Source organism: Cytobacillus sp. OWB-43 (assembly GCF_034651445.1).
Classification (GTDB): Bacteria; Bacillota; Bacilli; order Bacillales; family Cytobacillaceae; genus Cytobacillus; species Cytobacillus kochii.
The window spans coordinates 1-57,671 of sequence record NZ_JAYEFF010000006.1; the positions used below are offsets into that span (position 1 = coordinate 1).

The window sequence follows — 57,671 nt, forward strand, 5'->3', positions numbered from 1 at the left end:
CGAGTCACGGCTTGTAGCTTCATTTCCGCAGTAAATTTGGACAAAAAAACTGCACCTCCAATAGTTGTAGATAGTGTCTAACAATTGGGGTGCAGTTCATTATACTCGGGGTCTTCTTTTTATATCGTAATACCAAAGACGATTGGCATCCAGTAATAAACCGCTAATGTAATCACGATTACACTAACTGCGTTTAGCCAAACACCCGCTTTAGCCATATCGGCTACTTCCAGTTCACCCGCACTAAAAACAGCGGTATTCGGTGGAGTTGCAACAGGAAGCATATAACATGATCCCGCTGCTAAGGCAACAGCTGCCATCATAATTAAAGGATCGATCCCAATAGCAACACCTAAACCTGCTGAAATTGGTAAGACGAGGTTGGCAACAGCAGTATTTGACAGTATTTCTGTCATACCTAATACAATGACAACAAGTAGAAGAATAATGATAAACGGTGTATATGCTTCTAATCCTTGTAATGCTACGGCAATAAAGTCATTCACACCCGAATGCTCAAGACTTGACGCTAACGCTAAGCCACCACCGAACAAAATTAATACACCCCATGGTAGTTTCGCTAAATCTCCCCACTCTAAAATTCTCTCACCTTTTGTACTTGGTAAGAAGAATAAGAGGATAGCACCCATCATAGAAATGCTTGCGTCAGGCAATGAACCCAACCTTTCTAAGAATGATAGAAAACTTACTTGATCTGCAATCCAAGAAATAGCCGGCTTGCCGACCCATAAAGAAACCGTTAATAAGAAGACAGCAATAACAACCCACTCTTCGGTTTTTATCTTCCCAAGATTTCTTTTCTCTTCCTTAATAAAAGACACTTCTGTTTGGTTCTCAGCATTTACCTTAAATTTCATTTTTGTTAAATAGAAATATAAGAAAACAAACATGATAATCGCAACCGGACCTGCAAAGATTAACCATTGCAAAAAGGTGACCTCTACATCAAATTGAATCTTAGCAATACCTGCGAGTGCAGCATTTGGAACAGCCGCTACAAGCGTAGCTAAACCGCCAATTGTTGCTGTATAGGCAACAGCAAGTAAGATAGACTTAGCAAAAAAGTCAATATTTTGACCTTCTAAAATTTTCTTATCTCGCATTTCTGAAATTAAAGCTAATGCAACTGGTAACATCATTAATGCCGTCGCAGCATTCGAAATAAACATTGTTAACAATCCTGTGGCAAGCATAATACCGAGAATAATTTTATGGCTTGACGTTCCAATCATGTCAATAATATTGAGTGCAATCCTTCTGTGTAAATTCCATTTTTCAATGGCAATTGCCAAAATAAATCCACCCATATACATAAAAATAACGGATTCTCCGTAAGATCTTGAAACCACATCAATCGGGGCACCGCCAAATAACGGAATAAGAACTAACGGTAATAACGATGCAACCGCCATCGGTACCGCCTCTGTCACCCAATACGTACCAATCATCATAATACTAGCAATAACTACCCTTCCTTCATAACCAATCATATCACTTGGTAATAAAAAGAATACAATTAATGCAAGTATTGGACCGAGAAATAACCCAATCAATCTTCCTTTTGTATACCCTTGTTTTTTCACCTCATTCGCCAACTCATCTCACCTTCATTCCCCAAAAATAAATATTTCAAAATACTTTAACATATATATATTTAGAAAATATAGATATGTAAACGCATTCATATAAATACTATCACACTTTATTGCACCAACGTAATAATAAGATAATTCTAATAATAATTATTTTAGAAAACATTTTTCCTCTTGTGTTTTCATTTAGAATAAAAACACCGCAATGTATACCTTCACTTTTTTATTAAACTTGCTAAGAAAGAAAAAACCTGAACATACACAATTGGTTGTGTTTGTTCAGGTTTTATTTTACTTTGTTTCATTTAGAAAATAACTACTTTGAAACATACCAAAATTTATCGATAATCTCCTGTTGTTGAGTTGGTTTTTTATATTGTGTGAACAAACTAACAAGGACATAAAGTATAAAAGATAGAAACACTGGGACAACGACCGGGTGCACGCCTAATAAGTCCGGAAATAAACGGTCAATAATAATATAACTACTTACCCCTGTAATCATAGAAGCAAGAGCCCCATAGGCATTTCCTTTTTTCCAATAAAGCCCCATAATAATTGGCCAGATAAACGCTGCTTCTAATCCACCAAAAGCAAATAAATTAAGCCAGATAAGAAGATCAGGTGGCTCTATACTTACAATATACACTAGAATACCAATGATGGCTGTCACAGATAACGTCAACTTTTTAATAAACTGATCTGTTGCTTTACTGTTAATATAATTTATGTAAATATCTTTCACCAACGATGAACTGACAAGAAGTAACAATGCATTGACTGTTGAGATGACCGCTGCAATCGGAGCTGCCAACACAATCCCTGCTAACCATGAAGGTAAAATGGTTAGTGTCAATTGCGGCATCACCGTATCCCCGACTTCAATTCCAGGAATCACCACTCGTGCAAATACACCTGTAAGATGCATACCTAGCATAATAGCGCCTGTAACAAGTGTACCGATAATCATCGCCGTATGCATTGCCTTTGCGTTTTTGTAAGACATTGCTCTGACAGCAATTTGGGGCAAACCAACCACACCAACACCAACCAGAAGCCAAAAACTGGATACGTATAAAGGCGTTAATGAACCGTCTGCACCGAAGGGTGTAATCAAGTTAGGATTTTCTGCTGTTAATTTCTCGATAATATTCGGTACCCCACCACCAGCAATGATTGTTCCTACTAAAATAATAATTGTACCAATTAACATGATCATACCGAGAACTGTATCAGTGATGGCAACTGCACGAAAACCACCAATCACAACAAAAATAAGAACAGATAATGTAAAAATTAAAAGTGCTGATTGATACGACAATCCCATAAACGATTCTAATAATCGGCCACCACCAATCCACTGCGCAGACATGGAAGCGAATAAGAAAACAACTATACAAATTGACGATAAGATGACTACCCATTTACTTTGATAGCGTTCTCTTAAGAAGTCATTTAAAGTAACCGCTTTTGTCTTCCTAGAGATAATGGCAAACTTTTTACCTAAGATAGCGAGTGTAAAGTAGCCTGTTACCACTTGTGACATCGACAATAACACCCAGCCAAGACCCATATTATAAGCAATTCCAGGTCCACCGATGAAGCTTGACGCACTCCCATATGTAGCCACCATCGTCATCGCCAATAATAAGCCACCAAGATTTCTTCCACCTAGAAAATATTCTTGTAAAAAATCAGGTCCATGCTTTAAATATTTTGTTGCATAAATCCCAAAAAAGAATAGTGAACATAAAAAAATAATTAATGGTATAGCTACTCCCCAATTCATTGTTCTTCCTCCTCAAAAGGTACATCAGAGAACAAGAACTTAACAACCAACCAAACGATGACTGTAATAATTAGAAACCCTAACACACAGCTATAGAAAAACCACGAAGGTAATCCAAAGATATATTGATACTCTTCAACAGGCTTACTACCTAAGCCGTAGGCAAAAGAATACCATATGAAAAAGTTGATCATCGCAATACCGACACCGATAAGCGCTTCTCGATTAGCAACTTTATATCTTGGATCAAGCTTTTTTTGCTCCATCTTCTTCTCCCCCTTAATAAACCTTTCCCCTATCGTTCTATTCTAATATAAATGGCTATCAATGGACATGACCTAAATTGCTTCCTGTAATCAACCGTTTTTTTACATCTTTTAACATAGTGGGGTAACTACAATATATCCATCACAAAATTATTTTAACAGTAAAGGTGTTTTTGTCTACTCTTATGAAGTTTTTTAAATACAAGCTCAAAAGGCGCTTGTCATATGACAAAACGCCTTTTATATTACTCATCTTCATTGGTTTCGTTCGTCAATTGTTGGCGACTGACTGCACCACCGTTATATGCCTCCATTATTGAATCGCTAATAGATTGTTCTGCTTCATTTTCATCATACAATTGGTTCCATTCATTTCTTTCTTCTTTTTTCAAGATTGTTCACTCCTTTGTCATTATTTTTTCCTCATTATTGTTTGAAAAATGGCTACATTTATTCATAAAAAGGGTATGTATAATAATAGGTAAAGGAGGAGATTTAAATGAGTAAACATTATGCAAACATTTTAGTCGCAGTAGATGGTTCAGTAGAAGCAGATGAGGCATTTAATCAAGCAATTGAAATGGTGAAGGATAGTGGTGCCAATCTCATTTTAGCTCATGTTGTCGATACTCGTACCAATGCTATTGAAGCTTATGATCACTCTACTTCTGTTAGAGCTACAGAATTTGCTGAAAACTTAATGGCACGTTATAAGGAAGTTTGTACTCAAGCAAACGTTACTAAAGTAGAGTATATAATCGAATATGGATCTCCCAAAATAATCATAACCAAAGATATCGCGAAAACAAAGCCAATCGATCTTATTATATGTGGAGCAACGGGGCTGAATGCTGTCGAACGCTTCTTAATTGGTAGTGTATCAGAATATATTACACGCCACGCACCTTGTGATGTACTTGTGGTCAGACCGAATAAATCCGCAAAGCAAAAAAGTGGGGAGGCAAACGTGGCAGAGAAGCATTCCTAAAAAAAGCGAAGAAGAGCATGCGCATCTAGGCATGCTCTTCTTTATTTAACTTAGCTTTCGCTTTATCTATAGCGATTCTCACCTGGTCGAAGCCTGTTCCACCCGCGCTATTTCTTCTTTCAACAGCGGTATATGGATCAAGCACCTTATAAATATCAGCTTCAAATAAATCATTAACAGCTCTGTATTCCTCAAGTGATAAATCCATTAAGAAACAACCTTTTTGTACGCAAGTAAGCACGAGCTTACCTACGATTTCATGCGCTTCACGGAATGGTACACCTTTACTTGAAAGATAATCAGCTAGTTCAGTCGCATTAGAGAAATCATTCTTTGTCGCCTTCTCCATTTGTGTTGTCTTCACCTTCATTGTTTCAATCATTCCAACAAAGATTTTTAGAGAACCAACGACCGTTTTGACAGTATCAAACATGCCTTCCTTATCTTCTTGCATATCTTTGTTATAAGCAAGTGGTAAGCCTTTTAAAACAGTCAACATCCCCATAAGATTTCCGTATACTCGTCCCGTTTTACCGCGTATTAACTCAGCCATATCCGGGTTCTTCTTTTGCGGCATAATACTGCTTCCTGTTGCGAAACTATCATCTAATTCAATGAATTGAAATTCTTGACTTGACCAGAGAATCAATTCTTCACTTAATCGAGATAGATGCATCATCAGTGTTGAACTTGAAGATAAGAATTCCAAAATAAAATCACGATCACTCACAGCATCTAAGCTGTTTTCATAAATCCCTTCAAAACCAAGCAATTCGGCTGTTTGATAGCGATCAATCGGAAAAGTTGTTCCAGCCAATGCACCAGCTCCAAGTGGAGAAATGTTAATGCGTTTGAGGCTTTCTTGATAACGTTGTTTATCACGATCAAGCATCCAGAAGTATGCCATTAGGTGATGCGCAAATGAAATCGGTTGTGCTCTCTGTAAATGGGTATATCCTGGCATCACCGTTTCAACGTTCGCTTCCGCTTGTGTAAGTAATGCATTTTGCAGTTCTTCAACAAGCATAATAATGGTTTGAACCTGCTTCTTTAAATATAAATGCATATCAGTAGCAACTTGATCATTTCGGCTACGAGCTGTATGTAGCTTTCCGCCTACAGGACCGACAAGTTCAGTTAATGCACTTTCTAAGTTAAGGTGAATATCTTCAAGTTTAACTGAATACTCAATTTCTTCATTAGCAGCTTTTTCTTGTAATGTTTGCAAGCCAGATTTAATTTTTTCAGCATCCTCTTCGCTAATAATACCATTTGCAGAAAGCATTGTTACATGAGCAATGCTTCCTTGCAAATCTTCTTGTACTAGCTCCTGATCAAAGGAGATGGATGCGCCAAATTCATCGACCCATTCTTCAGCAGATTTGGTGAATCTGCCTCCCCAAAGCTTTTTCACACTGTCACCTTCTTGTTACCTTGCACCGCACTTTGTACTTTTGTTGGTAGACCCCATAACTTAATGAAACCGATCGCTGCGTTATGATCAAATTCATCATCAGAAGTGTATGTGGCAAGTTTTTCATCATATAGAGTATAAGGAGACTTTCTTCCTTCAACAATCGCATGGCCTTTAAATAATTTCACTCTTACTGTCCCTGTTACGTATTTTTGCGACTCTTTTAAGAATGCTTGGAGTGCTGTTCTTAATTGAGAGAACCACAGTCCGTTATAGATTAATTCAGCAACCTGCTTCTCAATAATTGGTTTAAAATGCGCTAATTCTTTCACAAGTGTTAAATCTTCCAGCTCTTTATGTGCTTTCATTAAAGTAGTAGCACCTGGCACTTCATAAATTTCACGAGATTTAATCCCTACTAAACGGTTCTCAACGTGGTCAATACGTCCCACACCATGTTTTCCAGCAATGTAATTTAACTCTGTAATTAGCTGAGAAAGCATATATGATTTCCCATTTAATGTCACAGGTACGCCTTCCTCAAAACCGATCTCAATGATTTCTGGTGTATCTGGCGTATTTTCGAGACTATTTGTTAAATCATATGCATCTTCTGGTGGTGCAGCCCAAGGATCTTCTAGAATTCCGCACTCATTACTTCTTCCCCATAAGTTCTGGTCAATAGAGTATGGAGAATCTAATTGAATCGGTACAGGAATACCATTTTCTTTTGCATAAGCAATTTCTTCTTCACGAGACCATTTCCAATCACGCACTGGTGCTAATACTTCTAAGTCAGGATTTAATCCCGCAATAGCCACTTCAAAACGGACCTGATCATTCCCTTTACCCGTACATCCGTGTGCAACTGCAACCGCACCTTCTTTTTCAGCTACTTCCACTAATTTTTTTGCAATCAACGGACGAGAAAGCGCTGATACTAATGGATATTTATTTTCATATAATGCATGTGCTTGTAAGGCTACAAGAGCAAATTCTTGCGCGAATTCCTCTCTTGCATCAATCACGTAAGAAGCAACCGCACCAACCTGAAGTGCTTTTTCTTTTACGAAATCAAGGTCTTTTCCTTCACCAACATCTAAACAACAAGCAACAACAGCGTAACCTTGATCTCCTAACCATTTAATTGCAACTGAAGTATCTAAACCGCCTGAATAGGCAAGAACAACTTTTGGATTTGACATTTTTATTTCCTCCTTGAAGTGGATACGTATAAATATTCAATAACTTATATTTTTATTCAACTGATTATGTTAATACTTTAACAACCTTTCCCTAAAATTGCAATAGGTTATCTACAATTTCTATAAAATATCCACAAATGCATAAATCCACATAAATATCCGTCCAACCGAAACAAGTGAAAGTGTAGAAAAGAGCAAAATTCCCAGCATATATTGCAAACCATTATAAAAAAAGATAAAAGCCTTATTGGCTTTTATCTTAGTTTCCTTACTCTTGTTTTTATTTATTTATAGCAATGATTGCTAAGAGATTATCGCCTTATAAATAAGGTCTATCACTTTCCCATAATTACTAATAACTGACTGATCGCCGGCAAAAACATTTGGATTCTTATAAGGATCGATTACATGTGAGTGTCTTTTATTTGTTAGTAAACATATGTCAAGTTGATTTTCCTTATCAATAACAGTCATCGTTCCTGTCCAGCCTGTATGACCAAGGACAGTGCTCGGTGCACTTTCACTAAAAAATTGATGCATATGATCGTCACTATTTATCCTCCAACCTAATGCAAAAGAAGAGTCAGGCGACGAAGGGGTTGTAAACTGATTGATGGTTGACTGATTAAAAAGTTCAAGATTCCCGTAGCCACCTCCATTTAACATCACTTGTAATAATACAGCCATTTCCCTCCCAGTAGAAAATAGGCCCGCGTGTCCTGATACACCTGCCATGCTATAAAACGCCTTTTCATCATGGACTTCTCCTTGTAATGTATGCTTCCTTATATGGGGAAAGGAAATAGCACCATCTCTTGTATTACCAAATAACTCAGTTGCGGCAAATTCATTTTGGCTTTCTCCTTTTTGTAGAGGGTTATACTTAGTATGAATAAGGCCAAGGGGTTTATATATTTCCTTTTCAACATAATCGTCTAATGATACACCTGTCACTTCTTCAATAATTATCCCTAATAACATATAATCAATATCACTATATATTTGTGCTGTATGGGGCGGATGCTTCAGTGGTGTAGCTATGACCATCTTTTTAGTTAACTCTCTATCTTGAGAATATAACACGCCCGCTTTTTTTGGATCGTGATAGTGAATACTGCTCGGTAGTCCAGCAGTATGCTGCAACAGATCGGTTACTGTTATCTTTGCTTTTCCTTTTATCTCGTCGTTATCACGATCTTTAAATGCTGGTAAATAATATTGGACAGATTGCTTCAAGTCAACCTTCCCTTGGGAAACTAACTGTTGCATAGCAAAATTTGTACTGAACATTTTTGTATTTGATGCGAGGTCAAAAATCGTTGTTGTTTTCATTTTTATTGGTTGCGACAATACGGAATGCCCATCATATCGTTTGGCGAATCCATACGCTGAATCCTTAATGATTTTTCCATCCTTAATGATTACTAAAACAGCACCAGGAAAACCACGGGATATTTCCGTTGTTATACATTCATCAACGACTTTTAAACGCTCACTACTGATACCCACATCTTCTGGCAGCCCAATTTGTAATTTTGTATAATAGTTTTTTTTTGCTTGCATGGTGTTTGTATTCGATTTAGCATTAGAGGGGGATGGAGAAAGGCAAAGCAGAATAAATAGAAGAATCCAAACGATATTTTTCAACACTTGCCATTCCTTTCTCATTATAATTACTTTACTATATTCACTTGGCCAAGCAAACGGAAGGGTATATAGCTATGATTTAAAAAAGAAGATACACTTATAAATAATATAAATATTAGCAGGGGGGGCAAACAATGCATCAGCATTTTACGTTTAACCAAAGATTATCTATCGATTTACCGACTATAAAAAAGGATTGGGAGGCATTTTCATCTATTGAGCAACAACAAATTTTAGTTCATTGGGAAACCATTCGTGGGAAAATTCCAGACCGTATAAAAAGTATAGAAGTCTTGATTAATAGCAAACAAGAAGAGCTCTCTAATGAAAGCGACTTTGAAACTTCTTGTAAACTCAATCACGAAATCGCCGAATTAGCCTCACAAATTAATGAATTATGGCTTTGGTTCCGAACAGGTCAAGATGTAACACTTAAAGGTCACTATTAATGAATAGGCCCGAACGTAAATGGTTCGGACTCATTCTCATTAAAATAAATCTTTACGCAATTCTTTCACGACATGACTGATCTCAGGTAATATCAATTTATTCATCGCTAATTTGACAGCACCAGAGGATCCAGGTGTACAAAACACCGCTTTATGCTTAATCACACCTGCTATTGCTCTGGACATAATGGCACTAGAACCGATATCCTCTGTATAACTCAGCATACGAAATAACTCACCGAAGCCGTCAATCTCTTTATCAAACAAACGTTGCACCGTTTCAATGGTGACATCACGTAGAGCAATGCCAGTACCACCATTCGTTAATATAATATCAACATCCTCTTGGTTATATCCAGCTCGTACACTTTGTTCAATTGCGACACTTTCGTCTTTGACAATTTCATAGGCATTGACTTTATGACCCGCTCGTTCAAGTAATGCGATCATTAATTGCCCACTTTTATCTGTTTCCTCATCTCTTGTATCACTTACTGTGATAACTTTACAGCCAACAGTTAACGAATCTTTCTTATGTTCCGTTACGCTCATCGTTTACAATCACCCTGACTTATTTAATAGATAGCGATACTGATAATACTTATGAGCAAAGTCCGTTACATTTCTCGTTAATTGGTAATTAGTACCCGCTCCTATTGCCATACTAATGACTGGTATTCCTTGTAACGTTTTTTTTCTAAGTAAAACAATCGCTACTGCTTTAAACATTTGTTTCATCGGTTGTTCTAACCATGTAATATCTGTTAATTCTTCTTTTCCCTCATAAAAATATAAATCGTCATGCTGCTCTAGGTCATTCATTAAGTCCTCCCAAGCTTCTCCTTGGATTCTCCTTGGTAAGGTAGCTGCATGAAAGACTTTTAATGAACTCATCATTTCAAATGGTGTATTGACTTCGACGCCATAAGTCATGGCAATTAACTGCACGACTCTTAAATTAATGACAGCCATTGCCGGAATATCACTCCCTAGCATCATAAGCCCGCCAGTTCCTGTTGCACCACCTTGTGCTAAAGAATACATTCGATGCCTAGCAATTTGCTGTTTAGCTATGTATGATAATTGATCAATCGTCAAAGCATTCATATCATGTAATGTATCAATATCTTTTTGAAAAATCCTCCCTGAAGACAGAATTCTTTCTTTTGCATCAAGCTGTAATTGTGATCCTTGAATGAGTGCATGTAAATGAAACATCCAACTATCCATCATAGAAAACACTTGCTTTTGAACATTCTCTGGTAATAATGCAAAAGAGTATTCTAAATAATGTTCATATGAACGCTCGATATCATTCGCTTCGTAGCTATATAATTGATTTTCCCATTCACGGATTTCGTTAAGTACCATTTGTTCACGTGCAGATAATGGCATCTCCTTATCCTCCATTCGCTACTATATTTTGTTAATAGTATAGCAAATTAACTGATAATAAGCACGTTGCTCTTATGATCAAAACTTACTATTCTTTTTACTAATACCATTATTTGTTTATGACTATAAGATTCTTTAGTGAATGATCGCTGTTAGTCAGACGAATAAGATTTTCTAGGCTAACAAGGCGATTTTCTAATGGTAAATAGAGAATCATCCTGTGCAATCTTTCATCGTTTACTCTCTGTTTATATAAAATGATATTTCCTTACCCATTTGCTTATAAAAAAATAAAAACCGACTCCACCAAAAAGGCGAGTCGGAGCAAATGTTAATTCCATTATGATATTAATTCAATCGTATCTCTTGCAATCATTACTTCTTCGTTTGTAGGAATGATGATGACTTTTACCGGACTATGCGGATAATTTATAAACGCCTCACGACCCCGGACTTTATTAAGAGCAGGGTCCCAATAAACACCCATAAACTCTAGTCCCCTTAATACTCTTTCTCTTACAACGTCACTGTTTTCACCGATACCTGCAGTAAAGATTATAGCATCGACACCATACATTTTCGCTGCATATGAACCGATATATTTGTGAATATGGTTTGCGAATATTTCTAATGCTAATTCAGCTCGATCATTGCCCTCTTCCGCTGCCATCTCAATATCTCTTAAATCACTTGAAAAACCAGTAACACCAAGCATGCCACTTTGTTTATTTAATACATCTAACACTTCATCTGCTGACTTTTCGGTTTTTTGCATGATAAAGGGAATGAGGGCAGGGTCAATATCTCCTGATCTTGTTCCCATAGTTACGCCAGCTAATGGCGTAAAGCCCATGGATGTATCGATAGATTTTCCACCTTCAATCGCTGCAATACTCGCACCATTACCTAAGTGGCAAGAAATTAATCGTAATTGCTCAAGTGGTCTCCCTAACAATTCAGCTGCCCGTTCCGATACATATTTATGTGACGTTCCGTGGAATCCATACTTTCTTATACCATACTCAGTATAATAACTATACGGCAGACTGTATAAATAAGAGCTTTCCGGCATTGATTGATGGAAGGCTGTATCAAAAACCGCTACTGCTGGAACATCTGGTAAGACACGTTTGAATGCTAAAATCCCCGTTAAATTTGCAGGATTATGTAGCGGAGCTAAATCCGATAGTTTACTGATTTTATCCATCACTTCATCTGTAATCAACACAGATTGCGAAAAATCTTCTCCACCGTGGACCACACGATGACCTACACCAACGATTTCATCAAGTTCAGCAATAATTTCATGTGCTGTTAACTCATTTAAAAGCAATTGCACAGCTACTTCATGATTGGGAATCTCTAGTTCTTTTGTTCTTTTTTCACCTTTCACTACTATTGTAAAAACCGCATGTGCTAATCCAATTCTTTCTACTATTCCTTTTGTAATTACTTTTTCTTCTGGCATATCGAATAATTGAAATTTCAAAGAAGAACTACCTGCATTAATGGCAATAATTTTTGTCAAATGATTCACTTCCTTATATCTAATATCTCCTACCCTATTTATAAAATCATCGTTTATTGATTGAATTATATCTCATCAAAAATTCATTTAAACATGAGATTCATCATATTTCAAGAAATAATAACAGGAAATAGAAAATAGTTAAATTCGGAATATTGTTTTACATAAAAATAAGACTTCATTATTACATGTCTGAATAATTATAATCGTATACTAATGAAGTTTATAATCTGCAAAAATGAAAAAGGACCTCGGTATTTTTTACCGAAATCCTTTCATCATCATTAGGAACCTTTGTTTTCTCTAATCCAATTACTCACTTTTGTTAAGACACGATCAACGTCATCTGCTTTTGACAAGGATGGCAAATTAACAAGTAATGATTCTTTTGGAGGTTTGACAGCTTCACCTTTTTTCTGAAGGATAAATATACTTTTAGCTGCTTGTTCATTTTTGAATAAATTCAATGGTAAATGTAATAACCCTTGAATAATTGCGTACTTCTTTAAAAAGTCATGTAACTTTGGTGCTTGTGGACTTTCAAACAGACCGTTAGGAATTAATAAGAACAGAAATCCGCCCTCTTTTACATGTTTAAAGCTTTGTTCTATAAATAAGTGATGGGCATAAGCATGACCTTCATCAGCTTTAAGCTCATAATCTTGCGCGCGTAAATCGTTTGGATAATAGCCAACTGGTAAATCACTTACAACCACATCTACTTCATTAATGAATAATGGCTCTAAGCTATCTTGATTGTAGAAGCGGATAGGATGCTCCTGCCAGTTCGCATTCACATAAGCAAGTTTAATTAAGAGATCATCAATTTCCACACCTGTTGCTTCTACCATTTTACCAGATTGTGCATTCATCACTGTTGTGATGAGGTTACCGGTTCCAACCGCTGGATCTAATAAGGAGAAAGAAGATTGATCAATAAACTTATTAACTAAATAACCCATTAACAATCCAATAGAATCTGGTGTCATTTGATGGTTAGGTTGAACATTTTCTTTCATGCCTTTAAGAATAGCCAGTTGAAATCCCTTTCTTAAATCTTCTTTTTCAAATTTACTTATATGAAAGGATTCATAACTTTTCTCAAGACGCTTAGTTGTCAGTTCGCTTAGTTTCTCTTGAAGTATTGCTCCTTGAAATACATTTTCTCCCGTTTCTGCTAATGCCTCAAGATATGTAACATTTAATTCTTCCTTCAATAACTCAGCCGTTTCATTTAATAATGTAAACACTTCTTCCACCGGCAAAACTTTCATTGTTCATCATCGCTCCCGTTCCTATACTCTATCTCCTTATTGTACCTAGCTTTATAACCATTCACAAGTAATGAAGTTTATTTCATATTTTCTAACAAATTGATTTCAATAAAAAACGAAGTAAAACATATCATGTATAGCTTTTTACTGGGGGAGAGGTGCAAAGAGACAACTGATAGGACAACGAATTGGTGAGAGAAGGATTGTACTAAAAAGCACAAGCAACTTCTGAAAATGATTCAGAAACTGCTCGTGCTTATTATTTATCCTACTTACTTTGCTGATTTTGCTGCTTCAATTGCCGCTTCATAGTTTGGATGATCTGTTCCTTCTCCAACATATTCTACATAAACCACTTGGTCATTAGAATCTACAACAAATACCGAACGAGCTAACAAACGAAGCTCTTGCATTACAACACCATACGCTTCACCAAAAGATAAATCTCTATGATCTGAAAGAGTTTGCACATTTTCTAATCCGGAAGCAGCACACCAGCGTTTTTGAGCAAATGGAAGGTCCACACTAACGGTTAATACCTCTACATTATCTAGTCCAGATGCTTCTTCATTAAACTTTCTTGTTTGTGCATCACAAACGCCTGTATCAACTGAAGGAACCACACTAATTAAACGGATCTTCCCTTTTGTATTAGCTAGAGTAACTTCAGATAAATCATTGGCTAAGACAGAGAACTGAGGCGCCTGATCCCCAACTTTCACTTCACTTCCTAGCAGTGTAACAGGATTCCCTTTAAATGTAACTGATGCCATCATTACTTCCTCCTTTATTTATAAGTATGTACGTTTAAATGATAGCTTTTCAGAATCTTTTTTGCAATTGAAATGAATCCAATGAAAAAAAAGACAGGCACAAAGAAAAATCCGAACGATTCAAACCTCCTACAGTCGAATTTGAATATTGTTCAGATTTTTAATTGAGAAACATATTTGTTTAAAAGTCTAGATTATTTTTCTCATGATGCTCTTTCTCATTAGATGATTCTTCTTTATGGTCCTTTTTATTAAATAAATGTTGGATTTTATCTACTGCTTGAGGTGCTAAATCTAAGATCTTTTCATATAGATGAGTGCTCTCATCTAAGTGAACCATTTTTACTTCATGAGAGTTAACGATAAGAAATGCGATTGGTGTGATAGAAACACCTCCACCGCTACCTCCACCAAAAGGATGACCCTTGGATTCACCATTATTGCTATCTTTTTTGCTTGCATCCATCATAAACTCCGAGCCTCCAGCAGCAAAACCAAAGCCCACTTTTGAAACTGTAATAATCACACTGCCATCGGGTGTTTCTACTGGGTCACCAATTATCGTATTTACATCTACCATTTCTTTCAGGTTTTCCATTGCAGTTGTCATCAAGCCTTGTATTGGATGATCAGACATTCTCAATCGCCCCTTCTCATCTAGTATGTTTTAGGTTTATCACCTGATAAAACAGAAAGCTGACTCGTCTTAAAATGAGCTTTGCCACCTTTCCAAAATTTAATCAGTTTAAATCCTGCAAGCATAGCATGCCCGATACGAAATTGAATCATACATATAAAAGAGGTTTGGGCAACCGCAAATTGAAACTGTGGAGAAATAGCAATATCCGGTCTTGTCTTTAATTTCATATAATGGCTTAACACACCAATTATACTTCCTTTCACAGACCAAAACCCACCAGTTAAGACACCCGTTACCGCTGCATTACCTACACCAATAACTGTATGCCAACGCAGCTGACGAACAATGACCTTACTCATGAAATGACGAATAATATGATACAGAGAAACAACATGCTTTAAGAGCTCATCCATATCCTTAAAACTATTTAACAAATCTTCTGCAGTTATATTCTTCGAGTCCTCTTTCGTCTCTCCTCCTGATGCTGTTTTTTCTTCCTTTATTTTAATTTCAGCATTTTGCGGGTCAACTTCCATCAAAGGTATATCAATTGTATACTTAAGCCATTTCCAAAATTTTAACTTTATACTGAGGTGACTTTGTTTATCATAATGATAAAAGTGAACAGTAATGGAGAGTTTTGAAAATAATATAACTAAAATAAGAAGTAAAAATAAAAGAATAAGACCAGCAATTATGATGAACCAAACCATATGAGCACCCCTGCCTTTCAAGCAATTAGTATGGTCATTTTTACCTTTTGTTAAACTTTCCTAAATTAACATCTGGAAATTTTATTGCTCATTTGGTACCAATTAGCTTCGCAAAAGGTTAACTCTACTTTCTTCTATGATTATTCTTATAGACCACTTTGGGTTGGTACAGCACCTGATACAGGTATTAAAATAATTAACATAGTAAAAAATTCAACAAGAGTTAATTATCAACTAAAACATGATGTAGGAATACCTTTCGGAGATGCCCTTTCACCAGATATTACTTACATATTAAGCCACAGTATTTAAAAATAGTAGTTACAATATAACCGGTCAACATGATCAAGCTCCGTCCCATGAAATGTATATTTTTATACCAAACTCTGATGTTTCTAATAGAATTCATGCTTTTGCAAATAAAGGGTTCAAGTATTTATGGCCATATGAACCAAATCACAGGTTTAATTCATCATATTAACAATAATAACGATAAAAAAAGAAAAAGCCTTATTACATTAATTAGTAAAAAGGCTTTTTCTTTTTGAAAAACAATTACTACCCTTGGTGTAGAAATATACCATGATCTTATTTTTTAAAGCTTTTACTATTTATAGTCCTCAAGATTTCGTCAACAATAAAGAATAAAACTGATATCATTATTGAAAATAAGGTGAAAAACCATAATAAAAAAAAAGGGATAATTCCTAATAGAAGATGGAACGCAAACGTAAAGAAAAAACGTGCTTCTTTAGATTTCTTTAATATTTTTTCTATGACAATCGATAAAGGTAAACCATAAAGAAAAATTCCAGCTCCAATATAAATAGAGTAAATTATAAAGTCATCAAAAAAATTGAAAAAATCGCGTGGTTCATTATTTTCACCTAATAAAATATCAATCGGAACAAATAGAGTAATTATTAAGGTAGATATAAAAAATGTTAATAGTGAGGTGACTAATTTTCTTTTTATCATTCTTTCACACTCCTTCAAAAAGATAATTATAGCACTAATGGATATTATTGGTTATTTTTTTATGGTGTAAAAAGGGAAAATACAAAGAAAGAAGCATTACAAAAAGCATTTGAAGGAATGAAAGCCCACCTTTATTGAGTAAGATAATTTCACGAGTAAGCAGGTTAATTCAACAAGGATTTCTCTGAAATTATATGGAATATATTATTGATTTGATTTTAGGGGGGAGAAACAAATGGAGATTAGAAAAGCAACTTCAAATGATATAAAAGAATTAGCATCATTAATGGAACAACTTGGTTATCAGACCTCAATAGAGCAAATGAGGGTTAGGTTTAATAATATTGAAGCTACTACAAACCATTATACTTTAGTTGCAATCTATAAAGAAAAAATTGTTGGAATGGTTGGATTTCATACTGGTGTCCTTTATAACAAAGATGGTATATACGCTCGTGTAATTGCTTTTGTAGTGGATTCCAAATTTAGAAATAAAGGAATAGGAAGGCGTTTATTAACTGAAGCCGAAAGCATTGCAATAAATTCAGGTGCTGATGGGATTGGTTTAAATAGTGGAAATCGTACAGAACGAGATAATGCACATCAATTTTATAAAAATATGGGATATGAAGCAAAAAGCATAGGATTTGTAAAGGCTCTTATTTAACTAACTAACGGAGCTTTAGTTAAATAGCCCCATATTGGTCTTGCCCCTGTCAAGTAGACAATATAAAAAGCTAAACAGTGAGCTTGGGTTAATTACATACACTGATTATTTCACATAACAAAAAAGCCATCCCTTAAAGGAATGACTTTTATATGCCTAGCTATTCAATTATCTCTCATGGACAACTGTTGTATCAGCAAACAGGTCATGTATGCCCTTCTTTTTTGGATGAAAGGCAACGACAAGGTAAGGAAGCATCATCACTGTACCTGAAATGAAGCGACCAATCCACTCTCTAAAAAGAATCGTTCCCCAGGAAAGCTTGCCTCCGTCTATTTGAATGACTCTTAAACCGAATACCATTTTTCCTAAAGTTTGCCCGAGGTATTTCGTCATAAGAACAAAATACAAATAGAAGGTCAACGCGGTTGCAATGGCGACAGCAGAAAAGTAAGATGAGTTATTTAAAGAAACATCTAACGCTCTAAAAACAGGGTAAATAAGGATACCATTAATGCTACCAATAATGATCCAATCTAATAAATACGCCCAAAACCTCATCCAAAACCCCGCTAACCGATATTCTTCAGTCATTGTTATCAATTGCCCAGGTTGTTCGGAAAGCACCGCTTCTTCAGAACCTTCTTGTTGGAACAATTCCTTATTTTTTGGTTCGTCTTGATTATGCATCCTAAAGCGCCTCCTTTCTATTCAGCATATAAATACATTAGGCGTGGGGAATTCGGCTGTGTAAGAAGCTTCATTACACCTTCCATTTGCAGATCATTCCCAGCAACTTTATTTGCTGCTACACTAAGAAATGAGCCAAAACCAACATTATCGCTATATTGAATAACAGCAGCGTCTTCTAAGCCCACATCGTTTTTCATCTCATTAATAACATCTTCTGCATAGCCTAACCCGTCAATCAATTGATTATCTAATGCTTGGCGACCATCATAGATACGACCATCTGCTAGTTCACGGACTTGATTTTCTGACATCTCTCGCCCAGAAGCAATCACTTCTACGAATCCTTGATAAGCATTATCTATCATATCTTGTAAAATATTTTGTTCTTCTTTAGTCATTTCTCTCGTTTGACTCATAATATCTTTAAATTCGCCACTTTTAATTGTATTAAATTCAATGCCTATCTTATCTGCAAGCTCAGTAATATTCACCCCTTGCATGATGACACCTAATGATCCTGTCATTGTATCTGCACTAGCGAAGATTTTTTCCGCCGGAGCTGAAATATAATACCCACCAGACGCAGCCATAGAACCCATAGAAATATACACAGGTTTATTCGCCTCTTCTTGAATTTCAACAATTTTATCGTGAATTTGCGCACTCTCAACAACGCCCCCACCTGGTGTATTCACTTTTATTACAACACCTTTAACAGTGGAATCATCTTTCACATGGTTTAATAATTTCATAAAACGATTGTGGTTATATGTAGAAGTTGCTAATAATGAGCCACTCTCACCCGTATCCTGAATCGTCCCATTTAAATTTAATACAGCAATTTTATTTAAAGAGTCTCCTGTTTCGATCATTTCTTCAGTAAAAGAATCTTCGCCTGTGGCCATCAAGTTTGAAAAGGTATCTTCAAAATTCGTTGACGCCAAGTTAGACATGAAATTAATTCCTACCGAAAAAACAAATAAAACAGCAGCAATTCCCAAAGCAGCCCATCTCTTTGCTGTCATTCCATCATTCCTCCTTTGAATTATACATCATCTTCCCATAGAATAAGAATGGAGAAGAGTAGGTTATCTCTTCTTATGATAGCAAAAAATGTCACTTCTTCAAATCATAAGCACCTTTATTCATTCTATCTTTCCAACACATTTTTTATGAAACATTAAAGGAGGTTTTTTCATGCATCAACGACTTTTATATTTCTACCATAAACAAGACGCCGAAACACTTGTAATTGTTGAAAATTTAAAACAACAAGCAACCCATCATGGATTCACTATAGTAACAGATCCGAGAGAAGCGACCATTATTGTTAGTATTGGAGAAGATGGGGCTTTCTTACAAGCAGTAAGAAAAACGGGATTCCGTGATGATTGTCTATACGCTGGAATTTCGACACATGGGCCATTAGGTATTTACTGTGACTTCCAATTAAATGAGCCTTCGAAAATGCTAGAAGCAGCACAAAACGAAAATATAGAAGTCCGTAAATATCCCACAATCCAAGTTACAGTTGATGGTGAAACCTCATTTCAGTGTTTAAATGAATTCTCCATCCGTTCTAGTATTATCAAAACATTAGTGATGGAAATCTATATTGATGGTCAATTATTTGAAACATTCCGTGGAGATGGAATGATTGTTTCCACTCCTACTGGTAGTACCGCTTATAATAAATCTGTCAACGGTGCAATTGTAGACCCCATGCTACCTTGTCTACAAGTAAGCGAGCTTGCCTCTTTAAATAATAATAAATATCGCACACTAGGTTCTTCATTTATTTTAGGAGAGCAAAGAACCTTAACATTAAAGATTACACACGAGGGAAATGATCACCCTATCATGGGGATGGATAATGAAGCGTTAAGTATCCAGCATGTAGATGAAATAAAAATCACCTTAAGTCCACACAGTATAAAAACCGTTAAGCTAAAAGACAACTCCTTTTGGGAAAAAGTGAAGAGAACCTTTTTATAAGAATTGTCAGGACAACAAATAAACGCTATGTAATAAGTGTTTGAATCGAATGGTAATATCGAAATGAAAAGCCGTTGAAATTTTATAATCTTAAAATTTCAACGGCTTTATTCAAAATGGTATACACAATAGTTAAGTTTGCATCCACCAACTTAAGTGACCTTTATTTAAGAAAATTGCCGATATCTAAGGAAAAGATATTAGACAAAGGTGATATCAGCCGAATCTTCACATTCCTATTTGTTTTCCTCTGGCTATTTTACTTTCCCATAATAAAACCCACTTTGTACGGGATAAAGAATAGATAGTCAGCGAAATCCATATAAACAAAAAGGATAAGAAATGTGCTTTGGAGAAATATTCACCATATACAAACACACCTAAAATAAGCATGATTGTTGGCGCAATGTATTGTAAAAACCCTACCATTGAAAGGGGTATTCTTTGGACCCCGTTAGCAAAAAGGAGTAATGGTACGGCTGTTGCTACTCCAGCACCTATTAACAATAAATCTAAACCTACATTTTCATTAAACAGCATCTGTCGTTGCTGCACAAACAAACTACCCATATATAGTAAAGCAATGGGTGTAATGACCATCGTTTCAAGTGTAAGACCAATGGCTGCATCTACTTTTACCATTTTTTTCGCTAACCCATACAGTGCGAAGGTTAAAGCAAGTAAAAAGGAAATCCAAGGAAATGAACCATACGAAACTGTTAAGATAATCACACCAATGGCTGCTAGGGCAAAAGAAACATATTGAGAAACAGATAACCGCTCTTTGAATACGACCATCCCTAGTAGTACACTAATCAACGGATTAATATAGTATCCCATACTTGTTTCAATAATTTGTCCATTATTTACAGCCCATATAAAGATAAACCAATTCGCACTTACTAATAGAGAAGCTATAATTAATCCGTACAACTGCTTCTTTGTTTGCCATAGTCCTTTTACAACAATCATAAAAGCACGCAACTTACCTAATAATAGCAATAGAATCAGCATGAAAACAAAGCTCCAAATGACCCGGTTAGCAAGTGTTTCTAAAGCACTAACCCCACCTATCAACTTCCAATAAATCGGCAGTATTCCCCATAACACATACGACAAACCTGCATAAATTACACCTTGCTTAACATCTTGCGCCATTTCCCATCCTCAATTCTTTCTATTATCGAAATAAAATGTATTATACGCCTAAAAGAATGGAATAGACAATAGTTTTTCAACTTTTTGTATAAACAATTTCCTCTGCCACCACAGTCATTTCTATAGAGATGTTGGGAATTTCTTGCACAGGAATGTTAAAGATATCTTCTTTTAAAATCGTAAAATCCGCTACAAACCCCTCTACAATCATCCCACGTTCATGCTCATGACTACATGCATAAGCACTTCCTCTCGTGTATAACCATACCGCCTCATAAGATGAAAGTGTTTGGTTGATATCATAAACGGTTTCATTCGGATCATTCACATTTGTTCTGGTAACTGCTGCATGTATACCTAGCAGAGGGCTTAGTGGTTCAATAGGTGCATCCGATCCACCTGCACATATTACACCCTCTTGCATAAGAGTACGCCAAGCATAGCACCATTTCATATACTCTTCTCCTATTCGATCAATTACCCAAGGAAAGTCAGATGAAACAAAACTCGGTTGAATATCAAGAACTAATGGTTGTTTTTTCGCTCGCTCAATCAGCTCTTCCGTTAATATTTGCGCATGGATGATTCGATCTCTATCTTTAGTATGTTGTGGATGTGCCTCTATTGCAGTTAAGGCCATTTCGAATGCTTGATCGCCAATCGCATGTATGGCAACAGGCATAGAATACGAACGAGCTTTCTCTACTAAGTTATTTAACTCCTCTTGTGTAAATATTGCTACTCCACTTGTTTCCTTATCATCTGCATATGGGTGACTTAATAAAGCAGTTCTTCCGCCAAGTGCTCCATCTGCAAATATTTTCATCGCACCAAATTCAATAAATGGATGTGGAGAAACCGCCTTCGCTTGCTGTTCATCGACCACCTCGTGATGAACGAGTAAGTGCGCTCTAAACGGAAGATTGCCCTCTTTTATCACCTTATTAAAAGTTTGATAGGTCTGTTCAAATCCACCGTAATAATTCAGGTCTTCTGTATGTCCCCCTGTAAGACCTAATCGGTGTGCATCACGAATAGCGGCTTTCATAGCCTTCAGCATATAAGCATCAGTTACTGACGGTATGACAGTTGTAATCAGCTCTTGTGCTTGATCCTTTAATAACCCATTCGGTTGTCCACCCTCATCTTTTTCAATTACACCACCTGAGGGACAGACTGTCGTTTTTGAAATGCCTGCAAGCGCCATTGCCATTGTGTTCACACTAATTGCATGCCTACATACTCGTTTAAGCATAACAGGGTGATCATTTACCCATTTGTCTATATCACTAGCAACGATAGGTTCTGCTTCATCCCAGAGATTCTCATTCCAACCCTCTCCAATAATCCACTCCCCAGGGTTGGCATCTTTACTATATTCTTTTAGAGCTTGTAAGCTCGCTTCTTTTGACGTGAATTGCGATAAATCAAGGCGAATAAGTTTTTCCCCATGACCAATTAAGTGCATATGACTATCAACAAAGCCTGGGAGCATTACACTACCTTTTAAATCCACTAATTTTGTCAACTCATGCTGATAGAGATGTCTCAACTCAGCTTCATTCCCTGTTGCAATAATTCGCCCTTCTCTTGTAAAAACAGCTTCAACATAATCATTTACTGCTTGCATTGTATACACTTTTCCGCCAAACCAAAGTGTTCCCATTCCATTTGACTCCTTTTATTATTTTTCTTCAGTATAACAAAAAAAGCACATTCTTCTATATCACTCAATATAAAAAAGACAGAAGATTTTTATTTTCTTCTGTCTCTTTATATTTAGTTTGCGGTCGTTTTTGAAGCCTCTTGTTTTCGTAACTCTCTTCTCATAATTTTTCCTGAAGTTGTTTTTGGTAAATCGCTGACAAATTCAATTTTTCGTGGATATTTATAAGGAGCCGTGAGCTCTTTTACATGATGTTGTAAACTTGGAATTAGATTAGCATCATTTTCATCGACGTCGTCTTTTAAAACGATAAAGGCTTTAACTATCAAACCTCTTACTTCATCTGGACTACCTACAACTGCACACTCTTTGACGGATGGATGCTTCACGAGGGCATCTTCAACTTCAAATGGTCCAATAGTATAACCAGAGCTAATGATAATATCATCACCGCGTCCTTCAAACCAAAAATAACCATCTTTATCCATCTTGGCTTTATCCCCTGTTATATAATAATCTCCACGGAATTGCATGGCCGTTCTTTCAGGGTCTTTATAATAATTTTTAAATAGTGCTGGCGTATCAACATGGACAGCGATATCCCCTACTTCACCTACTGAACATGGCCTGCCGTCTTCATTAATGATCTCTACTCTGTTCCCTGGTGTTGGTTTACCCATTGAACCTGGTCTTAACCCCATACCTTTCGTGACACCTACAAGCAATGTATTTTCCGTCTGTCCATATCCGTCTCTTACTTCAAGCCCGAAATGTTTTTCAAAAATATCAATGACTTCTCGGTTCAAAGGTTCTCCTGCTGAAACAGCACTATGAAGCTTTGATAAATTATATTGACCAATACGATCTACTTTTGCCATTAAACGATATTCTGTCGGTGTACAGCAAAGCACATTCACTTCATAATCCTGCAAGAGCTGTAAATATTTTTCCGGTTCAAATTTTCCGTTATAAACAAAGCCTGTTGCGCCTGATCCTAATACGGAAAGAAATGGGCTCCATATCCATTTTTGCCAACCTGGACCTGCAGTTGCCCATACAGTATCCCCTTCCTCAATACCAAGCCAATGTGTAGCTGCAGTTCTTAAATGAGCAAATGCCCACCCATGGGTATGAACGACACCCTTTGGGTTGCCAGTTGTTCCCGAAGTATAGGAAAGAAAAGCCATATCGTCTTTCTTCGTTTCTACTATTTTAAACGACTCATTCGCTCTTTCCATTTCTTCATCTAAAGAAATCCACCCTTGCGCATTTCCTCCAATAATGAATTTTGGCAGATTTTCCGCTTCTTTTATCTCGTTGAATTCAGATACATAAGGTGCATAACTAATAATTGCTTTGACATCACCATGGTTAATACGATATTTTAAGTCTTTAGTTTTTAACATTTCTGAGCTAGGGATGACAACCATTCCTGCTTTAAGCGCAGCTAAGTATGTTTGGTAAGCTTCTACAAGACGAGGAATGATTACTAGAACAACATCGCCTTTTTCTAAGCCTTTATCCACGAAAACGTTTCCAATTCTGTTCGCTTTGTTCATTAATTGCTTATATGTAATTTCCTTTTTCTCACCCTGCTCATCTTCCCATTGAATCGCCAGTTTATCACTATTTTGCGCATAGTGCTCAACCTCTGAGACTAAGTTATAAACCTCGGGTGCTAATAAATCCTCTCGTTTCATCCAAAAATCTCTCCTTTTTCTCAAGATCTATGCGGAATTCAAGATGTCACTAATAATTATACTAAATTATTTAAATAATTAAAATAATTTATCTTTCTCTATCTCAATAGTTAGTTGATAAACACCAACTTCCCCTCTCTGAAATATGGGTAAATATCCCCCTTAACACTATCTTTTCTTTTTCACTTTAAATTCTCTTAATTACCAATATCTGAGTCCAAATTAAATTTATCAAAAAAAAACCGAGCTATATTCTCATCCCCTGAATGGAATAATTGCTCGGATTCTTCGTACAGTATGTTTGTTTAAGATAATAAATTGATGCTCGTAATGATAATCGGCATAGCAAAGACATCTATGAGAAAAGCCCCTACAATTGGTACAATTAAAAACGCTTTTGGGGATGGTCCATATTTCTCAGTAATGGCAGACATATTCGCCATCGCGTTGGGTGTTGCCCCAAGACCGTGACCCGTAAAACCACCGACCATTACAGCAGCATCGTAATCTTTTCCAAATAGCTTAAATAGAACAAAGATAGAGAACAATACGATAAAGACCACTTGAATAAATACAATGAATAGCATCGGAAGAGCAAGATCAGCAATTTCCCATAGTTTAATGCTCATCAGCGCCATTGAGAGGAATATACCTAATGTAATATCACCAATGAAATTGATTGATTTCATATCAATGATGCGTCCATTTACTTTATCGACAATATTTCTTACGATTACAGCAACAAACATTGCTCCAACATAGCTTGGTAATACAAAACCTGTTGCATTGGAGAATAACTCTCCTAATAATGATCCAACCGTCATACAAAAAGTAATAATGAGAACTTGTACCATAAAATGATTAGTAGAAGTTGGTGAATGATCTTTTTCCTCTTCTAATGTTGGAGCAATTTCACTGGCTGAATCACTTGATTGTTTAGGTGTTAATTTGTATTTATTGATTAAATACTTAACTGTCGGCCCCCCAACTAAACCACCAGCTATTAAACCAAACGTAGCAGCAGCTAATCCAGTGGATAGTGCAGACTCTATTCCTAATTCCTCAATGGTTCCGCCAAATGCCGTTGCAGCACCATGTCCACCTTCCATAGAAACAGCCCCCATCATGACACCTAGTAACGGTTCCAGACCAAGAGCGGTTGCTAGAGAAATACCAATTGCACTCTGACACAAGGCAAGTACGCCACAGGCAATCCAGTAGAAGATAAGTAGCTTGCCACCTAGCTTCACTAATTTAAAACTAGCCCCTAAACCAACCGTCGTAAAAAAGGTAAGCATAAAAATGCTTTGTAGTGATGTATCTAATTCAATGTTCATTAGCCCTGTTTGTTTTAAAATTAAAATAAGTAGAGCAAATAATAATCCGCCCACTACTGGTGCAGGTATACAATAACGATTTAACCATGTCACCTTTTTTATTAATACGCTACCGATTAACAAAAGGGCGACAGCAAGAAACAATGTTGAAATTGAATCTAAAGTGATGTTCATCTCTTTGTCCTCCTGTGAAATGCGCTGATTGCTTCACTCACCAATTGAGCTGCAACTGCTGCTGTTTGTCCATCTCTGTCTAATGAAGGATTAACTTCGGATATATCAAACGAAACCGTCTTATCATTATTTGTAACCAATCGAACAATTTCCCTTACCTCAAATGGAGTTAAGCCAAATGGAGATGGTGCACTTACACCTGGTGCGTAGGCAGAATTAACTGCATCCATGCACAGAGTTAACAGGCACACATCACATTCTTTAATAAAATTATTTATTACTTGTTTTGTTTCTTTTAAACCTTCCGCATGAATGGTTTCTTCTAGAATATAGGTTACACCTAGTTTGGAGGCAGTCTCGAAAAGAGAAGCAGTATTTCCTTGTTTTTGTATACCAAGGCATAAATAATTTGCATTTTCGTCTTGATCTAATATTTGTTTAAACATCGTACCCGATGACGGCGCTTCATCATATGATCGTAAATCAAAATGTGCGTCAATATTAATGATACCTAATTTCTTTTGTTTACCTATCGACTTCCTAACACCTAAATAATGACCGTAAAGTGTCTCATGACCACCACCTAATATGATAGGTGTAGATTTTTTATCGAGAATTAAGCTAACAAAATCCCCTAATTCTACTTGTGCTTCTTCCAACTGCTGACTATCACAAACCACATTACCAAAATCATAAATATTGGTATCAACATCATATGGAAAAGGTAATTTAGCAACTGCTTGTTTTATAGCATTTGGTCCCTCTTTCGCTCCTAGTCTACCGTTGTTTCTTCTTACTCCTTCTTCACATTCGAATCCGATAAGTCCATAGCTAGATATTTGCGTTTTATCACTCGGTGTGAGAAGATTTTCCGTTTTAATAACCTGATGGTATCTAAAACTCTTTCGATCTTCTAAAGAGTCAATTCTGCCTATCCATTGATCTTTCCTTCCTTGACTGTACATTGCGAACTCCCTCATTTTTATTAAATTTCTGAACTTTCTGTGTAGATACATTTAGAAACGTTTCGTATAAAAAAAGTATATAAAGAGTTATGCTATAATGACCAATACCAAATATATATATATCTATAGCTTTTAACTATAAGCAGGTGAAAAAATGGAAATAAGGAAATTAAAGTATTTTATTACAGTAGCTGATGAGCAGAGTTTTTCTAAGGCAGCACAAATTTTACATATATCACAGCCATCATTAAGTAATGCCATTATAAAATTGGAAAATGATTTAAAGATGGCGCTATTTAAACGAGATACAAGAAGCATTTATTTGACAGATATCGGAAAGGTTTTTTATCAAAGAGCTCTACATATAGTAAGACAATTCGAACATTTTCAACTAGAAGTTGCAGAAATGGCCGAAACAGGTGACGGTCATATTAATATTGGCATTATTGAATCTGCCAAGTTTTGGCTATTCAAAGTCATAAAGGAATTTAAAAATACCTATCCTGATATACACTTTCAATTTAATGAAGTACTTGGCCAAAAAGAAGTTATTTCTTCCATATTAGAAGGGGATGTTCATTTTACGATTACCAATCAGCCTATGCATAATCAATTAATAACTTCACACCCGCTTTATCATGAGCCTTTTATGTTAGCAGTTTACGAAACACACCCACTTGCTCGTAAAAATTCTGTAGAGCTCACCGATATTGCTAATCAGGCATTTATTATTAGTCGTGAGGGTTTCCAAACGAGAGGAGATGTGCTGCAAGCTTTTATGAAGGAACAGCTTTATCCAAAAATTGAATATGAAATCGAGCGCTTAGAAACTGCTTGTAAAATGGTTGAAGAAGGTTTAGGCGTGACTATTTTGCCTAAAAGCTATTTAGATTATAATCCTACACCTCATATTATTGGCTTGCCAATCACTTCTATTTTTCTTAATAGAACTGTTTACCTTGCTTATTTGAAAGACAGATCAATGACGCCTGCCATTCAAAAACTTTTAAACAAAATACGTCAATTTGAAGTTTTTTAAATATAAAAAAGGGCGAAGTGAGTACTCCGCCCTTTTGTAGCCATCATATTAAATTATTTTTGGTAACCACCTAATTGTTGTTCAGCCATTTGAACTAAACGTTTAGTGATTTCTCCACCAACTGAACCGTTAGCACGAGAAGTAGTTTCTCCACCAAGGTTTACACCAAATTCAGTTGCGATTTCGTATTTCATTTGATCAAGAGCTTGTTGTACACCAGGTACTACAAGGTTATTTGAGCTGTTGTTTGCCATGTGATTTCACCTCCTTGTGAGTATAGAATGTGTAGAATCACATGGCACTATGCAATAAATATTTGGTAATTGTTTCATTTAAATTTCTTTTTGTAATCTTTTTGTAATAAAGGTCGTTTAAAAAAGATCTTCCATCTCTTTTTCTATGTTTGAATTCGGCATAATAACAAGTTTTTCGGTATTTTCAACTGCTTTTTGAATATACGGCTCGAAGTCTGTATAGCTTTCAAAGTGTTGAACTTTTTCAAGCTTCGGCTTCGTTTTAGGTGATGAAGGTACAAATACGGTACAACAATCCTCAAATGGACGAATAGAAATATCATGCGTATCAATAGTTTGAGCTATGTCGATTATATCCGCTTTATCCATCATAATCAGAGGTCTTAAAATGGGTGTGCTAACCACCTCATTAATAGCATACATACTTTCCATCGTCTGACTGGCAACTTGCCCAAGACTCTCACCAGTAATAATGGATAATCCTTGATATTTTTCTCGTAGCGCGTCTGTTATTCTAAGCATTAACCTTCTTGTCGTTGTCATTGTATAGTTATCAGGAATTTGTTTTTGTATCAGCTGTTGTATTTCAGTAAAAGGAACAATATGAAGCGCCACGCCACCATTAATTCGAGAGAGCTTTTCCGCTAGATCAATGACTTTTTGTTTTGATCTTTCACTTGTAAATGGAGGGCTATAAAAATGAACAGCCTCGACTTCAATTCCTCTTTTCATGGATAAATACCCTGCAACAGGGCTATCAATCCCACCAGATAACATGAGCATACCTTTCCCACTTGAACCAGCTGGTAAGCCAACAGCTCCTTTAATATTCTCACATGAAATATAACTTGCTTCTTTTCTCACTTCAATAACTAAGTTTATACTTGGTTTTTTCACATCAACTGAGATAGAAGGCATATTTGTTAGTATATGTGCACCAAATGCTTGGTTAATACCAAACGTATCTAATGCAAAACTTTTATCTGCTCTTTTCGCAGTGATTTTAAACGTATCGCCTTCTTGATAAACCTTTTGAATTAATTGTAATGCCTTTTCCTTCATTGTATCTAAATCTTTTTCAACCTTCAAAACCGGACTAAAAGACTGGATACCAAAGACACCCTTTAATCTCTCAATAATCTCTTCATGTGGTTGGTCATTAAGCAGAACAAACATGCGATCTCTTTGCCCCTCGACCTTGATTTCAGGAAAATCATGTAGTACTCTCTTTACGCTTTTTCTTAATTTATCTATAAAATTTTTACGATTTCTTCCTTTAGTTGAAATTTCTCCATAACGAATTAATATTCTATCGTATTTCATTAAGCTTTCATTACCTTTCTCAGTTGAAATATAGTGTGTTTCACTTCATGAATAAACTTTTCTACCTCATCAGCCGTTGTATGATAACTTAAACTCACTCTAACAGCACTCAAGGCAATTTCTTCTTTTACACCCATAGCAAGTAATGTACTACTCGCTTGAGCATGTTTAGATGAACACGCACTCGTGGTAGAAATATAAATATCATTCTCTTCCAAGGCATGAACAAAAACCTCTGACTTAAAGCCTTTAACAGAGAAATTAAGAATATGTGGGGCTGTCGCCTTTATTGGCGTATGGATAATGACATCTTCTATTTCACTCAATGCTATTCTCATTTCATTCATTAAATGAGAAAGTTTAGAGCTAGAGTTGAAATAATCATTTGTCATCCTCAACGCTTTAGCCATCGCGACAATTCCACCAGTATTTTCTGTGCCGCTCCTTAATTCACTTTCTTGGTTACCACCTGCAAGGAGGGGCATTAGGGTTACTCCTTGTCGTAAATATAAAATACCCGAACCCTTTAGGCCATGAAATTTATGGCTTGACATTGTACATGCATCAATACCAAATTCATATAACTCCAGTGGGACTTTGCCTACTGATTGAACAGCATCGACATGAAAGAAAACCTTAGGATATTCTTTTAATAAAGTTCCAATAGCTTTAATTGGTTGAATGGTCCCTATTTCATTATTGACATGCATAACAGAGACAAGAATCGTTTCTTCCTTTATAGCTACTTGTAAATCATCTAGAGAAATTCTCCCATCCCCATCTACAGGTAGATAAGTCACTTCAAATCCTTCTTTTTCTAACTGCTTCATTGTCTCAATTACAGAAGGGTGTTCAATGGTTGTTGTAATTAAATGATTGCCACGATGCTGATATTGTTTAGCAATTCCTTTAATTGCCATATTATTACCTTCCGTACCACCTGAAGTAAACAGCAATTCTTTTTCTTTTACTTTAAGCAATTCTGCTATCTGTCTCCTCGCTTGTTGCAATAGTTTTTCAGCTTTCTCACCAACTCCATGGAGGGATGATGGATTACCAAAAAAGGTAGAAGAAACTTTTACAAACGCATCAATTACTTCTTTATATGGTTGAGTTGTTGCACTATTATCTAGATAAATCATTACGGCTCCTCCTTGAAGAACACTTATGCAATTTTTAATCATAGCATAATTTTCGCTTAGATAGAAATGTTATTTGTATAAAGACGAAATGTAATTTCACTATTTTGTAAAAACAAATTATTACGATACACAACCGAAAAAAAATTTGTGTATTAATACAGGTTTTGCTTTATAATTTTGGGTTTTTAATTTATAATGAAAATAATTGGTTTAAAAAAACTCCGAAAATCTATTCCTTTCAAAGTTTGCCACCGTTATTTCAATATACCCAAAATTACAACATTTTTATAATTCGACACATTTCGTCAAAACCATGGTACTATAGTTTCTGTTGAAAATTTTATAGTGACTATTGACGAGCGACTTAGGGGGTAAATTGTATGAATAATAACACACTTTCGTTCAAACAAATCTTTTCAATAGGTTTAATGCTCTTTGCTCTATTCTTCGGAGCAGGGAATATGATATTTCCACCATTTTTGGGACAAGAAGCTGGTACTTCTGTATGGGTAGCAATTATTGGTTTCCTAATTACTGGTGTTGGACTACCACTCATTGCTGTTATTGCCATTGCAAAATCTGGTGATGTACAGACAATGGCAAATCGAGTTCATCCATTGTATGGATTAATTTTTACTGTGGCAATGTATTTAGTCATTGGTCCACTATTTGCCATTCCTCGTACAGGAACAGTTTCTTATGAGATTGGAGTATTGCCGTTTTTATCTGAAAACGCTGCCAATTCAATTTGGCCACTTTTAATATTCTCAATTGTTTTCTTCGTGCTTACGACTTTATTAGCTATGAATCCAGGTAAGCTTGTAGATGTAATCGGTAACATTCTAACGCCACTACTATTAATTATTCTAGCTGTAATTGTAATAAAAGCGATTATTTCACCAATAGGAGACCCTCAAGCTCCAACAGGCGCTTATGTAGACAGTGCCTTCTTTAAAGGGTTTATTGAAGGGTACTTGACAATGGATACGATTGCCGCTCTTGTATTTGGTATTATCGTGATCAGTTCAATCAAAGGCTTTGGTGTTACGAAAAAAGCTTCAATTACAAAGATTTGTATTGCCGCTGGACTTATTGCCGCAGCTGGTCTAGCCATTATTTATGTATCACTTGCTTATATTGGTTCTACATCTCCAAATACATTAGGTGTACAACCAAATGGCGGTGCGTTATTATCAGTAGCCGCACAATTTTTATTTGGTTCTGCAGGTGGTTATATTCTCGGATTTGCGATCATTTTCGCTTGTTTAACAACATCTGTGGGATTAATCTCCTCTTGCGCAGCTTACTTTAATAAACTTGTACCAAGTATTTCATATAAAAAGTTCGTTATTATTTTCTCAATTTTTAGTATGGCCATTGCAAACGTCGGCTTGACACAATTAATTAATTTCTCAGTACCAGTGCTAACATTCCTTTATCCATTAGCTATTGTGCTTATCCTTCTCACACTAATAAACAATGTATTTAAAGGAGCATCTATTGTATATATTTGCGCACTCATTCCAACAGGAATCATTAGCATAATTGATGGATTAAATGCAGCTGGTCTTGGGAGCGAAGGACTAAATAACACACTTTCTATCTTGCCGTTATTTAGTGTAGGTATTGGATGGCTTGTACCTGCTATCATTGGTGCAATTGTTGGTTTTATTATCGCTTTCAATACAAACCCGAAAGAACAGTTACAAACTCAAGAAGATTAAAAAAAAAGAAATAGTCACTAAGAAAAGCGAAGGAAAAGGGGCCTTCGCTTTTTTCTTATTGTTATTCATTTCTTTTGAGTTTTGTTCAGACAGTCAGTGCACTAAATTAAGTTCGTAATCACTTATAAACGAATGAAACAACTATAGCAAGCGAATTCAAACTAAAAAAACTGATGTAGCCACATCAGTTTTTTTCCTCTTCATTTATCCAATCTTTAATTTTCTCTAACGCTCCTGGTTCTACTTCTTCAATCGCGGTTGCTGCCAGTTCAAGTGCTGCTTTGTATTCATAATTCCTAAAGGCAAGCTCGGCATTCGTAAATTTTTCCTTTAACTCTAGGTGACGACTGCGATATCTATTACCATATTGAATGACCTTTTCAGTTAACGAAAATGTCTCTATCATATCCTCCGTGTATTCAACTGCTTTCTCTACTGATATTAAGGCTATTTCCATATAATCGTTAACAGAAGCAATATTTAGTGGCTTTTCTTCGAGTCGTAAGATGACCTCTTTAATCTGATCGTTTGCTTCTTTCATTACAAATTTATATTCTTCTGGTAAACCCGGAATATTACTTTTTGATACTAAGCGAGCTACGTCACTAACCTGCTTTTTTAAATCATTAATTTTTTCCCTAGCTACCATTTCGTCTTTACGTAATGCTTCTAATTTTTCACTAAAACGAGTTTGTTCCTCTTTTATCATATCTAATTCTTCTTTTACAGTTGTCAATTCTTCTTTTAAAACTGTATGGGGGACTTTTTGTTCCTTGATTTTATCTTCCAATACTTCATATCTTTTGATGGCATTAGTGAGTAGCTTCTGAAGTCTGTCCTGTGTATCACTTTCCGTGTCTGGTACATGATATGTATCGGAAATAACTCGCATTTCTTCTATTAAATCCATATGTCTTTCACTACTATCAATCAAGAGATCTTTCGCCTTGCTTTCTTCTTTAGAAACGAAGTGTTTCGCCATAACTTCCTTTTCTAGCTGTTCATATAAACTATCAATTCGTTCCTTAATTTCATCTTGGAGTTCAGAAGCAGCTTTCACGTTTATCTCTTCAACTAACTCAATTATTTTTTTAACTTCTTCTTCGATTTCAGTTATATTCTTTTCTACTTGGAGGTGTTCGAGTAGGTACCCTTGCTCTTTCATCTCCTCAAACCCATCCTTTAATTCTGCTAACTGATTAGGCAATTTATTATTGACTTCAACTAGTAATACAGGAATTTGATCTATATGATCATTCATTTCTTCCATCTTTTGATTTAAAGCAAGAACTAATTCTCGTGCCTCAAGATAGTTTCCTTCATTTGTTTTTTGAGTATATAACTCGAATTCATTATGCATTTCACCTAGCCTATTTTCGAGTTGTTCCCCCGGCTTGCCATAGGCATGACGTTGTGTTAGTAATCGCTTTTTATAATTGCGGTATGTATCTTTTAACGCTTCCATTTCGAGGCGGTTCTTTTCTTCACTTCCTACTAACTCTTTTAGCTCTATTAAAATCTGGTCGATTTGTTCCTCTACTAGGTTCAATTCCGCTTCAATTTTATTTAAGCTTTCCTTTGCTTTATTGAACCGATATTTATCTATGTATTCTTCCGCATCAAATAATGTCGTTTCAACCTCAGGAAGCTGTGATGTGACGATTTCGTCCCAAGCACTACGCCATTTTTCAAATAATTTTTCTGTTTGACCTGTCATATTTAGTGCCTTCACCTTCGATAATTCATCCAAAACAGGGCGATCTATAATTTCAAGCTTCCATGTCTCTAGTCGATCCACTTCCTTGAAGTATTTCTTCTTAAAAAAATACCCTGTAAAATAAATGCATATGAAAACTATGAGTACACCAATTACATATCCCATCTGTAAAGCCCCCTGTTCTGTTACCGAACCAAATATATATACTTAAATTAATCATTTTCTTGTTCATTTCAATGCTTTTATGATACCATGTAAACGACATTTTTTGACTATTATTTTAAGATTTTATTGAAATAATTGGACAAAATTCGTATAATCAATCTTTTTACATCTTAAATTGACCAGAAAAACTTCTATTTCCCCGTAAAAATAACTGAATAAAGTTAAATCTGCACGTATAAATGATTATTTTTATTTATCTCATATATCGCACGAAATAACAATTATTTCGCTATAAAAAGGAGCTTTCACGTGAAAAAAGATGGTCATATTCATACGCCTTATTGCCCTCATGGAACAAAGGATCATATGAAACATTATATTAATAGAGCGATAGAGCAAGGCTTTACTGATATCACTTTTACTGAGCATGCCCCTTTACCTATTGATTTTATTGACCCGGCGCCAGCCAAAGATAGTGCTATGAAAAATAGTGATATTGCCAATTATTTAGACGAAGTTGAGCAGTTAAAACAACAATATAAAAAGGAACTCAATATCCATATCGGACTAGAAGTGGATTATATTGAAGGGTATGAAGACGAAATAACGGCATTTTTGAATAAAATCGGCCCAAGTATCGATGACGCCATCTTGTCTGTTCATTTCCTAAAAGGGGAAAATGGTTATCATTGTTTAGATTATAGCCCTGATGTCTTCCAAGATATGATTAATGAATACGGGTCTATCGATGCCGTATATCAACATTATTTTCGTACAGTTCAAAAGTCCATCTTAAGCGACCTTGGTCAGTATAAACCAACGAGAATTGGACATATTACTTTAGTTAAAAAATTCCAAAAAAAATTTCCCGTTGAACAGGAATTTGAAAAGGAACTTAGTGATATTTTGAATGCTGTTAAAGACAAGCACTACGAACTGGACTATAATGCCGCTGGGCTCATTAAGCCGCTATGTCTTGAAAGTTATCCTCCTGCATCAGTCGCACAAAAAGCAATGAGTATGGGCATTCCACTTGTATACGGCTCCGACGCTCATCAAGCAAAACTTGTGGGATACGGTTGGAGTAAGTTAAATTCCCAGTTACAAAACATTTAGCAATGTCACCTGCTGCTCTTTTGGCTCTTTTCTACAAACAAAATGATCAATCCAAGCATGAGTCTCACGTACATACTTCTCCACAAAATAACTTTCATGGGGAACAAGGTAAAGCACTTCTGTTAAGTAATGACTATTAAGAAACGGCATAGTAAGCAGACTCTTCCATTGTAGGATTAAATACGCCGTCGTGTTTAAGTAGAATTCTTTCGTCTTGAATCCTTGTTCAAAGATTCTATTTAGATAATACTTTTCCTTTGTTAAATAAGTGGACATAATTTCTCGGACCATTTGCGAATCGATCGACATTTCTCTAATAATCAGTCTCGTTAATTGCACATTTTCAAATTGGAAATAAAGGATATTTTCAGCAACGGCCTTTAGGGAATGTGTCGGTCCTCGGTCTAAGAGATTAAACCCTTTCTCAATTTCTTGAATATATGCTTCATAATATTCCGTTAAACATTGCTCTAACAAACCATTTTTATTACCAAAATAATAGGATATATTAGCAACATTTGTTTTTGCTTTACTGGCGATATCCCTGACAGATGTTCCATTAAACCCTTTATGGTTGAAGAGATAGATAGCTGCATCAATTATTGCCACTTTAGCATTTTCTTTCATGCGCTCTTTCGCCTCCCTATAACAAGATTTTTGTTCAAATATCCTCTGTTCTTGTTATAATAAATCTATTCTTGCATAAAAGAGATTTTCCTTTTATTAATTGTCGACAAAGTCTCCCCTTTTAACCTATTTTATGGCATAATACCTTAAATACTTAAAGAAAGCATGGTGATGTATGATGTTTAACGTCGAAAATTATCAAGGAAATAAAGAAGAAAATTATCAACTAGTAATTAAGCAACTTGCTGCATTATTAGAAGGTGAAAAAAATACAATCGCCAACTTAAGTAATGCTTCTGCCTTATTAAATCAATTTTTAGACCGTACAAATTGGGTTGGCTTTTATTTAATGGAAGACGGAGAACTTGTTCTCGGACCATTTCAAGGATTGCCCGCATGTGTAAGAATCCCAGTTGGTAGAGGTGTTTGCGGCACTGCTGCTTCTAGACAAGAGACGCAAAGAATTGCAGATGTCCATGCTTTTCCTGGCCATATCGCATGTGATGCGGCTTCTCAATCGGAAATTGTCATTCCTATCGTAAAAGATGGAACATTATTAGGTGTCTTAGATATTGATTCTCCTGAAAAAGACCGCTTTGATGAAATAGATGAAAAGATGCTAGAAGCATTTGTAAAAGAATTAGTGAAGTTCTTATAATTTCAAGAAATGCGAACAAATAAGGATATATACATTTGTTCGCATTTTGATTAGATGATGTTATTTGAATTGATTTAACGCTTCAGAGAGATCTGCTTTAATATCTTCGATTGCTTCTAATCCCACTGAAAGCCGTAATAAATTATCTCCAATCCCCATTTTTTCTCTCTCTTCTTTAGGAACGACAGCATGTGTCATCGTTGCCGGATGTTGAATTAAAGTTTCTGCATCACCTAAACTTACAGCCACTTTAATTAGACTTAGATGATTCATCAATGCCTGCGCTTCTTTTTGTCCTCCTTTAATTTTAAAAGAAATAAGCCCCCCGGGTTGCTTCATTTGTTTTGCGATAATCTTAGCTTGTGGGTTATCAGCAAAACCTGGGTAATAAACCTGCTCAATTTTTTCATGATTTCGTAAAAATTCGGCAAGAATAGTAGCTTGTTGACTGTGTCGGTCTAATCGAATAGCTAATGTCTTGATACCTCTTAATAATAACCAAGCATCAAAGGGAGATATAATACCACCTATATCCTTTCTTGTATGTCTCGCAATGTCGTCCATCCACACTTTTTTACCTGCCACAATGCCAGCAATGACGTCTCCATGGCCACATAAATACTTTGTTGCACTATGGATAACAATATCACATCCAAATGAAATTGGATTTTGCAAATAAGGGGAACAAAAGGTGTTATCTACTACAACAGGGATTTGTTTTTCTTTACCTATTGCTGCGACCATTTCAAGATCAACAATATCAAGCGTTGGATTAATCGGTGTTTCAATGTAAATACAAGTGGTTTCTGGTGTAATACAACTCATTAACTCTTCTCTAGAGCTCATAGTAGAAAACTGATGTGAAATCTGGTACTTTTCTTCTAATAAATGCAATAGACCATATGTGCATCCATATACTCCTTGTGAGCATAAAATATGGTCTCCCGCTTTCGTTAATGTCATTAACACAGATGAAACAGCTGCCATTCCAGATCCAAATGCTAATGCCGCTTCTGCCCCTTCTAATTCTGCCATTCGTTTTTCTAAGATCTCAACAGTCGGGTTCCCTAAACGTGAATAGACATACCCTGCTTCTTCAGAGGCAAACCTGCGAGCACCTTCCTCTGCACTTGAAAATGTAAATGTAGCTGTTTGAAATAAAGGTGGTATTAAACTGCCGTTATATAATTGACTATCATAACCAGAATGAATACATTTGGTCTCTATTCTTTTCTCGTTACCTTCCAAGGATATCTCCTCCAGGATCATGATTGAAAACGCTTACAATAATAAAAGTACAAAACATTACCGTTTAAATATAAAAAAAGATTCTTATAATTCAGAATATTCTACCACACAAGAATTTTCAACGATTATTATTATTTATCGGTGTCTAATTAAACAAAGAGGCTGGTATAAGTGGCGTTAACTAAATAGGATTAGGCGTTTGTGAACTAAGTGTCCAGTTTGGACATTAAAAGTTCTCATTCTAAACCCCATCTATTTAATTTCTATCCAACTAAACTAATCAACCTCTTAGTCTCTATCTTTTTCTAAAAAAACAACTTTATTTTTCCCTGCATTTTTCGCTTCATATAATGCTACATCAGCACGGTGAAATAAGGTTGCATAGCTCTCCTCTTCATTAGCTTTCCAATGTGACACTCCACATGAAATACTCACATTTGGACTCGTTAATCGACTCACTTTTTCCTTTAACCTTCTAGCGATAGAAACACCGATCTTCGCATCTACATTTGGAAGATAAATCGCCAGTTCTTCTCCTCCCCATCTCGCGCCCACATCACTCGCTCTAATATGATGAATGATGATATCTGCTACTTGAATAAGAATATCGTCGCCGACTTGATGACCATATTCATCATTAATCATTTTAAAATCATCAATATCGATTAATATTAAAACACCTTTTTCATCACTTTTTAGTGAGTGTTCCACTTGATTATCCAAATAACTTCGTGAAAAAAGTTGCGTTAAGTGATCGGTTACGACTAACTTTTCTAATTCCTCTCTTAATAACGAATTCTTAAATGCAAGTGTTGTATGATGAATTAATGCTTGGAGTAATTTAAATGAATCAAACGGAAAGTAATAAGGCATAGGGTGCAAAATCACGACAAACCCCCACATATCCCCTAAGTTTCCCATTGGTACGGCCATAAGAGAACGGTAACTAGCTTTCATATAGGGAATCGTTAAATCGCCAATAAAGAGCGCATCTTTCTTCTCTAACATCAGTTTTTGCACATATGTTACAAAAGCTTTCGATTTCTTTGCAAAGAAGAAACTTGTGCTACCACTTAATGGAGTCCATTTTTCACCATCTTGAGACAAGAAAAAACCCACTTCTTCTGCATGAAATGATTTCTTTATTTGTTCTGTCATAAAATGAATCGTCTCTGTAAAACGCAAATCAGCATTTAATTGCTGTGATGTTTCATTTATAAATTGCAAATCACCAATTAATTGTTGTGACTGTTGATGTAATTGAATATTTTCAATGATTGCTCCTGTCATTTTCGCAATTAAACCAAAATACTTTTGATCTGCTTTAGGAATGGCATATATCCCTTTAGTAATCACTTGGAGAACACCATACACCCCCTGGCTTCCTAAAAAAGGAGCATATAGGACAATGTCAGTTGATGTTTGTTCTATTGTTACTTCGCCTGATACATACGCTTCAAGTGCGAGACTGTTTTCCTCCTGATAATCTAGATCCCTCACTGGTAATTGATTGATTTCTTCATAATCATGTGTCAACAATAAATAATATTGAAAAGAAGGATATAGCCTATCCAAAATTTTTAACATTTCACTTAATAATACGTCCAATTTTAATATTCTATGAAAACTAAAACGTTCGACAAATGCGAACAATTCCGTGTAATGCAGTTTTTCATCGTATAGCTCATTTATTTTACCTTTAAATAACACATAGGAACTCAAGACTTCTGTAAGCTCATTCATAAATGGTTGGCTCAACATAAATTGCTGATCCTCCCTTAGCAAAACCAAATACTCTGGTAAACCATCTAACCGCTGAAGGAAGAAGATGAGTAAGCATCCATCTTTACTCGAATAAGTTCCCTGTTTTTTATTAATATAGAATGGATGATCTTCACGATAAACCTCATCGATAGGAATAATAGCAGGTAAAGGCAATAACTCAGCATGGTATTCTCCTTCAATGAGATATGCCCTTTTCCACTCATTTACGAAATAAAATCCCGCTGCTATACATCCTAAACTAGTAGCAACCTCTTTAACAAAATCATCAAATTGATTCTTAGAAATGTTCCCTTTATATATAAGGTCCAATATTTTACTTTTTATTTCTAGTAACGCTTTTACTTCATTTTCCTTATCCATAGTTATATCACCTATATTCAAAAGTGGTTTGTTTATCACCCACATTTTAGATAGAATATGTACTAAATCCAGATGTATAAAACAGACATAATTAATCGTCTCTTAAATGGTATGAAGATTGTCATTTTTATGACTTAACAAATGACAAAAAAAGATAATCACACTTAAATATATTTATTATTACACTTAGCTATTTTTTTCTATACTATAGTTCTTTTAACCTACTCCAAAACAGATACTTTAGAACTATATTATATCATATATTTTACAATATCAATCATTCTTTATTATAGTTTTTACTATGTTCATAAGGAATTGACTCATTTTCATTAATTGTTTTCAACTTACAACCTCGACATTGAAGATTACTGATTGACTACATATTACACTCAGCAAAACATTGACTTCTAATGAATAAAGATTGTATAATAGTCTTTGTGTAAAATATCGCAGCTTTTGTGTGTACTTTAATGTTTCATTTTGTTCCTCTAACAATCTTTGTTGATGGGGTATTGTGTAACCCTCTGCTGCGAGGGCGAAGATACTTGAAAACAAAATGTGCGTAAAGATGACCACAACTGTTTTTATTTTACCCAAATAAAAACAAAAAGGAGGAGTCATATTATGGCTCGTTATACTGGCCCAAGCTGGAAATTATCTCGTCGTCTTGGTATTTCTCTAAGCGGCACTGGTAAAGAATTAGAAAAGCGTCCTTACGCTCCTGGACAACATGGTCCTAACCAACGTAAAAAATTATCTGAGTACGGATTACAATTACAAGAGAAGCAAAAGCTTCGTCACATGTATGGTGTAAATGAACGCCAATTCCGTAACTTATTCGATAAAGCTGGTAAAATGACTGGTAAACACGGTGAAAACTTCATGATTCTTTTAGAATCTCGTTTAGACAACGTTGTTTATCGTCTAGGTTTATCTCGTACTCGTCGTCAAGCACGTCAACTTGTGAACCACGGTCACATCTTAGTTGATGGCAAGCGTGTAGATATCCCTTCTTACCGCATGCAACCAGGTCAAACAATTACTCTTCGCGAAAAATCTCGTAACCTAGATATCGTGAAAGAAGCAGTTGAAGTTAGCAACTTTGTTCCTGATTTCGTATCTTTCGATGCAGATAAACTTGAAGGTTCTTTCACTCGTTTACCAGAGCGTTCTGAACTTCCAGCAGAAATTAACGAATCTCTTATCGTTGAGTTCTACTCTCGTTAATATTAGCATTAAGCATTTTAATGCTAATAAACCCCTTGAAATGTTGTTAGATCAACATTTCAGGGGTTTTTTCGTTTTTATTTACTTTGCAAAACAGGGTAAGATAATGCTTTTTGGGACCAAGTTGGGGCCAAAAAATAATAGGAAGAGTGCCCGTTTGCTTCATATTATTACTCATTCTTCAAATCCCGGACATCGTACTTGACGGTTCACAAGGAATAAAAGAACTTACAGAATGACTTTGTCTTAGAACTATATTTAGTTAAAAGGAATTTCTATTTTATTATTTTTATGAATATCTTCAGTTCCGGAATCCAAAGCTGTTCTGTAATACCAACATTTATGCTTGATGAGTTCCATTGTCTTGTTTAATTCCTCTAGTTGTGATTCCACTATAGCTTTTCGTTCCATGAACATATCAAATCTTTGTTGCAAGGTGGAATCTCCTTCAGAACACCAATCAATAAAATTTTTTATTTCTTTAATAGGCATTCCGGTGGCTTTTAAACATTCAATTATTTTTAAAGCTTCGATATCGGATTCTTTAAACTGTCTTGTTCCCCTAGCAGTACGTTCTATAAATGGCATAAGTCCTTCTTTGTCGTAGTAGCGCAAGGTATATACGGTAAGATTCAATTCTTTAGCAACCTCGCTGATAGAATATGTCTTCATTATTACTCCCCGTTTCTTTATTTACGATATAGATTTCGAGTTAACTCTAGAAATGAAAGAAATTATATCATGGTATTTGTTGATTGGCAAAGTCATCTGTTCATTAGAAATTGGGTAAAAAGAATAAATGGGTCATTTTAGCTAGAGTTAACTGTAATATATAAGAGAAAAAAAGCAAGATTTGATATGAATAGAGGCTATTTTAAGATGAGTTCTTAGTTTAATCTGGTATAAGTGTTATAAAAAATGGATTAGGAATGATAGAGCGTCAGATTCAGAAAAGGTATATTTTGAAGAATACAGTAAATTGATGAAAAGCAAAAATTGGGATTTGTAAAGAAAAATTCAGAACATAGGTCTTAACGAACAAATAAAGACGTCTTTTTAGTTACTAATATTTAATTTTTATAGGGGTACCGCCATTGGCTGTACCCCATAAATATCGCTTACGTCATTCACATTGTACTGATGTCAATTACAAATCTATACTTCACATCGGAAGCTACTACTCGTTCATAAGCTTCGTCAATTTGATCAGCTGAAATCACTTCAATTTCAGGAGTAATATTATGTTTAGCACAAAAATCCAACATTTCCTGTGTCTCCCGGATGCCTCCAATCATAGACCCAGCAAATGAACGACGATGACCGATTAGATTGAACACGTTTAGTGACAGTGGTTCTGCAGGAGCGCCTACGTTTACTAGCGCGCCATCAAGATTGAGTAGTCCTAAATAGGCATCCAGATTAATCTTTGCACTTACCGTATTAATAATTAAGTCATAGCATCCAGCAAGTTTCTCGAATGTTTCTGGGTCACTTGTTGCATAGTAATGATCTGCACCTAACTTCAGACCATCGTCCATTTTCTTCAATGTTCGAGACAGAACAGTGACTTCAGCACCCATTGCATGTGCAATTTGAACGGCCATATGTCCAAGCCCCCCCATACCAACAATTGCTACTTTCTTGTTAGGACCTGCTCCCCAATGATTTAACGGAGAATATGTTGTAATACCCGCACAAAGTAATGGTGCTGCTACGTCAAATTCAATATTATCAGGTATTCTGAGTACGAAATCTTCCGATACGACAATGTGGGTTGAATAGCCACCTTGAGTGGGCTCCCCGTATTTATCAACACCTGCATAAGTATCGACTTTTCCTTTTAAACAATATTGCTCTTCTCCTTTACGGCAGTTCTCACACTCACCACAAGAATCAACCATACATCCGACTCCTACTCGGTCCCCAACCTTATACTTTGTCACCTCGGCTCCAACATCTGTGACGATTCCCGCAATCTCGTGTCCGGGTACAAGTGGATAGTTCACTGGACCCCATTCACCATGAGCAGTATGAATATCAGAATGACATATGCCCGCATATTTAATTTCTATCAGAACATCTTGTGAATCAAGATCACGTCTTTTAATCTCTGCAACTCTAAATGGTTTGTCTGGACCGTCTACTGCTCTTGCTTTAGCTGTTATCATTTGTTTAAACCTCCAATAATTTGATTTTAAAGAGAATTGACCTGTTTGTTTCTTACAAAACTAGAATAACCCCTCTAGTTAACTCTAAGTCAAGGTATAAGTTTATATGCAGAATCAAGCCAGCAAAATTATATAATAGTGATACTCCTTATGTGGAGTGTTTTGTAGGAATATACCTTTCCATTGTGTGAACAAGCTAAAAATGTAAATACTTGTAAAAAGAAAGATGAGATGTATTTGATAAACAGAGTTGATGAATTTAGAAAAGGAGCGAGGTTTGAACCAAAGAGATTTCGCTAAAGCAATTCGTTAAGACAAACTGGCTAGAAGCGAATTTACTTAATTAGTAATTAATTTGTGAAAAGATGTTCTTTAAAACAAACAGCTGTTCAGGTAAAAAGCCCCTCTCGATTGAGAAGGGGCTTTTTACTAAAACTCGTCATAACTTACTAAGGAAAAGTCATCCTTATTTAATTTCCTTTTACAAATATCCCTATAATCACAAACATTGTTCTTGAAGTTTTTTATAATGTCTACTAAGGCATCCTCAATTTTTAAGCCATATCCTACTGCTCCTTCAAAACCACCTAAAGGATCTTTTAGTTTTAGATTTGTATAACCAATAAAGGTATTAGATTCTTTTTGTTCATAGATTCTCACTTTAAAGGAACCAAAAGGAATTTGGTCACCTTTATATACTTCTTCAAAAAAAGATAAAGCAGATACTTCAAACTCAGCCACTAACTTTTCAATTGTATTAATTTTCTCTATATCTAAATCCTTCCAACTCATTCAATCCCCCCATTTTTTTTGGAGCTTAACATTTTACTTTCATTCTTTTTATATCTAACCATGCCGTAAACTTCACCTAATACATGAGTTCCAGAGTATTTCCCCCAAAGGAAACTGCTTAGGCAATTCACATATGGAGAACTTTTTTGGATTACTATATCAGGTAATGTATTTCAGAAAAGCACGCTACTCATTTGAGAAAATTAAAGGAGAGTAGATCATTCATTATATAAATAAACGCATAAAGAAAAAATGGCAGGTATGAGTGGTTCAATACCATATTCATACCTGCCAAATAGTTACTTAATATAAAGCTCTAACTTTTAGGAGTCACTACTATATGTTGGTTTTTCTTTATTTAATAATGATATACCTCCTTGCTTAATACTTAAACAACATGGCAACCATCTCATGCCCCGCACCAATAGTCCAAAATAACACCGTATCGCCTCTTTTAATCCTTCCTGTTTCAATACCTTCATATAAACAAATAAAAGGACTACTTGTAGTGGTATAACCGTACTTATCACCTATGTAGATGATCTTCTCCTGGTTGATTTCAAAATGTGATTGTATTTTCTTAATGTTTGATAAAGCAAATTGAGAGAAACAGTAAGCATCTACATCTCCTATTGTTAGGTTATTTCTTTCAAGCAACTCTTCAATCATTTCACAAGCAACTGGAATGGCCATTGCTCCATCAAAAGGTAGGAAAACAATATTTTCTGCTTGTCCTCTCGTTTGAGAAAAACCTGCCTGCGGATAGACAATATTATCTTTATTCGCAGAATCCACTTCGAATATGGCATCAATAAAACCTGTTTCTTCTGTTGTTTTTTCTAAAATAAGAGCTGCTGCTCCATCAGCAAAGTTGGCAAAGGTAATCTCTTGCTGAGGGTGAGATATGAGGCTATTCGCATCCGATCCAATCACCAATGCTTTTTGCACACGTGGATTGGCCATCATGTAACGTGACACATTTTCCACTGTTAAAGTCATACCTGCGCAATTTGCATTACTATCATATATCATTGTATGATTCTTGGCACCAATGGCCTCATGTACATACATCGCATGACTTGGAAACGTCCTTTCAGGTACCTGTGTGGAAAAAACGATCAGATCTATATCCCCTCCAGCCATTTCAGCCTTAGTTAATACCCTTTTCGCTGCTTCTATTCCCATTGATAAGCTATTCTCCTTACTGTTATCAATGATGTATCGCTCTTTTCTACCCATGATTTCAAGGAAATGTGTAATATCCCTCCCTTGTTTCTTAAAATGTTCAATATAAAAATCATTTGTCACAACATTCTCAGGATGATAAATAGCTATTGCACGCATTTTAATATTCTGTTCTGTCACTTTCAATTCTCCTCTTGATATGATTTATTTTCCATATAAATAAGTATGAAGAGCTACCCAAATAGAATAGCTCTTCATACTTATTTAAGCCTCTTCAACACTCGCTTGTAAAAGACCCGCGTTTCTCGCCACTCTTGCCAATTGCATTTTGAGGACTACATTTTCCTTAATCGTATAGATGACTTTCTTGAAGCCTGTCTCTTTATACATTTTCATCACTTCTGTCAAATTATCAGACAGCTCTTGAGATAAAAGCTTCATTTCCGTACAATCAACAAAAAGGTCATAATCCGGACCATTGATAGGACCGATTTTTGCCACATATTCCTCAACAAAAAGCTTTGCATCCTCCATCGTCATCTGCCCTGCTACAGACATATTTACTATTTTACTTGCTTCATTCACATGAATCGTTGCTTTTTTCATTTTCCTATAACTCCTTATTATTTTTTACTCACAAATAGGTCTTTACACCCATAAATAAGTTATAAGACTATATCAAACTATTAGTCTACTATAATAATATCGGATGATTAATAAAAATTTTACTAGAATATAGGAAAATAGGCACAAAAAAAAAGCACCCTGTTAGGGTGCAAAATACTTTTATCACTCATATGCTAGCAAAATCTTCTTTGAAAAAATTTCTTGCTACATTCGTAAACAAATGAATGGTTACATTGTTTTTGAACTAGATATATCTTTGCTACTCTTCATATAAGTTTCCCGTTTAAGATAGATTAATAGACCACCTATAACCCACCAGCCTGCAAAGATGACCCATTCATATGGCCAGATTAATGCAGCAGGCATTCCTGGGAAAAAGAGGATAATAAAGCCAATACTTAATAGAACCGCTAACCACCCGACAATATTAGAATTCCCTGCTTTGAATGGTCGAAGCATATCTGGCTCATTTTTACGTAATTGCAAAAAGGCAATAGAGACGATTAAATAGGCAAAGAGAACGGCCAACCCACCAGCGTCTACTAACCATACAAGCATTGGACGACCTAAGAGTGGCGCTAACATTGATAGTCCACCAATAAACAGAATCGCATTCGTTGGCGTTTTATTTTTCGGATGTAAGCGACCAAACCAAGCGGGAATCATTTCCTTCTCTGCCATTGAGCAAAGAATACGACTACCTCCAATAATAAAGGCATTCCAACTCGTCAATATCCCAGCAATTCCTCCAAGAATCAAAATGGTGGCAAAATGATCAGAACCATATATGATTGCCATCGCATCCGCGGTTGGTAAAACCGATGTCGAAAGAGTTGTTTTATCTACTGCTATTCCTACTGCTATGACTACTCCAATATAGAATATAACAGCAAAGGCAACTGACATTATTAAAAGGCGTCCAATCGATTTTGGAGGTATATTCATTTCCTCAGCCGTTTGTGGGATAACGTCAAAACCGACAAACATAAATGGAGTCATCACTAGAACAACAATAATACCTGAAACGCCCCCTACAAAAAGTGGTTCAGCACCTGCTAAGCTTCCAGTCACACCGGCACCTGCAATGAGCATGACACCAATTAAAGCAATCACGATCGTCAATACCATCTGTAAAAAGGCAGCTGATTTCACACCAAAGAAGTTAAAAATGGTAACAAATAGGGCACCTGCGACTCCTACTAAAACCCAGGATAGATAGACATCATAATCATTGATGGTGTACATATAACCAACTTTATAATTAGGAAACAAATATTCTACAACGGTCGGCAGGGCAACTGCTTCAAAAGCGACGACTGATATATAGCAAAGTGCTAACCCCCAGGCAGCAATAAAAGCAGACTTACGTCCAATACCTCTTTCTGCAAAAATCATCGTTCCCCCATTTGTCGGCATTGCTGATGATAATTCTGCATAAGCAAGTCCGACAAAAGAAACTAAAATACCGCCAACAATAAAGGCAATCGTTGCTCCAACAGAACCAGCAGTATGAACCCAGTTGCCTGAAAGCACAACCCACCCCCAGCCAATCATTGCACCAAAAGACAAAAACAACACATCGAATCGAGACAGGACTTTATTCTTGTTAATAAAATTCAACCCTTTCAGATTTAATTGCCATCTAATGTTTCAAAAGTTTGTATAGATACTGTTTTTATCTCTGTAAAAAACTCAATTGCTGCTTGTCCCTGTTCTCTGCTACCTGAGCTTGATGCCTTCATTCCCCCAAATGGTGCTTGGGGTTCTGCACCTCCAGTCTCTCCATTGACTTGAACCATACCTGCTTCAGCATGTTGAATAAAATGAAATGCTTGGTGAAGATTATTCGTGAAAATAGAAGCGCTTAGGCCATATTTAGAGGAATTCGTTGCTTCTAATGCCTCCTTGTAATTCGCTACTTTCCTTAAACAAAGAACTGGGCCAAAGATTTCTTCCTTAACAATCGTCATGTTTTCTTTCACATTTTCAAAAATTGTCGGTTGAATATAGTAACCATTTTGCCAATATGTATCAGCAAGCGACTTCCTACCGCAAACAAGCTCTGCACCTTCTCCCAATCCTTTTTGGATATAGGATTGTACTTTTTCATATTGTCTCTTTGATACCACCGGACCAATATCTGTCATCTCTGATAATGGATCTCCTATTTTCAATTCATTGATTGTATCCTCCAATATCGTTTTAAAAGAATCATAGACTGCCTCCTCAACATAAACGATGCCCGTTGCTGTACAGCGTTGTCCTGATTGTTTCATTGCACCGTCTATACATGATTGCGCAGCAAAAGATAAATCACAATCAGCCATTACAATCGCAGGGTTTTTCCCGCCTAACTCAAGTTGGTACTTCTTTTGCTGAGATGCAGCAGTAACAGCAATTTGATTGCCTACTTGGTTTGACCCTGTAAATGTAACTGCAGTTATTTCTTTATGACGAACTAATGCCTCTCCAATCGTTGCTCCTGAACCATTAACCATTTGTAGCACATCTTTAGGTAACCCTGCTTGCCACAGAATTTCTGCTAGTTTTATTGCTGTTAATGTTGATTCCTCTGATGGTTTCCAAACAACTGTATTTCCGAAAACTAATGCTGGGGCCATTTTCCAGATTGGGATGGCGATTGGAAAATTCCATGGAGAAATAACAGCTATCGGTCCAATCGGCACTCTAGAAGAGTAGAGAGTTTTTCCAATAAACGCAGAAGGAAGATGCTCTCCAATTTGTCTCCATCCTTCTTGCCCATAATATCGGAGAATCGCTGCTGCTCTTCCTATTTCACCTCTCGTCTCTCTTATAACCTTTCCTGTTTCTTTTGTCGCAAGTATAGCCAGTTCTTCCATATTTGCTTCTAATAGATCTGCAGCTACTCGTAAAATTTCCCCACGTTCAATTGAAGGCTTGTTTTTCCATTTTAAAAAGGCTTGCCTAGCAGAAGTAGCCGCTAAGTCTACTTCCGCTAGGGATGATTCTTCTACTTCTCCTATTAATTCATCAGTATTAGCAGGGTTATAGCGCATATACTTTTTTTTATTTGTATCAATCTTCAACCTTTTAACACCTCTCTCTTTACATTCGAAATCGCCTGGTCAAGGATATTAACCATCTGCTCTACTTCTGCTTTGTTTATGATGAGCGGCGGTGAGAAAACAATCGAGTCATGATCATACGTAACTGTTCGCAAAATCAACCCTAGCTTCGCAGCTTCCTTCACAATGAGTGGACTTAAATATTCAGCAAAACGCTCACCAGATTGACTATCTTTGACAATGTCAATGCCACCAAGTAAACCAAACCCTCTTGCATTTGTCACGATTTCATGTTTTTCTTCTAAGTACTTTAGCCCTTTATACAATTCCTCTCCCATTTTTTTTGCGTTCTCAATAAGACCATTTCTCTCAATGATTTCAATATTTTTCAAAGCAACATTACAAGCCACTGGATGACCGCTATACGTATAACCATGCAACAGAGTGCCCTTTGAGAGAGTCTTAAAATCATTGTGTAGGCGATCATTAAATGCAACTCCACCTAATTGGGCATATCCACTTGTTACACCTTTGGCAAAACAAAGCATATCTGGTTGAATCTCTTCATGTTCAATGGCAAAATATTTTCCTGTTCTTCCAAAGCCAGTAATGACTTCATCGATAATCATTAAGATGCCATATTCATCACATATTTTTCTTATCTCTTTAAAGTAGCCTTCTGGTGGGAGGTTGACTCCGCCTGCACCTTGAACAATCTCAGCAATAAAAGCGGCTATTGTCTCAGGTCCTTCCTTCTCTACTAATGTACGGAATTCTTCTACGCTCGAATTTACATAGTGAAAATGGGGCGCATTAGCATTTGTAAAATCACGAAACGGTTTTAACCCTGTAGCACTTGTAGCCCCCATTGCAACACCATGATACGACATTTTCCGGGAAATAATTTTTTGGCGCTCTGGTTGATCCTTTAATATCCAATAATGTCTTGCTAATTTAAATGCCGTATCGTTTGATTCGGAACCCCCTGATGTAAAAAAGACAGCATTCAGATCTCCTGGTAGTATTTTTGACAACTTTTCTGCTAAGCGGATCGCTGGCTCATTACTAAAAGTGCTAAAATTAGATGTAAAGGCGAGTTTAGACATTTGTTCATAAGCTGCTTCAGCCATTTCCTTCACACCATGGCCTATATTGACATTCCAAAGCGAGGACATACCATCAATAACTTTATGTCCGTTTGTATCTGTCAAATATACGCCCTTACCCTCTGTAAATATATGGCTCGGACCTTCCGCCTGTTGCTGGGCAATTGAGCTAGTTGGATGGATAAAATGCTTCTTGTCTAATTCAGATAACTCTGTGGTTAATAATGTCGTCATGTCAATTCCTCCATTATGTGATTATTTAGAATATTATTATTTATAATGCAATTCTTATGCCAAATTTATAAAACTTATTAAATGAAGAAACTTCTTTATCATTAATGAATTTAATAATTCATTTTGGACTTTTTTAATTAATAAATTAATTATTAATTATATTTTGAATTATTGTATAATTAAAGAGAGGTTTATATTCAAAGGAGTTTTTATATGGAAAATTCATCACTTCATCATTTAATAGAAACAATCGTTCTCACATCCAATAATAATATTACAATTACAAATGGCGTAGGCGAAATCTTATATTTCAATCCAAAACATTGGTCTGTTTATGGTGTAAGGCAAGAAGATTGCTTAGGTAAAACAGTTTATGAATTAGAGGCAAAAGGCGTATTTAACCCTTCAATTACAGCACTAGTAATAAAAAAGAAACAACAAGTAGAACTGATGCAGCAAACGCTAACAGGAAAAATCATTATGACTACCGCCTACCCAATATTTGATAATAACAATCAAATACAATTCGTAGTGAGCTATGCTCAAGATCAAACAGAAATAAATAAACTTCATTTACAATATAAAGAGCTAGAGCGACAAATCCAAAATTATCAGCAGGTCGTAAAAGCACTTAGAGAACAAGAAAATGCCCAATATCGTAACAAAAAAATGGAAGAAATCAAACGAACGATTCATCGGGTAGCCAATACAAACGCAACCGTCTTATTATTAGGTGAATCTGGTGTTGGAAAAAGTATGTGGGCAAGAAAAATCCATCAACTAAGTAAAGAAAAAAAAGAACCATTCATTGAGGTTAACTGCAGTACCATTCCAGAAAGTTTATTCGAAACGGAGTTTTTTGGCTATGAACCAGGGAGCTTCACTGGGGCCCATAAGCATGGAAAAAAAGGGTTAATTGAACAAGCACATCATGGCACATTATTTTTAGATGAGATTGGAGAATTGTCGTTATCCTTACAGGTCAAATTATTAAAAGTACTTGTAGAAAAGAAGTTTAAAAGAGTTGGCAGTAATACAGAGCGAACGAGTCACTTCAGACTGATTACAGCCACGAATCGCCCATTAGAGGAAATGGTCAATAAAGGTGATTTCCGCCTTGACCTTTATTATCGTATCAATGTAATTCCCATTGAAATTCCCCCTTTAAAAAAACGGAAAGAAGACATCATCTTTTTAGTAAGTCATTATCTGTCCATCATGAACAATAAATATCATATGGAGAAAGAGATTCATAATGAGACTTACGAATACTTAACAGAGTATCATTGGCCAGGAAATGTGCGCGAGCTTGAGAATTTAATAGAAAGACTTGTCTTAACAGTTGATTCTGTCATTATTTACCCAAGTCACCTACCCCAAGCACTCTTTAAGAACAAGCAAATCGAACCAGACCTTATTGACTTACCACTACAAAAGAATAATGAAAGCTTAAAAGAGAGAATAGAAAGAATTGAAAAACATATTCTCTTACATACGTATAAACAATATCCCTCAAGCTATAAAGTAGCTGAATTACTAGGAATTAGCCAAGCATCTGCTGCTAGGAAGCTAAAGAAATATCGCGCAAATAGAGAGCTATAGCTTCTATTTGCTTTTTTACTATACAAAACAGGTCCACTCAATTTCTTCTACTATTTTTTTATTCAGCAACATATATAGATAAAGAGATAAATATTAAAAATGATATGAGATAAAAGGGAAAAAATCTTAGAATAAATAAATTTTTAAAAAAAGGTTTGAAATAAGACTATTAAGGATATTTATCTATTGTAAAAGGAAAGGTTTTTTTTTAACTTAAGTGACATATGTGTCACTTAAATTCTAGACTTTCTCCTTTTCATTAGGTACAGAAAAAAAAGGAGCGAAGCAATGGAAAAGACAAAAAGTGTTGTAGTCATCGGAGCAGGTGTTGCAGGATTAGCTAGTGCGATACGATTACAAAAAGCAGGCTATGATGTAGAAATTTATGAAAGAGATAGTAATCCTGGAGGTAAAATGAATCGTATCGAAAAAGATGGCTTCACATTTGACCTCGGGCCGACTATCGTGATGATGCCCGAACTATACAGAGAGATATTTGAACTTGCCGGAAGAGATCCTAATGATTATATTCCTATGCAAAAACTCGATCCGATGTACGCTGTTTTCTTCAGTGAACAGTCTCAAGATCATTATGAAATATCCTCAAACTTAGTTGAATTAATGAAAACACTTGAAGATATTGATGAGAAAGATGCCCAAGGATTCCTCACCTATTTAGAAAAAATATACAAACGGTTTTTAGTTGCCAAAGAACACTTTCTACAAAAACCTTTTAGGAATGGAAAAGATTTTTACAACCCCAAAGTATTGAGGCAAGCTCTCAAATTAAGAACATTAGATAGTGCAGATTCATTTATTGGAAAGTACATCAAAAATGACAAAATAAAAAGTATGCTGAGCTTCCAAACATTATATATTGGGGTTTCTCCTTATACTGGACCATCTTTATATACGATTATCCCAATGATTGAAATACTTTATGGGGTCTGGTTTATAAAAGGTGGAATGCATACGATGGCAAAATCAATGGAAAAACTTTTCTTAGAACTAGGAGGTAAAATTAATTACAACTGCGACGTGCAACAGATCTTAATAAAAAATGGCAAAGCATATGGTATACAGGCAAACAACCAAGTTGTCCATTCTGATTATGTTATGTGCAACGCAGACTTTCCTCATGCCATGAAACATCTCATTCAAGATCAGCGCACTAAAGGAAAGAAATATACAGATAAAAAGATTGATCAAATGAAATATTCATGTTCCTGCTTTCTCATGTATATAGGGTTGGATAAAAAAGTGGAGCAACTAGACACTGTCCATAATTTTTATATTAGTCAATCTTTAAAGAGAAACATTGACGATATATTCGAAGGTAACCAATTAAATGACCCCTCTTTTTATGTTTATATCGGCTCAAAACTTGATGAAACAATGGCACCTAAAGATAAAGATGGTCTCTATATACTTGTTCCTGTTTCTGAGCTCTCTACAGCTAAGGATGAATGGACGCATGAAACCTCACAACACTACCGCGAGCAAGTCATGAAAAAATTATCAACCATGCCTGGATTCGAAGATATTGAAGAACACATTATTTCTGAAACACATATCACTCCAATGGATTTCAAACATCGATTTAACGCTTATAATGGAGCGTGTTTTGGATTAAGACCAAATTTGACCCAAAGCAATCACTTACGTCCGCAAAGTAAAGCTACTTATTGTGAAAATCTTTACTTTACCGGTAGTAGTACACATCCTGGCGCAGGCGTACCGATTGTATTATTATCAGCAAAAATTGCCTCAGAGGAGCTTATATTAGATGACGAGAAAGCATACGAGAAAATTTAAGGGGGGTATGTAATGAATCAGCAGCTATTAGCCGATTATTATTATTGTGAAAAAATCATTCAAAACTATTCAAATAGTTTTTACTATACCTTTTCTCATCTACCGAAGGAAAAAGCGAATGCAGTGTATGCCATTTATGCTTTTTGTAGAATGGCAGATAATGCAGTCGACCTTCATGACAGTACGGCGGAAAAAGTTACCCGTCTGGAGCAACTTCACGATGAACTTGTCCTGTTTCAACATAATAAGGAGCTAGATTTACCTTTATGGAGAGCATTACGAGATGTATTTAACCGCTATGAAATGAATATTCAACCTTTTTTTGAACAATTAGAAGGACAAGCAATGGATATTTCCTTCAAAGCCCCTCGTACAATAGATGAGTTGTTGAAGTATAGTTATCATGTAGCCGGAACTGTCGGCCTTATGCTGCTACCTATTATCGCTAAGACGCATTACCAACAACTAAGACCAATAGCTATTAAATTAGGAAATGCTATGCAATTAACAAATATTTTACGAGACATTGGTGAAGATTATCGCAATCATCAACGTATATATATCCCAGAAAATTTGCTAGTAAAATATCAATATTCAACTGGAGAACTTTCAAGAGGTGTGATTAACCCTTCATTTATTTCAATTTGGGAGGAACTTGCCCAAAAGGCTGAAAGCGAATATGACAGCTTTGAAACGAGCTATCATCTATTTGATCGTGACTCTCAATTCCAAGTATTATCCGCTGCAAGAGTTTATAGAAGCTACTTAGCACAAATTAGAAACAAACAATATAACTGTTTTAAAGAAAAGCATGCGATGATCTATGATGATGTGGCGGATATATTAAATAATACAAGAATGGATTTAGCTAATTAAGGGGGATAATTAATGAAGCGAACAGCCATTGTCATCGGCGGTGGACTCGGCGGACTGTCCACTAGTATTTCCTTAGCACAGAGCGGTTTTCAAGTTTCATTATATGAAAAAAATGCTCACCTCGGTGGAAAATTAAATAGGCTTGAGCAAGATGGGTTTGGTTTTGATCTTGGACCAAGTATTTTAACCATGCCGCATATTTTTGAAAGATTGTTTAACGGCAGTGGCAAACAGATGTCTGAATATATTCCAATAAAGGAAGTAGCACACCAATGGCGTGCTTTCTTTCCAGATGGAAAAATGCTTGATCTCTTCTCAAATTTAGAACAAATGCTCACTGAAAATGATGATTTAACATCCAAGGATATAGAAGAATATGAGCAGTTCCTTCATTATTGTAAAGGGTTATATGAAATGACTAATGAAGGTTACTATAAGCATGGGCTTGATTCAACATTAGAAGTAATCAAACATCACGGAATCATCCGCTCACTTAGAGGGTTTGATTTATTTTCCACGATGTATGATGCCATCGAGCATCATATTAGTCATCATCATCTCAAGAGAATGCTCTCTTATTTTATCAAATATGTTGGCTCTTCACCTTATGATGCACCAGCTATACTTAATATGATGATTTATATGCAGCATAAGCAAGGGGTATGGTATGTGCCTGGTGGTATGCACAAAATTGCAGAAGGTTTAACAAAACTTGCTCAAGAAATTGGTGTTCATATTTACCACGGTCAAGAGGTAACAAAATTATCTACTAGCAAAAATAAAGTCACAGAAGCCATTCTAGCAGATGGTACCACCCTAAAGGCTGATTATTATATTTCCAATATGGAAGTCATTCCAACCTATCAATTTTTATTGAATGAAAACATAGGCTACATTAATAAACTTGAAAAAAAGTTTGAGCCCTCTAGCTCAGGTTTAGTGATTCATCTTGGTGTTAAAAATCAATACCCACAATTACGTCATCATAATTTCTTTTTCTCAAGAGATTTAAAGACGCAGATGAATAAAATATTTCATAAAAAACAACTACCAGATGATCCAACGATCTATTTAGTCAATGTCAATAAAACAGACCCAAGTCAGGCTCCAGTTGGCCATGAAAATCTTAAAGTGCTGCCACATATCCCGTATATCCAAGATCAGCCCTTCACAAAAGAGGATTATTTGCACTTAAGGACGACTGTACTCATTAAATTAGAAGAAATGGGATTGACTAATTTACGCCAATCCATTGTTACAGAGGATTTTTGGACGCCTGAAGATATCAAAGAAAAATACAACTCTCATCGTGGTTCTATCTATGGAACCGTTTCTGATAAGAGCAAAAACAAAGGCTTTAAACACCCTAAACAAAGTGAAAAGTATAAGAATTTATTTTTCACAGGCGGAACCGTAAACCCAGGTGGCGGTATGCCGATGGTCACACTTAGCGGTATGCAAGTGCGTGATAAAATAATGACTGCTGAAAAAGAAAGGGCGTAACATTCATGGTTCTGACCGGTATTCTCACCGTACTTGTCTTGTTCATTATATTTGGCCTCCTTTCTGGGAAGCTAATGTTATGGGAAATTCCCACTGCTGAAAAAAAAAGTACAAAACTGGTTTCACCACTTATAGAACAGGTATCTATCATTATACCCGCACGAAATGAAGCGAAACGATTGCCGAACTTACTCACTTCATTACAGCAACAAATTATGCAGCCAAGAGAAATTATTGTCATCGATGATGGTTCGGTAGATAGCACAGCTTCTATTGCTATGCATTACGGTGCAAAGGTTTTAAATACCAACACATTAAGAGAAAATTGGAAAGGAAAGTCAGCGGCCTGCTGGCTTGGCGCGAACGAAGCGAATGGTGATTTCTTATTATTCCTTGATGCTGATACATTCTTTGAACATCCTGATAGCTTGCAGAATTTAATGCAAACATATGAACGATACGGAAAAACCGGTATTCTCTCTGTACAGCCTTTTCATCGTATTAAAAAATCCTATGAAAACTTATCCTTACTATTTAATATGATTGTTTTTGCAGGCATGAATGTCTTTACCATTTTTCGTCAAAAAATACCACCTGCAGGTGCATTCGGTCCGTGTATCTTATGTAATACACATGAATATCTACAGACAGGCGGGCATCAAAAAGTCGGGGAAGCGATTATGGATGATCTTGTGTTAGGAGGAAATTTTAGTAAAGAGGGATTCCCAGTCCATTGTATTAGCGGTAAAGACCTTATCAGCTTTCGTATGTACCCAGAGGGGATCAAAGGTTTGATTGAAGGTTGGACTAAAAGCTTTGCTACAGCTTCAAAGGCTACTCATTCTTTTATTACCATACTAATAAGTTTATGGATTGCCGGTGCCTTTTCTTCCGTTGCATTCATCTTATTGTCACTGTGGCAAAGCAGTCTTAGCTTATTACTTATTTCATTAGGATTTTATCTTCTTTACATCTATCATCTTATTTTGCAGTCTCAAAAAATCGGTCGTTTTCATATAGCGAGTATTGTCCTTTATCCATTTTTATTTTGTTTCTTTACACTAACATTTGTATATTCTCTTTATTTAACGCGAATTAAAAAAAGGGTGAACTGGCGTGGTAGGAAGGTAAAAGTATGAATATTTTTCCGATTTTCACCCTTACACCACTCGCTCTTTTGACAGTTAATATTCTTGCATGGGGTTTCATTCACATCAGTTTATCTCTTTTACTAGCTTCTCTACCACTCCGTTGGTTTAAAAATGATTCTCATCTTTATCAATCAAAAAAATGGGAGAAAAACG

General features: G+C 35.9%; 53 protein-coding genes (1 of these 53 running past the window's edge). 16 read left to right on the plus strand and 37 right to left on the minus strand.

Features of this window, described 5'->3' with window-relative positions; all coding sequences use genetic code 11:
- Nucleotides 1-119: 119 nt before the first annotated feature.
- The 4 genes from U9M49_RS18115 to U9M49_RS18130 form a co-directional block, all read right to left on the minus strand.
- Complete coding sequence (locus U9M49_RS18115) at nt 120-1,616, minus strand: SLC13 family permease (protein ID WP_322910337.1); 1,497 nt, start codon at nt 1,614-1,616, stop codon at nt 120-122.
- A gap of 313 nt (nt 1,617-1,929) precedes the next feature.
- Nucleotides 1,930-3,402: a sodium/pantothenate symporter gene (panF, locus tag U9M49_RS18120; RefSeq protein WP_095372291.1), complete on the minus strand. Its 1,473-nt coding sequence runs from the start codon at nt 3,400-3,402 to the stop codon at nt 1,930-1,932.
- A complete protein-coding gene (locus U9M49_RS18125) occupies nt 3,399-3,668 on the minus strand; it encodes a YhdT family protein (RefSeq protein WP_095372290.1) in 270 nt (89 codons plus the stop codon). Before U9M49_RS18125 ends, panF begins: the two co-directional genes overlap by 4 nt.
- Nucleotides 3,669-3,913: 245 nt before the next feature.
- Nucleotides 3,914-4,060, minus strand: coding sequence for a hypothetical protein (locus tag U9M49_RS18130; protein ID WP_322910338.1), 147 nt, complete (start codon nt 4,058-4,060; stop codon nt 3,914-3,916).
- Between the two features lie 107 nt (nt 4,061-4,167).
- On the opposite strand from U9M49_RS18130, the gene U9M49_RS18135 reads away from it, so the two are divergent.
- The gene (locus U9M49_RS18135) at nt 4,168-4,656 is read left to right on the plus strand and encodes a universal stress protein (protein ID WP_251162575.1); all 489 of its coding nucleotides are present in this window, start codon (nt 4,168-4,170) and stop codon (nt 4,654-4,656) included.
- A gap of 25 nt (nt 4,657-4,681) precedes the next feature.
- Here U9M49_RS18135 and argH read toward each other — a convergent pair whose 3' ends face one another.
- From argH to pbp4b, 3 genes are all read right to left on the minus strand, one after another.
- Nucleotides 4,682-6,070 carry an argininosuccinate lyase gene (gene argH, locus U9M49_RS18140; protein WP_307319277.1) on the minus strand — a complete coding sequence of 463 codons (1,389 nt, stop codon included), beginning with the start codon at nt 6,068-6,070 and terminating at the stop codon, nt 4,682-4,684.
- Nucleotides 6,067-7,275, minus strand: coding sequence for an argininosuccinate synthase (locus U9M49_RS18145; RefSeq protein WP_095372287.1), 1,209 nt, complete (start codon nt 7,273-7,275; stop codon nt 6,067-6,069). The genes argH and U9M49_RS18145 overlap by 4 nt, the downstream gene beginning before the upstream one ends.
- A gap of 303 nt (nt 7,276-7,578) precedes the next feature.
- Entirely contained in the window at nt 7,579-8,922 is a 1,344-nt protein-coding gene (pbp4b, locus tag U9M49_RS18150) for a penicillin binding protein PBP4B (protein WP_416337109.1), read from the minus strand.
- Nucleotides 8,923-9,056: 134 nt separating this feature from the next.
- On the opposite strand from pbp4b, the gene U9M49_RS18155 reads away from it, so the two are divergent.
- On the plus strand, nt 9,057-9,371 hold the full coding sequence (locus U9M49_RS18155; protein ID WP_322910339.1) for a hypothetical protein: 315 nt from the start codon (nt 9,057-9,059) through the stop codon (nt 9,369-9,371).
- Between the two features lie 39 nt (nt 9,372-9,410).
- On the opposite strand, the gene U9M49_RS18160 is transcribed toward U9M49_RS18155, so the two are convergent.
- The 7 genes from U9M49_RS18160 to U9M49_RS18190 form a co-directional block, all read right to left on the minus strand.
- The gene (locus U9M49_RS18160) at nt 9,411-9,923 is read right to left on the minus strand and encodes a MogA/MoaB family molybdenum cofactor biosynthesis protein (protein WP_095372284.1); all 513 of its coding nucleotides are present in this window, start codon (nt 9,921-9,923) and stop codon (nt 9,411-9,413) included.
- Between the two features lie 9 nt (nt 9,924-9,932).
- Nucleotides 9,933-10,766: an EcsC family protein gene (locus U9M49_RS18165; RefSeq protein WP_095372283.1), complete on the minus strand. Its 834-nt coding sequence runs from the start codon at nt 10,764-10,766 to the stop codon at nt 9,933-9,935.
- A gap of 340 nt (nt 10,767-11,106) precedes the next feature.
- Complete coding sequence (locus tag U9M49_RS18170) at nt 11,107-12,294, minus strand: acetate kinase (protein ID WP_095372282.1); 1,188 nt, start codon at nt 12,292-12,294, stop codon at nt 11,107-11,109.
- A gap of 284 nt (nt 12,295-12,578) precedes the next feature.
- On the minus strand, nt 12,579-13,568 hold the full coding sequence (locus tag U9M49_RS18175) for a class I SAM-dependent methyltransferase (protein WP_307319286.1): 990 nt from the start codon (nt 13,566-13,568) through the stop codon (nt 12,579-12,581).
- A gap of 272 nt (nt 13,569-13,840) precedes the next feature.
- Complete coding sequence (gene tpx / locus U9M49_RS18180; protein ID WP_095372280.1) at nt 13,841-14,341, minus strand: thiol peroxidase; 501 nt, start codon at nt 14,339-14,341, stop codon at nt 13,841-13,843.
- Between the two features lie 181 nt (nt 14,342-14,522).
- Entirely contained in the window at nt 14,523-14,978 is a 456-nt protein-coding gene (gene ytfJ / locus U9M49_RS18185; protein WP_095372279.1) for a GerW family sporulation protein, read from the minus strand.
- 20 nt (nt 14,979-14,998) lie between these two features.
- Nucleotides 14,999-15,694: a DUF2953 domain-containing protein gene (locus U9M49_RS18190; protein ID WP_095372278.1), complete on the minus strand. Its 696-nt coding sequence runs from the start codon at nt 15,692-15,694 to the stop codon at nt 14,999-15,001.
- Nucleotides 15,695-15,778: 84 nt separating this feature from the next.
- Between U9M49_RS18190 and U9M49_RS18195 the strand changes: the two genes are divergently transcribed.
- The gene (locus U9M49_RS18195) at nt 15,779-16,006 is read left to right on the plus strand and encodes a hypothetical protein (protein WP_322910340.1); all 228 of its coding nucleotides are present in this window, start codon (nt 15,779-15,781) and stop codon (nt 16,004-16,006) included.
- Between the two features lie 276 nt (nt 16,007-16,282).
- Here U9M49_RS18195 and U9M49_RS18200 read toward each other — a convergent pair whose 3' ends face one another.
- Nucleotides 16,283-16,672, minus strand: a complete 390-nt coding sequence (locus U9M49_RS18200; protein WP_307319567.1) for a hypothetical protein — start codon at nt 16,670-16,672, stop codon at nt 16,283-16,285.
- 235 nt (nt 16,673-16,907) lie between these two features.
- Here U9M49_RS18200 and U9M49_RS18205 point away from each other — a divergent pair, with 235 nt between their 5' ends.
- Nucleotides 16,908-17,339: a GNAT family N-acetyltransferase gene (locus U9M49_RS18205; protein ID WP_307319564.1), complete on the plus strand. Its 432-nt coding sequence runs from the start codon at nt 16,908-16,910 to the stop codon at nt 17,337-17,339.
- A 168-nt stretch (nt 17,340-17,507) separates the two neighbouring features.
- On the opposite strand, the gene U9M49_RS18210 is transcribed toward U9M49_RS18205, so the two are convergent.
- Nucleotides 17,508-18,029 carry an RDD family protein gene (locus U9M49_RS18210; protein WP_095372277.1) on the minus strand — a complete coding sequence of 174 codons (522 nt, stop codon included), beginning with the start codon at nt 18,027-18,029 and terminating at the stop codon, nt 17,508-17,510.
- A 17-nt stretch (nt 18,030-18,046) separates the two neighbouring features.
- The gene (gene sppA / locus U9M49_RS18215; protein WP_307316836.1) at nt 18,047-19,057 is read right to left on the minus strand and encodes a signal peptide peptidase SppA; all 1,011 of its coding nucleotides are present in this window, start codon (nt 19,055-19,057) and stop codon (nt 18,047-18,049) included.
- A gap of 172 nt (nt 19,058-19,229) precedes the next feature.
- Here sppA and U9M49_RS18220 point away from each other — a divergent pair, with 172 nt between their 5' ends.
- Complete coding sequence (locus U9M49_RS18220) at nt 19,230-20,027, plus strand: NAD kinase (protein ID WP_322910341.1); 798 nt, start codon at nt 19,230-19,232, stop codon at nt 20,025-20,027.
- 228 nt (nt 20,028-20,255) lie between these two features.
- Here the strand turns inward: U9M49_RS18220 and rarD are convergent, their stop codons facing one another.
- From rarD to hutG, 5 genes are all read right to left on the minus strand, one after another.
- Nucleotides 20,256-21,185 carry an EamA family transporter RarD gene (gene rarD, locus U9M49_RS18225; protein ID WP_095372275.1) on the minus strand — a complete coding sequence of 310 codons (930 nt, stop codon included), beginning with the start codon at nt 21,183-21,185 and terminating at the stop codon, nt 20,256-20,258.
- Between the two features lie 76 nt (nt 21,186-21,261).
- Nucleotides 21,262-22,851, minus strand: a complete 1,590-nt coding sequence (locus U9M49_RS18230; protein WP_095372274.1) for an amidohydrolase — start codon at nt 22,849-22,851, stop codon at nt 21,262-21,264.
- Between the two features lie 113 nt (nt 22,852-22,964).
- A complete protein-coding gene (mbcS, locus tag U9M49_RS18235) occupies nt 22,965-24,551 on the minus strand; it encodes an acyl-CoA synthetase MbcS (protein ID WP_322910342.1) in 1,587 nt (528 codons plus the stop codon).
- 305 nt (nt 24,552-24,856) lie between these two features.
- A complete protein-coding gene (gene gltS / locus U9M49_RS18240; protein WP_095372272.1) occupies nt 24,857-26,062 on the minus strand; it encodes a sodium/glutamate symporter in 1,206 nt (401 codons plus the stop codon).
- Nucleotides 26,059-27,027, minus strand: a complete 969-nt coding sequence (gene hutG / locus U9M49_RS18245) for a formimidoylglutamase (protein WP_307316829.1) — start codon at nt 27,025-27,027, stop codon at nt 26,059-26,061. Before hutG ends, gltS begins: the two co-directional genes overlap by 4 nt.
- Nucleotides 27,028-27,181: 154 nt before the next feature.
- Between hutG and U9M49_RS18250 the strand changes: the two genes are divergently transcribed.
- Nucleotides 27,182-28,066, plus strand: coding sequence for a LysR family transcriptional regulator (locus U9M49_RS18250; RefSeq protein ID WP_307316827.1), 885 nt, complete (start codon nt 27,182-27,184; stop codon nt 28,064-28,066).
- Between the two features lie 53 nt (nt 28,067-28,119).
- Here the strand turns inward: U9M49_RS18250 and U9M49_RS18255 are convergent, their stop codons facing one another.
- The 3 genes from U9M49_RS18255 to U9M49_RS18265 form a co-directional block, all read right to left on the minus strand.
- Nucleotides 28,120-28,320 carry an alpha/beta-type small acid-soluble spore protein gene (locus U9M49_RS18255; RefSeq protein ID WP_066191274.1) on the minus strand — a complete coding sequence of 67 codons (201 nt, stop codon included), beginning with the start codon at nt 28,318-28,320 and terminating at the stop codon, nt 28,120-28,122.
- Nucleotides 28,321-28,437: 117 nt separating this feature from the next.
- Entirely contained in the window at nt 28,438-29,643 is a 1,206-nt protein-coding gene (gene thiI, locus U9M49_RS18260) for a tRNA uracil 4-sulfurtransferase ThiI (protein ID WP_224935750.1), read from the minus strand.
- Entirely contained in the window at nt 29,643-30,785 is a 1,143-nt protein-coding gene (locus U9M49_RS18265; protein ID WP_322910343.1) for a cysteine desulfurase family protein, read from the minus strand. Before U9M49_RS18265 ends, thiI begins: the two co-directional genes overlap by 1 nt.
- Before the next feature lie 380 nt (nt 30,786-31,165).
- Here U9M49_RS18265 and brnQ point away from each other — a divergent pair, with 380 nt between their 5' ends.
- Nucleotides 31,166-32,509 (plus strand): branched-chain amino acid transport system II carrier protein, encoded by a 1,344-nt coding sequence (gene brnQ, locus U9M49_RS18270; RefSeq protein WP_095372267.1) that lies wholly within the window; start codon nt 31,166-31,168, stop codon nt 32,507-32,509.
- Between the two features lie 184 nt (nt 32,510-32,693).
- Here brnQ and ezrA read toward each other — a convergent pair whose 3' ends face one another.
- Complete coding sequence (gene ezrA / locus U9M49_RS18275; protein WP_095372266.1) at nt 32,694-34,391, minus strand: septation ring formation regulator EzrA; 1,698 nt, start codon at nt 34,389-34,391, stop codon at nt 32,694-32,696.
- 309 nt (nt 34,392-34,700) lie between these two features.
- Here ezrA and hisJ point away from each other — a divergent pair, with 309 nt between their 5' ends.
- Nucleotides 34,701-35,507 (plus strand): histidinol-phosphatase HisJ, encoded by an 807-nt coding sequence (hisJ, locus tag U9M49_RS18280; protein ID WP_322910344.1) that lies wholly within the window; start codon nt 34,701-34,703, stop codon nt 35,505-35,507.
- On the opposite strand, the gene refZ is transcribed toward hisJ, so the two are convergent.
- Nucleotides 35,493-36,134, minus strand: coding sequence for a forespore capture DNA-binding protein RefZ (refZ, locus tag U9M49_RS18285; protein WP_095372264.1), 642 nt, complete (start codon nt 36,132-36,134; stop codon nt 35,493-35,495). The genes hisJ and refZ overlap by 15 nt on opposite strands.
- 178 nt (nt 36,135-36,312) lie before the next feature.
- Between refZ and U9M49_RS18290 the strand changes: the two genes are divergently transcribed.
- Nucleotides 36,313-36,792 (plus strand): GAF domain-containing protein, encoded by a 480-nt coding sequence (locus U9M49_RS18290; protein WP_095372263.1) that lies wholly within the window; start codon nt 36,313-36,315, stop codon nt 36,790-36,792.
- A 60-nt stretch (nt 36,793-36,852) separates the two neighbouring features.
- On the opposite strand, the gene megL is transcribed toward U9M49_RS18290, so the two are convergent.
- Nucleotides 36,853-38,040, minus strand: coding sequence for a methionine gamma-lyase (megL, locus tag U9M49_RS18295; RefSeq protein ID WP_322910345.1), 1,188 nt, complete (start codon nt 38,038-38,040; stop codon nt 36,853-36,855).
- Between the two features lie 288 nt (nt 38,041-38,328).
- Nucleotides 38,329-40,185: a GGDEF domain-containing protein gene (locus tag U9M49_RS18300; protein ID WP_322910346.1), complete on the minus strand. Its 1,857-nt coding sequence runs from the start codon at nt 40,183-40,185 to the stop codon at nt 38,329-38,331.
- 624 nt (nt 40,186-40,809) lie between these two features.
- Between U9M49_RS18300 and rpsD the strand changes: the two genes are divergently transcribed.
- The gene (gene rpsD, locus U9M49_RS18305; protein WP_095372261.1) at nt 40,810-41,412 is read left to right on the plus strand and encodes a 30S ribosomal protein S4; all 603 of its coding nucleotides are present in this window, start codon (nt 40,810-40,812) and stop codon (nt 41,410-41,412) included.
- A gap of 258 nt (nt 41,413-41,670) precedes the next feature.
- Here rpsD and U9M49_RS18310 read toward each other — a convergent pair whose 3' ends face one another.
- From U9M49_RS18310 to U9M49_RS18345, 8 genes are all read right to left on the minus strand, one after another.
- Entirely contained in the window at nt 41,671-42,084 is a 414-nt protein-coding gene (locus tag U9M49_RS18310) for a MerR family transcriptional regulator (RefSeq protein ID WP_095372259.1), read from the minus strand.
- A gap of 455 nt (nt 42,085-42,539) precedes the next feature.
- On the minus strand, nt 42,540-43,580 hold the full coding sequence (locus tag U9M49_RS18315; protein WP_095372258.1) for an NAD(P)-dependent alcohol dehydrogenase: 1,041 nt from the start codon (nt 43,578-43,580) through the stop codon (nt 42,540-42,542).
- 429 nt (nt 43,581-44,009) lie between these two features.
- The gene (locus U9M49_RS18320; RefSeq protein ID WP_307316803.1) at nt 44,010-44,372 is read right to left on the minus strand and encodes a hypothetical protein; all 363 of its coding nucleotides are present in this window, start codon (nt 44,370-44,372) and stop codon (nt 44,010-44,012) included.
- Nucleotides 44,373-44,753: 381 nt separating this feature from the next.
- Nucleotides 44,754-45,716 (minus strand): ketoacyl-ACP synthase III, encoded by a 963-nt coding sequence (locus tag U9M49_RS18325; protein WP_307316843.1) that lies wholly within the window; start codon nt 45,714-45,716, stop codon nt 44,754-44,756.
- A gap of 105 nt (nt 45,717-45,821) precedes the next feature.
- A complete protein-coding gene (locus U9M49_RS18330) occupies nt 45,822-46,163 on the minus strand; it encodes a hypothetical protein (protein WP_095372256.1) in 342 nt (113 codons plus the stop codon).
- Between the two features lie 249 nt (nt 46,164-46,412).
- On the minus strand, nt 46,413-47,804 hold the full coding sequence (locus U9M49_RS18335) for an APC family permease (RefSeq protein ID WP_416337110.1): 1,392 nt from the start codon (nt 47,802-47,804) through the stop codon (nt 46,413-46,415).
- 11 nt (nt 47,805-47,815) lie between these two features.
- Complete coding sequence (locus tag U9M49_RS18340; RefSeq protein WP_322910348.1) at nt 47,816-49,252, minus strand: aldehyde dehydrogenase family protein; 1,437 nt, start codon at nt 49,250-49,252, stop codon at nt 47,816-47,818.
- A complete protein-coding gene (locus U9M49_RS18345) occupies nt 49,249-50,571 on the minus strand; it encodes an aspartate aminotransferase family protein (RefSeq protein ID WP_307316798.1) in 1,323 nt (440 codons plus the stop codon). The genes U9M49_RS18340 and U9M49_RS18345 overlap by 4 nt, the downstream gene beginning before the upstream one ends.
- Before the next feature lie 213 nt (nt 50,572-50,784).
- On the opposite strand from U9M49_RS18345, the gene U9M49_RS18350 reads away from it, so the two are divergent.
- The 6 genes from U9M49_RS18350 to U9M49_RS18375 form a co-directional block, all read left to right on the plus strand.
- On the plus strand, nt 50,785-52,173 hold the full coding sequence (locus U9M49_RS18350) for a sigma-54 interaction domain-containing protein (protein ID WP_095372254.1): 1,389 nt from the start codon (nt 50,785-50,787) through the stop codon (nt 52,171-52,173).
- 288 nt (nt 52,174-52,461) lie between these two features.
- Nucleotides 52,462-53,988 (plus strand): phytoene desaturase family protein, encoded by a 1,527-nt coding sequence (locus tag U9M49_RS18355; protein WP_307316794.1) that lies wholly within the window; start codon nt 52,462-52,464, stop codon nt 53,986-53,988.
- A 12-nt stretch (nt 53,989-54,000) separates the two neighbouring features.
- The gene (locus U9M49_RS18360) at nt 54,001-54,864 is read left to right on the plus strand and encodes a phytoene/squalene synthase family protein (protein ID WP_095372252.1); all 864 of its coding nucleotides are present in this window, start codon (nt 54,001-54,003) and stop codon (nt 54,862-54,864) included.
- Between the two features lie 12 nt (nt 54,865-54,876).
- Nucleotides 54,877-56,367: a phytoene desaturase family protein gene (locus U9M49_RS18365; protein ID WP_307316789.1), complete on the plus strand. Its 1,491-nt coding sequence runs from the start codon at nt 54,877-54,879 to the stop codon at nt 56,365-56,367.
- 5 nt (nt 56,368-56,372) lie between these two features.
- On the plus strand, nt 56,373-57,506 hold the full coding sequence (locus U9M49_RS18370; protein ID WP_322910349.1) for a glycosyltransferase family A protein: 1,134 nt from the start codon (nt 56,373-56,375) through the stop codon (nt 57,504-57,506).
- Nucleotides 57,503-57,671, plus strand: partial view of a glycosyl-4,4'-diaponeurosporenoate acyltransferase gene (locus tag U9M49_RS18375; RefSeq protein WP_095372249.1) — the start only. It continues 341 nt past the right edge of the window; only the first 169 of its 510 coding nucleotides appear in the window; its start codon is at nt 57,503-57,505; its stop codon lies off the right edge, out of view. The genes U9M49_RS18370 and U9M49_RS18375 overlap by 4 nt, the downstream gene beginning before the upstream one ends.

Bases quoted from the DNA above. Each gene is read 5' to 3' on its own strand.
- U9M49_RS18165 (WP_095372283.1), bottom strand. From the start codon at position 10,766: ATGCCATTATCTGCACGTGAACAAATGGTACTTAACGAAATCCGTGAA.
- U9M49_RS18330 (WP_095372256.1), bottom strand. From the start codon at position 46,163: ATGAAAAAAGCAACGATTCATGTGAATGAAGCAAGTAAAATAGTAAAT.
- ytfJ (WP_095372279.1), bottom strand. From the start codon at position 14,978: ATGTCTGATCATCCAATACAAGGCTTGATGACAACTGCAATGGAAAAC.
- U9M49_RS18230 (WP_095372274.1), bottom strand. From the start codon at position 22,851: ATGGGAACACTTTGGTTTGGCGGAAAAGTGTATACAATGCAAGCAGTA.
- U9M49_RS18265 (WP_322910343.1), bottom strand. From the start codon at position 30,785: ATGATTTATCTAGATAATAGTGCAACAACTCAACCATATAAAGAAGTA.
- U9M49_RS18210 (WP_095372277.1), bottom strand. From the start codon at position 18,029: ATGCATAATCAAGACGAACCAAAAAATAAGGAATTGTTCCAACAAGAA.
- panF (WP_095372291.1), bottom strand. From the start codon at position 3,402: ATGAATTGGGGAGTAGCTATACCATTAATTATTTTTTTATGTTCACTA.
- U9M49_RS18250 (WP_307316827.1), top strand. From the start codon at position 27,182: ATGGAAATAAGGAAATTAAAGTATTTTATTACAGTAGCTGATGAGCAG.
- U9M49_RS18355 (WP_307316794.1), top strand. From the start codon at position 52,462: ATGGAAAAGACAAAAAGTGTTGTAGTCATCGGAGCAGGTGTTGCAGGA.
- U9M49_RS18300 (WP_322910346.1), bottom strand. From the start codon at position 40,185: ATGGATAAGGAAAATGAAGTAAAAGCGTTACTAGAAATAAAAAGTAAA.
- U9M49_RS18205 (WP_307319564.1), top strand. From the start codon at position 16,908: ATGGAGATTAGAAAAGCAACTTCAAATGATATAAAAGAATTAGCATCA.
- hutG (WP_307316829.1), bottom strand. From the start codon at position 27,027: ATGTACAGTCAAGGAAGGAAAGATCAATGGATAGGCAGAATTGACTCT.
- U9M49_RS18145 (WP_095372287.1), bottom strand. From the start codon at position 7,275: ATGTCAAATCCAAAAGTTGTTCTTGCCTATTCAGGCGGTTTAGATACT.
- U9M49_RS18125 (WP_095372290.1), bottom strand. From the start codon at position 3,668: ATGGAGCAAAAAAAGCTTGATCCAAGATATAAAGTTGCTAATCGAGAA.
- U9M49_RS18310 (WP_095372259.1), bottom strand. From the start codon at position 42,084: ATGAAGACATATTCTATCAGCGAGGTTGCTAAAGAATTGAATCTTACC.
- U9M49_RS18350 (WP_095372254.1), top strand. From the start codon at position 50,785: ATGGAAAATTCATCACTTCATCATTTAATAGAAACAATCGTTCTCACA.
- rarD (WP_095372275.1), bottom strand. From the start codon at position 21,185: ATGGCGCAAGATGTTAAGCAAGGTGTAATTTATGCAGGTTTGTCGTAT.
- U9M49_RS18370 (WP_322910349.1), top strand. From the start codon at position 56,373: ATGGTTCTGACCGGTATTCTCACCGTACTTGTCTTGTTCATTATATTT.
- sppA (WP_307316836.1), bottom strand. From the start codon at position 19,057: ATGACAGCAAAGAGATGGGCTGCTTTGGGAATTGCTGCTGTTTTATTT.
- U9M49_RS18325 (WP_307316843.1), bottom strand. From the start codon at position 45,716: ATGCGTGCAATAGCTATTTATCATCCTGAGAATGTTGTGACAAATGAT.
- U9M49_RS18220 (WP_322910341.1), top strand. From the start codon at position 19,230: ATGCATCAACGACTTTTATATTTCTACCATAAACAAGACGCCGAAACA.
- ezrA (WP_095372266.1), bottom strand. From the start codon at position 34,391: ATGGGATATGTAATTGGTGTACTCATAGTTTTCATATGCATTTATTTT.
- U9M49_RS18200 (WP_307319567.1), bottom strand. From the start codon at position 16,672: ATGATAAAAAGAAAATTAGTCACCTCACTATTAACATTTTTTATATCT.
- U9M49_RS18345 (WP_307316798.1), bottom strand. From the start codon at position 50,571: ATGACGACATTATTAACCACAGAGTTATCTGAATTAGACAAGAAGCAT.
- U9M49_RS18175 (WP_307319286.1), bottom strand. From the start codon at position 13,568: ATGAAAGTTTTGCCGGTGGAAGAAGTGTTTACATTATTAAATGAAACG.
- thiI (WP_224935750.1), bottom strand. From the start codon at position 29,643: ATGAAATACGATAGAATATTAATTCGTTATGGAGAAATTTCAACTAAA.
- refZ (WP_095372264.1), bottom strand. From the start codon at position 36,134: ATGAAAGAAAATGCTAAAGTGGCAATAATTGATGCAGCTATCTATCTC.
- U9M49_RS18320 (WP_307316803.1), bottom strand. From the start codon at position 44,372: ATGAGTTGGAAGGATTTAGATATAGAGAAAATTAATACAATTGAAAAG.
- U9M49_RS18290 (WP_095372263.1), top strand. From the start codon at position 36,313: ATGTTTAACGTCGAAAATTATCAAGGAAATAAAGAAGAAAATTATCAA.
- U9M49_RS18135 (WP_251162575.1), top strand. From the start codon at position 4,168: ATGAGTAAACATTATGCAAACATTTTAGTCGCAGTAGATGGTTCAGTA.
- brnQ (WP_095372267.1), top strand. From the start codon at position 31,166: ATGAATAATAACACACTTTCGTTCAAACAAATCTTTTCAATAGGTTTA.
- mbcS (WP_322910342.1), bottom strand. From the start codon at position 24,551: ATGAAACGAGAGGATTTATTAGCACCCGAGGTTTATAACTTAGTCTCA.
- U9M49_RS18160 (WP_095372284.1), bottom strand. From the start codon at position 9,923: ATGAGCGTAACGGAACATAAGAAAGATTCGTTAACTGTTGGCTGTAAA.
- U9M49_RS18360 (WP_095372252.1), top strand. From the start codon at position 54,001: ATGAATCAGCAGCTATTAGCCGATTATTATTATTGTGAAAAAATCATT.
- tpx (WP_095372280.1), bottom strand. From the start codon at position 14,341: ATGGCATCAGTTACATTTAAAGGGAATCCTGTTACACTGCTAGGAAGT.
- U9M49_RS18365 (WP_307316789.1), top strand. From the start codon at position 54,877: ATGAAGCGAACAGCCATTGTCATCGGCGGTGGACTCGGCGGACTGTCC.
- U9M49_RS18255 (WP_066191274.1), bottom strand. From the start codon at position 28,320: ATGGCAAACAACAGCTCAAATAACCTTGTAGTACCTGGTGTACAACAA.
- U9M49_RS18155 (WP_322910339.1), top strand. From the start codon at position 9,057: ATGCATCAGCATTTTACGTTTAACCAAAGATTATCTATCGATTTACCG.
- U9M49_RS18315 (WP_095372258.1), bottom strand. From the start codon at position 43,580: ATGATAACAGCTAAAGCAAGAGCAGTAGACGGTCCAGACAAACCATTT.
- rpsD (WP_095372261.1), top strand. From the start codon at position 40,810: ATGGCTCGTTATACTGGCCCAAGCTGGAAATTATCTCGTCGTCTTGGT.
- U9M49_RS18190 (WP_095372278.1), bottom strand. From the start codon at position 15,694: ATGGTTTGGTTCATCATAATTGCTGGTCTTATTCTTTTATTTTTACTT.
- gltS (WP_095372272.1), bottom strand. From the start codon at position 26,062: ATGAACATCACTTTAGATTCAATTTCAACATTGTTTCTTGCTGTCGCC.